A 56897-nucleotide genomic window follows, 5' to 3' on the forward strand; every position below is an offset into this window, starting at 1 on the left:
GACCATGTCGTTGTGCAGCGGCACCGCGAGGCCCGCGGCCCCCGCCCGGGTGAACTCCTCGGCCAGCACGGCGCTGTAGCGGAAGTCGGCGTTGCCCCCGCCCCCGTACTCCTCGGGCACCGCGAGCCCCAGCAGCCCCTGGCGGCCGGCGGCCAGCCAGGCGTCGCGGGAGACGATGCCGTCCGCCTCCCAGCGCTCGTAGTGCGGGGCGACCTCCTTGGCGAGGAAGGCCCGCACGGTCCGCCGGAAGGCCTCGTGGTCGGCGGTGAAGATCTGTCGCTTCATCGGCTGTCGCCCTTCTGCAGCGGTTCGAGGCCGGGGACGTCCCAGTCGCGGGCCACCTCGGCGGTGTCGGCCCCCGGCCGCGCGGGCGGGCGGCGCACCGAGGCGGGGGTGGTGGAGAAGCGGGGAGCGGGGGCGGGCTGGACGATGCCGCCGTGCTCGGTGAAGGTGCCGCGGGCGGCCAGGTGCGGGTGCGCGGGCGCCTCGCGCAGCGACAGCACGGGCGCCACGCACGCGTCCGTGCCCTCGAACACCTCGGTCCACTCCGCCCGGGTGCGCCGGCGGAAGCGCTCGGCGACGGCGGTGCGCAGCTCCTCCCAGCGGCCGGGGTCGGTGCGCGCGGCCTCGGCGTCCGGCAGGCCCAGCAGCCGCGCGAACTCGGCGTGGAAGCGCGGCTCGAGCGCGCCGACGGCCATGTGGCCGCCGTCCGAGGTCTCGTACGTGCCGTAGAAGGGCGCGCCTCCGTCGAGGAGGTTGGCGCCGCGGCGGTCCTGCCAGCCGCCGGCCGCCAGCATGGCGTGGATCATCGCGGTGAGGTGTGCGGTGCCGTCGACGATGGCGGCGTCGACGATCTGGCCGGTGCCGGTCGCGCGGGCGTGCTGGAGGGCGGCCAGCACGCCGACGACGAGGTAGAGGGATCCCCCGGCGTAGTCGCCGAGGAGGTTGGCGGGGGCGTACGGGGGGCCGTCGGCGGGGCCGGTGATGCCGAGGGCTCCGGTGACGGCGATATAGCCGATGTCGTGCCCGGCGGCGTGGGCCAGCGGCCCCTCCTGGCCCCAGCCGGTCATCCGCCCGTAGACGAGCGCGGGGTTGCGGGCGAGGGCGGCCTCGGGGCCGACGCCCAGGCGCTCGGCGACGCCGGGGCGGTAGCCCTCGAGCAGGATGTCGGCCCGCCCGGCCAGCTCGAGCACGGTGCGGGGGCCATCCGCGCTCTTGAGGTCGACGAGGACCGAGCGCTTGTTGCGGTTGGTGATGTCGTACGCCGGGTCGACGCCCAGCCCCGGGCCACCGGGCCGGTCGACGCGCACGACGTCCGCGCCGAGGTCGGCGAGCAGCATGGCGGCGAACGGCCCCGGCCCGATGCCGGCGAGCTCGACCACGCGTACCCCGGAGAGCGGACCGCTCCCTGTCGTCTCCGTCATGCGGCCCCCACATCCGATGTCTTATGACACAACCGCTGTAACACTCGTGATGTTAAGAACGCGTTCCATCGTCCACAAGCCCCTTCCGCCCGTCAGCGCTGGTCCAGTTGGGCGATGAGCCGCTTGGGGGCGATGGTGCGGTAGCTCTCCTCGACCCAGTCGCACAGCAGCTCGGCGGGGGCCCCGGCGAGCGGGATGCTCACCCAGCCGTGCCTGCCCAGGCCGTAGGCGGTGGGGGCGGCGCCGGGGACGGCCAGGGCGTGGCCGTGGGCCTCGTCGTCCTTGAGCTTGACGGAGATGCCGGGGGCCTCGGTGTCCCCCTCGACGCCGAGGAAGACGAAGATCTTCTTGTTGACCTTGACGACCGCGTCGTCGCCCCAGGGGAACTCCTCGACGGCACCGGGGAGGGAGAGGGCGAACTCACGGACCTTCGCGCGGGACTTCGGGGACATCGGCGACATCGAGCGGACCTCCAAGTGACGGTTGTGGTCAGTGAGGTAGATGTTCCCCGATCCCGCGGGGTGACGGGCTCTCAGGAGCCGCAACGGGACGCCGGACGGACGCCGGATGCGACGCCGGACGGGCCGCGTGGCCCGTCCGGCGCCCCGAGGGCCCGTGTCAGAGCAGCCCGGCGCGGCGCAGGGCGTCCGCCATCGCGCCGTCGGCGGGGGCCTGCTCGCGGCCGTCCGCCCGGCGGGGGCGGGGGGTGTTGCCGCGGCGCTTGTCCCGCTCGCGGGGGGCGCGCTCGCGCCGGTCGGCCGGGGCGGCGCCCCGCGCCTCGCCGGACGGGGACGACTCGTCCTCCAGCCGGAGCGTCAGCGAGATCCGTTTGCGCGGGATGTCGACGTCCAGGACCTTCACCCGCACGATGTCGCCCGGCTTCACCACGTCCCGCGGGTCCTTGACGAACGTCCTCGACATCGCCGAGACGTGCACCAGCCCGTCCTGGTGGACGCCCACGTCCACGAACGCCCCGAAGGCGGCGACGTTGGTGACGACACCCTCGAGGAGCATGCCCGGCGCCAGGTCGCCGATCTTCTCGACGCCCTCCTTGAAGGTCGCCGTCCTGAACGCCGGGCGCGGGTCGCGGCCCGGCTTCTCCAGCTCGCGCAGGATGTCGGTGACCGTCGGCAGGCCGAAGGAGTCGTTCACGAAGTCCTCGGGGCGCAGCGAGCGCAGCGTCGCGGTGTTGCCGATGAGGGAGGCCACCTCGCCGCCCGTGGCCTTCACCATCGACCGCACCACGGGGTAGGACTCGGGGTGCACGCTGGAGGCGTCCAGCGGGTCGTCGCCGCCGCGGATGCGCAGGAAGCCGGCGCACTGCTCGTATGCCTTGGGGCCCAGCCGGGCCACATTCTTGAGCGCCTTGCGGGAGCGGAAGGGGCCGTTGGCGTCGCGGTGGGCGACGATGTTGTCGGCGAGGCCCGAGCTGATGCCGGAGACGCGGGACAGCAGCGGGGCCGAGGCGGTGTTGACGTCGACACCGACGCCGTTGACGCAGTCCTCGACGACGGCGTCGAGGGAGCGGGAGAGCTTCACCTCGGACAGGTCGTGCTGGTACTGGCCGACGCCGATCGACTTGGGGTCGATCTTGACCAGCTCGGCGAGCGGGTCCTGCAGACGCCGGGCGATGGACACCGCGCCGCGCAGCGAGACGTCCAGGCCCGGCAGCTCCTGTGAGGCGAAGGCCGAGGCGGAGTACACCGAGGCGCCCGCCTCGGAGACCATCACCTTGGTGAGCTCGAGCTCGGGGTGACGGGAGATCAGGTCGGCGGCCAGCCGGTCCGTCTCGCGGGAGGCCGTGCCGTTGCCGATGGCGACGAGCTCCACGTCGTGCTCACGGGCCAGCCGCGCCAGCGTGGCCAGGGAGGCGTCCCACTTGTTCTGCGGCACGTGCGGGTAGATCGTCTCGGTGGCGGACACCTTGCCGGTGGCGTCCACGACGGCCACCTTCACGCCCGTGCGGAAGCCCGGGTCGAGGCCCATCGTGGCGCGGGTGCCGGCGGGGGCGGCCAGCAGCAGGTCGCGCAGGTTGGCGGCGAAGACGCGGACCGCCTCGTCCTCGGCGGCCTGGCGCAGCCGCAGCCGCAGGTCGATGCCGAGGTGGACCAGGACGCGCGTGCGCCAGGCCCAGCGCACGGTGTCGCCCAGCCACTTGTCCGCCGGCCGGCCCCGGTCGGAGATCCCGAAGCGGCGGGCGATCATCTGCTCGTACGAGCTCGGGCCCGCCGCGGCCTCGTCCGCGGGCTCCGGCTCCAGCGTGAGGTCGAGGACCTCCTCCTTCTCGCCCCGCAGCATGGCCAGCACCCGGTGCGAGGGCAGCTCGGTGAAGGGCTCGGCGAAGTCGAAGTAGTCCGCGAACTTCGCGCCCGCCTCCTCCTTGCCCGCGCGCACCTTCGCCGCCACCCGGCCGCGCGTCCACATCCGCTCGCGCAGCTCGCCGATGAGGTCCGCGTCCTCGCCGAACCGTTCGGTCAGCACGGCGCGGGCGCCCTCCAGAGCGGCTGCCGCGTCCGCGACGCCCTTGTCCGCGTCGACGAACGCCGCGGCGGCCGCGAGCGGCTCGACGCCGGGGTCGGCGAGCAGGCCGTCGGCCAGCGGCTCCAGCCCGGCCTCGCGGGCGATCTGCGCCTTGGTGCGCCGCTTGGGCTTGAAGGGCAGGTAGATGTCCTCCAGCCGGGCCTTGGAGTCGGCCTCGCGGATCCGCGCCTCCAGCGCCTCGTCCAGCTTGCCCTGCGACCGCACGGACTCCAGGACGGCCGTGCGCCGCTCCTCCAGTTCCCGCAGGTACCGCAGCCGCTCCTCGAGGGTGCGCAGCTGCGCGTCGTCGAGCGCCCCGGTCGCCTCCTTGCGGTAGCGGGCGACGAACGGCACGGTCGAGCCGCCGTCGAGCAATTCGACGGCCGCCCGCACCTGCCGTTCCCTTACGCCGAGCTCCTCGGCGATCCTGCCTTCGACCGACGTCGACGTCGTCACGATCACGCTCTGCTTTCTGGTCTCCTCCGCCCGCGCGGAGTGTCTCTACGAGCCGTGATCCGCATTGTGGCAGGTACGGCCGGCGGCACGCGGACCCGGCGGCCCGCGCCGACCGCCGGCCGGGAGCCCGTTACCGCTGCTCGCGCAGGTCCGCGGGGAAGGCGCCCGCCTTCAGGGCGGCGGCGGTGAAGGTCTTCGTCAGCGTGGCGAGGCGCTCGGTGTCCTCCTCGCCCAGGTGCGTCCAGGGGGCGGCGTCCAGCCGGTCCGTCTCCGCCTCCAGCTCCTCGCGCAGGGCGGTGCCGGCCTCCGTCGGGAGACCGTCCGCGCCGAGCAGGCCACGCGCGCGCAGCCGCTCCCGCGCCGCCGTCAGCTCCTCCTCGCTCCAGCCGCGCGTCCGCAGCAGCCAGGCGACGGACATGCCCTGCCCGGTGGCGGCATGGCTGACGAGCGCCTCCACCGGGTCGAGCCCGGAGGCGGCCAGGGCGATCAGATGGCTGTCGCCCCGGTGCTCGCGCAGCAGCGTGGCGGCGTGCCACAGGGCCAGGTGCGGGGCGTCGGGGACGGGCAGGTCGGCGTGGGCGGAGTACAGCGGGCGCACGGCGCGCTCGCCGGCCTCCGTGGCGCGCAGCGCGAGACGGGCGGCCTCGGCCATCTCGGGGGAGGCGACGGCCTCCTCGCCGAGCAGGCGGCGCAGGGTGATGTCGGCGGCGCGCAGCCGGGCGGCGAGCACGTCCCCGGGTTCGGCGATGTCCCAGACGCGCGGGACGTGCCGGGCCACCAGCTCGTGCTTGAAGCTGTGGAAGGTGGCCGTCACGGTGCCCGCGCCGACCCGGCCGAGCGCGGCCGACCGGCTCGCGAGGTAGACGGCGCTGCCGGCCTCCAGGCCGAGCGCGGTCAGCTCCCGGGTGGTGTCGGGGGAGAAGTACACGGCCGAGTGGAAGGGGTTGAGGTAGGCGGAGCAGCGGCGCTGCGCGGAGGCGGGGAGAGTGCTCATGTCCCGCATGTTACCGACCGGTTGGTACGGCTGGAAGGGCCGCAGGGCGGCCGAACACGCACCCCTTGCCGATGCGCCGGACCGCCTTTCGAACGTGCCCGGCCGTCTTGCGCCGCGCGTCACACCGTCCACTCGAAGCGCGGCGCCCTGCGTTCCAGGAAGGCGGCGACGCCCTCGGCGGGGTCGCCGCTGCCGCGGAACTGCCGGTCCCAGTACGCGGCGCGGTCCGCGGGCACGGGACCGGCCGCGAACTCCTTGGCCGCCGCCTGCGTCAGCTGCGAGCGCGAGGCCAGCGTGCGGGCGAACTCCGCCACCCGCCCCTCGAGCGCCTCCCGCGGCCACACCTCGTCCACGAGGCCGGTGCGCAGCGCCCGTCCGGCGTCGATCAACTCGGCCGAGAACAGCAGGTACTTGGACGTCGCCGGACCGACCAGCTCCACCAGCCGGCGGGTGGAGGAGGCCGGATAGACGATGCCCAGCCGTGCCGGGGTGACGCCGAAGGACGCGCCCTCCGCCGCGAACCGCAGGTCGCAGGCGGTTGCGAGCTGGCAGCCACCACCCACGCAGTGGCCGCGCACGGCCGCGATCGTGGGCTTGGGGAAGGCCGCCAGGGCCTCCTCGGCCGCCACCGCCAGGCCCCTCGAGCCCGCTCCGCCGTCGGAGCTCAGCGAGGAGATGTCCGCGCCCGCGCAGAAGGTGTCGCCCTCGCCCGTCAGCACCAGCACCCGTACCGCCGGATCGGCCGCGCACCGCTCGAGGAGTACGGGCAGCTCCCGCCACATGTCCGTGGTCATGGCATTGCGCTTGGCGGGGTTGGCGATGCGGACGGTGGCGGTGGTGCCGTCGATGTCCAGGCGAAGTGCGGGCTCCATGCGCCGGATGCTACCCGTGGGCCCCGGAGCCCCTGACCAGGCCTTAGGAGGCGCGTCCTCCGGATCGCTCAGCGAAGGAGGAACGACCGGGCCAGGAACAGTCGCCGGAACGACCGCGCCATACGCTCACGATCAAATCCCGTCGATAGACATCGACTTCCTGTCAGCCCCCCGGTGCGGACCCCGGCCTTCCCAACACTCGACCTGTGCGGTCGAGCCACGGCGAGGGGTTGGTATCGGACATGGAGATCCTCGGGGGCGTCCCGTCCGAGCCGGGGCACACGGCGCCGCCCCGGAAGCCCGCGGAGTACGACGGGACCTGGCGCTACACCGCCCCCGCGCTCGACAGCTCCGTGCCCCGCTCCAGACACGCCGTGCGGGACCTGATGCGCCGCCAGCGGGTGCCGCTGCGCGAGGACCTGCTGCAGGGCCTGCTGCTCATCGTCTCCGAGCTGGTCACCAACGCCGTCCGGCACGCGGCCCTGCTCTCCCCCGAAGTGGGCCTGGAGGTCTCCATCGGCCCCGAGTGGGTGCGGGTGGCCGTCGAGGACAACCACCCCTACCGGCCCGGCCCCGTCGAGGCCTGCCCCGGAACCGAGCCGCGCACCGGCGGCCGCGGCCTGCTGCTCGTCCAGGCCACCGTCGAGGAGGCCGGCGGCCGCTGCGACATCGAGCACACGGCCGGCGGCGGCAAGGTGGTCTGGGCCGCCCTGCCGCTGCGCCCCACGCCTACCAGCCCGCTGCGTCCCCGGTGACCTCGCGGATCGCCGGGCGGGCGGAGTCCAGCACCGTGGAGAACCACGCCGAGAAGGTGTCCTTCTCCAGCCGGGCCGCCAGCTCCTCCGGCGTCACGAACGCCGTCTCCGCGATCTCCTCCGGGTCCGGGGCGGGCTCGGCCCGCACCGTCCCCACGAAGAGGTGGTTGTACTCCTGCTCGACCAGGCCCGAGGCCGGATCGGGGTGGTTGTAGCGGACGGTCCCCGCCTCGCGCATCAGCGCCGGCGCCAGGCCCAGCTCCTCGCCCGTACGCCGGGCGGCGGCGACGAAGGGCGGCTCGCCCGGGTAGGGGTGGCCGCAGCAGGTGTTCGACCAGACGCCGGGGGAGTGGTACTTGCCCAGGGCCCGGCGCTGCAGCAGCAGCCGGCCCGCGTCGTCGAAGAGGAAGACCGAGAAGGCCCGGTGCAGCCGGCCGGGAGCGAGGTGGGCGGAGACCTTCTCGGCGGTACCGATCGTTCTGCCGTTCTCGTCGACCAGCTCCAGCATGATCGGTTCAGCGGTGTCGTCGGCGGGTACCGGGGCGGAGCCGGCGGAGCGGCCCGTGGCTGATGTGATCGGCATTGACCATCCTCGTTGTCGGTCTTCGACCCTCAAGTCTGCCGTACGCAATGCCCACAACAGCGACAGATGACTCCTGGGCACCGCGCCCGGCCGCCACGCCGCCCGGGGCCGGTCAGTGGCACAGCCGCGCCTCGTGCTCGGCGTGCCCGCTGGGCTCGAGCTGGAAGGTGCAGTGCTCCACCGCGAAGTGCTCGCCCAGGCAGCCCTGCAGGTCGTGCAGCATCTTCTCCTGCCCGGCCGAGTCCAGCCGCGCCGGGTCCACCACCACGTGCGCCGACAGCACCGGCATCCCCGATGTGATGGTCCACACATGCAGGTCGTGCAGGTCCTCCACGCCCGGCAGCGCCATGATGTGCGCCCGCACCTCGTCCATGTCGACGTCCTTCGGAGCGGCCTCCAGCAGCACGTCCAGCGCCTCGCGGAACAGCTTCAGGGTGCGCGGCACGATCATCAGGCCGATCAGCAGCGAGGCGACCGGGTCCGCCTGCGTCCACCCCGTGAGCATGATCACAAGGGCGGAGACGACGACCGCCAGGGAGCCCAGGGCATCCGAGAGGACCTCGAGGAACGCCCCCCGCACGTTCAGGCTCTCCTTCTGGCCGCTCATCAGCACGGCCAGCGAGATCAGGTTGGCGACCAGGCCGATGGCGCCGAAGACCACGGTCATGCCGCCCGGCACCGCGGTGGGGTTCACCAGCCGGTCGATCGCCTCGAAGAGGATGAAGCCGCCCACGCCCAGCAGCAGCAGACAGTTCAGCAGCGCCGCCAGGATCTCGGCGCGGGCGTAGCCGTAGGTGCGCCGGCTGCTCGGCGGCCGGTTGGCGAAGTGGATGGCCACCAGCGCCATCGAGACGCCGACCGCGTCCGTCGCCATGTGCCCGGCGTCCGCCAGCAGCGCCAGCGAACCCGTCAGCGCGGCGCCGACGATCTCCGCGACGAGCACGGTCAGGGTGATGCCCAGGGCGATCCGCAGCCGCCCCTTGTAGGCGGCGGCCGCGGTGCCGCTCGCGCCCGCCGGGAGTCCCCCGTGCGAGTGGCCGTGGTCGTGCCCCGCTCCCATATGCCGCCTCCGAAATGCTCTCCCCGACGGGCCGGCGGACGCCGGCCGACGCCCAGTGAACTACGGGTGGGGGGTATGGGGCAACGCGGCACTGAACACCGTTGTCATTGCCTCTGACCTGCGACGATGCGGAAGCGAGCGGTCAGGCGCGGCGTGCCTGGGGATGGTGCAGGCACCACCCCTCCCAGGCCGAAGTGACCATGCTCCGCAGGTCGTGCCGCGCGCTCCAGCCGAGCTCCTTGGCGATCCGCTCGCCGGACGCCACGACACGCGCCGGATCACCCGGACGGCGTGGCCCGGTCTCGGCCGTCAGGTCCGGGCGTCCGGTGATCTCGCCGATCAGGTCGGCCATCTCCCGTACCGAGACACCCCGCCCGGTGCCGACGTTCAGCGTCAGGTCGCCCGTGCCCGGCCGCTCGGCCAGCCGGCGCGCGGCCGCCAGGTGGGCGGTGGCCAGGTCCTCGATGTGGATGTAGTCACGGACACAGGTGCCGTCGGGGGTGGCGTAGTCGGTGCCGAAGATCAGGGGACGCTCGCCCCGGGTGATCCGGTCGAACATCATCGGGATGATGTTGAAGACACCGGTGTCGGCCAGCTCCGGCCGCGCCGCGCCCGCCACGTTGAAGTAGCGCAGGCAGGCGGTGGAGATCCCGTGCGCGGCCCCCGTCGCCCGCACCAGCCACTCGCCGGCCAGCTTGGTCTCCCCGTAGGGATTGATCGGCAGGCAGGGCGTCTCCTCCGTGACGAGATCGACGTCCGGCATGCCGTAGACGGCCGCGGAGGAGGAGAAGACGAAGCTGCGGACCCCGGCGGCGACGACCGCCTCCAGCAGCACGGTCAGCCCGTGCACGTTCTCCCGGTAGTAGAGCAGCGGCTTCTCCACCGACTCCCCGACCTGCTTCTTCGCCGCCAGGTGCACCACGCCGGTCACGTCCAGCTCCTTGAACGCCCGGTCGAGCACCGCGCGGTCCAGCACCGAGCCCCGCACCAGCGGGACGCCGGACGGCAGCCGCCCGGCGACGCCCGAGGACAGGTCGTCCAGGACGGCCACGCGCTCCCCGGCCTCCGTCATCGCCCGCGCCACGTGCGCCCCGATGTACCCCGCTCCGCCTGTGATCAGCCACGTCATGACGGCACCCTATTCCAGCCGGAAGGCGGGAAACGTTTCCTCCGCACCGGCCCCCTCCGGCCGGTGCGGCCCGGGAACCACGGGCGCCTCCCGAGCGTCCTGTCAGTGGCGGGACGTCCGGGTGCACGTGCGGTGAACGGCGGCTTCCGTTGATCCGATAGCCTCTGCCGACGTGCCGCAACGCCGCCCCCCGGTCGGGGCCCGGCGCGCCACGCCGTCCTCCGGCCACCGCCGGGGGTGCCCCCAGCCCGCCGCGCCCCACGGCCCCGAGGGGGCTCGTCAGCCGCAAGGAGTGAGTTCGTCTGTCGACCGCCATCCTCACCGGTCCGCCGCCCGCCGGCTCCTGCCTCGAGGGCGACCTGCGGTCGCTGGGCTTCGACGTCCGCACGGCCGGCGCCGCCGGCATCGCCGATGAGCTGGCCGCGGTTCCGGCCGCCGAACGGGTCGCCGTCGTCGACGCCCGCTTCGTGGGCCACGTCCACGCCCTGCGGCTGGCACTGACCGACCCCCGCTTCCCCGCGGCCGCCGTCGAGGGCGCCGTCAGCGCCCTGCCGGAGGCCCGCCGGGCGCTCGCGGCCGCCGCCGGGACCGCCACCGGCCCGGACGACCTCGCCGCCGGCCTGGAGGCCGAGGGCGTCGCCGTGCACCGCCCCGAGCTGGGCGTCCTCGTCGCCGCCGCCCCCGAGGGCGCGGAGGCCCGCGCCAAGACGCGGGCCGAGGTCGAGGCGGTCGACGACGAAGCCGTCCGGCTGCGCTCCGCCGTGAAGTCCCGCGACGGGTTCTTCACCACCTTCTTCATCAGCCCGTACTCCCGCTACCTCGCCCGCTGGTGCGCCCGCCGGGGCCTCACCCCCAATCAGGTGACCACCGCCTCGCTGCTGACGGCGCTGATCGCGGCCGGCTGCGCGGCCACCGGCAGCCGGGGCGGGTACGTGGCGGCGGGCGTCCTGCTGATCGCCTCGTTCGTGCTCGACTGCACCGACGGCCAGCTCGCCCGCTACTCCCTGCAGTACTCCACGCTCGGCGCCTGGCTCGACGCCACGTTCGACCGCGCCAAGGAGTACGCCTACTACGCGGGCCTGGCGCTGGGCGCCGCCCGCTCCGGCGACGACGTGTGGGCTCTGGCGCTGGGCGCCATGGTCCTGCAGACCTGCCGGCATGTGGTCGACTTCTCCTTCAACGAGGCCAACCACGACGCCACCGCCAACACGAGCCCCACGGCCGCCCTCTCCGACAAGCTGGACAGCGTCGGCTGGACGGTCTGGGCCCGCCGCATGATCGTGCTGCCGATCGGCGAGCGCTGGGCGCTGATCGCGGTCCTGACCGCGCTCACCACCCCGCGCGTCGTCTTCTACGTGCTGCTGATCGGCTGCGCCGTCGCCGCCTGCTACACCACCGCCGGGCGCGTGCTGCGCTCGCTGACCCGGAAGGCGCGCAGGACCGACCGCGCGGCCCGCGCGCTGGCGGACCTCGCCGACTCCGGCCCGATCGCCGAGGCCGCGGCCCGCAGCGTCGGCCGTACGGTGCCGGCGAGCTCGTACGGCGCCCCCTTCTGGGCGCTGCTGGCGGCGGCCTCCCTGCTGGTCGGGCCGCTCTTCGCGGACAACGGCGGCACCTGGCGCGCCGTCCTGCAGGCGGTCGTCTACGCCGCCTTCGCGGGCGTCGCCGTGGCGCACCCCCTCAAGGGCCCCCTCGACTGGCTCGTCCCGCCCGTCCTGCGGGCCGCCGAATACGGGATCATCCTCACTCTTGCGGCGAAATCGGGCGTCGATGGGGCGCTGCCTGCGGCTTTCGGCCTCGTCGCCGCGGTCGCCTACCATCACTACGACACCGTGTACCGCATCCGCGGCGGCACCGGCGCTCCTCCGCGCCGCCTCGTGCTGGCGATCGGCGGGCACGAGGGACGCGTCCTGGCGGTCACGATCGCCGCCGCCCTCTGGCACGGTCAAGGCTTCACCATCGCGCTGACGGCCCTCGCGGTCGCCATCGCGCTCGCGGTGCTCATCGAGAGCATCCGATTCTGGGTGTCCTCCGGGGCGCCCGCAGTTCACGACGAAACAGGAGAACCCGCATGATCGGCCTCGTGCTGGCAGCCGGCGCCGGACGGCGTCTGCGTCCCTACACCGACACCCTGCCCAAGGCACTGGTGCCGGTCGGCCCGGACGGGGCGGAGGACTCGCTCACCGTCCTGGACCTGACCCTCGGCAACTTCGCCGAGGTCGGCCTGACCGAGGTCGCGATCGTCGTTGGCTACCGCAAGGAGGCCGTGTACGCGCGCAAGGAGGCGCTGGAGGCCAAGTACGGCCTGAAGCTCACCCTGATCGACAACGACAAGGCCGAGGAGTGGAACAACGCCTACTCCCTGTGGTGCGCCCGTGACGTGCTCGGCCGCGGTGTGATCCTCGCCAACGGCGACACCGTCCACCCGGTCTCGGTCGAGAAGACCCTGCTCGCCGCCCGCGGCAACGGCCAGAGGATCATCCTCGCCCTCGACACGGTGAAGAACCTCGCCGACGAGGAGATGAAGGTCGTCGTGGACGCCGAGAAGGGCGTCCAGAAGATCACCAAGCTGATGGAGCCCTCCGAGGCCACCGGCGAGTACATCGGCGTCACCCTCATCGAGGCCGAGGCGGGCGCGGAGCTCGCCGACGCGCTGAAGACCACCTTCGAGCGCGACCCCGACCTCTACTACGAGGACGGCTACCAGGAGCTGGTCAACCGCGGCTTCAAGGTGGACGTGGCCCCCATCGGCGAAGTGAAGTGGGTCGAGATCGACAACCACGACGACCTCGCCAAGGGCCGGGAGATCGCGTGCCAGTACTGACGAGGCTCATCCCCTCGCCGGTCGTCGTCGACATCCGGGCCGGGGCCCTGGACGATCTGGCCGGCGTCCTCGCCGACCAGCGGATCTCCAGCTCCGGCAAGCTGGCCATCGCCATCAGCGGCGGCTCCGGGGCGGTGCTGCGCGAGCGGCTCGCCCCGGCGCTGCCCGGCGCCTCCTGGTACGAGGTGGGCGGCGGCACGCTGGACGACGCGATCAAGCTCGCCGACGCGATGAAGTCGGGGCACTACGACGCGGTCGTGGGCCTCGGCGGCGGCAAGATCATCGACTGTGCGAAGTTCGCGGCGGCCCGCATCGGCCTGCCGTTGGTGGCCGTCGCCACCAACCTCTCGCACGACGGTCTGTGCTCGCCGGTCGCCACCCTCGACAACGACGCCGGCCGCGGCTCGTACGGCGTGCCCAACCCGATCGCCGTGGTCATCGACCTCGACGTCATCCGCGAGGCGCCCGTCCGCTTCGTCCGCTCCGGCATCGGCGACGCGATCTCCAACATCTCCGCGGTCGCGGACTGGGAGCTCGCCCACCGCGAGCGCGGCGAGGCCATCGACGGCCTGGCCGCCGCCATCGCCCGCCAGGCGGGCGAGGCCGTGCTGCGCCACCCCGGCGGCGTGGGCGACGACGGCTTCCTCCAGGTGCTCGCCGAGGGCCTGGTGCTCACCGGCATCTCGATGTCGGTGGCCGGCGACAGCCGTCCCGCCTCGGGCGCCTGCCACGAGATCAACCACGCCTTCGACCTGCTCTACCCCAAGCGGGCCGCCAGCCACGGCGAGCAGTGCGGCCTCGGCGCCGCCTTCGCGATGCACCTGCGCGGGGCCCACGAGGAGTCCGCGCTGATGGTCGAGGTCCTGCGCCGGCACGGGCTGCCCGTGCTGCCGGGCGAGATCGGCTTCAGTGACGACGAGTTCGTCAAGGCCGTGGAGTTCGCTCCGCAGACCCGCCCCGGGCGGTACACCATCCTGGAGCACCTCGACCTCTCCACCGACCAGATCAGGGACGCATACGCCGACTATGCACAAACCGTCAGTCGCTGAACTCAGGCCGGTCGTCCACCCCGAAGGGGTGAAGGACCGGCGCAGCGGTGAGCACTGGGCGGGCCGCCTGTACATGCGGGAGATCTCGCTGCGGGTCGACCGCCACCTGGTGAACACCAAGGTCACGCCCAACCAGCTCACCTATGTGATGACCGTCGCGGGCGTCCTCGCGGCCCCGGCCCTGCTGGTGCCGGGCATCACGGGCGCCGTGCTCGGCGTCGTGATGGTCCAGCTCTACCTGCTGCTGGACTGCGTCGACGGCGAGATCGCCCGCTGGAAGAAGCAGTACTCGATGTCCGGGGTGTACCTGGACCGGGTCGGCGCCTACCTGTGCGACGCCGCGGTCCTGGTCGGCCTCGGCCTGCGCGCCGCCGATGTGTGGGGCAGCGGCCGGATCGACTGGCTGTGGGCCTTCCTCGGCGCCCTCGCGGCGCTCGGCGCCGTCCTGATCAAGGCCGAGACCGACCTCGTGGGCGTCGCCCGCCACCAGGCCGGGCTGCCGCCGGTCAAGGAGGCGGCGTCCGAGCCGCGCTCCTCCGGCATGGCGCTGGCCCGCAAGGCCGCCGCGGCGCTGAAGTTCCACCGGCTGATCCTGGGGATCGAGGCGTCGCTGCTGATCCTGGTCCTGGCGATCGCGGACGCGAGCAGGGGCGACCTCTTCTTCACCCGCCTGGGCACCGCGGTCCTCGCCGGCATCGCGCTCCTGCAGACGCTGCTGCACCTGGTGTCCATCCTCGTCTCGAGCAGGCTGCGATGAACGCTGCGACGAACAAACAGCTGAAGGTCGGCGCGGTCGTCCTGACCATGGGCAACCGCCCCGAGGAACTGCGCGCGCTGCTGGAGTCGGTCGCCAAGCAGACCGGCGACCCCATCGAGGTCGTCGTCGTCGGCAACGGCTCCCCGCTGCCCGAGCTGAACGTCCCGGGCCTGGCCGTACGGACCGTCGAGCTGCCCGAGAACGTGGGCATCCCGGCCGGCCGCAACGTCGGCATCGAGGCGTTCGGCCCGGCCGGCCGCGACGTCGACATCCTGCTCTTCCTCGACGACGACGGCCTGCTGCCCCACCAGGACACGGCCCAGCTGTGCCGGGAGGCCTTCGCCGCCGATCGGAAGCTCGGCATCATCAGCTTCCGGATCGCCGACCCGGACACCGGCGTCACCCAGCGCCGCCACGTGCCCCGGCTGCGCGCCTCCGACCCGATGCGCTCCTCGCGGGTGACCACCTTCCTCGGCGGCGCCAACGCGGCCCGCACCCAGGTCTTCGCCGAGGTCGGCGGGCTGCCGGACGAGTTCTTCTACGCGCACGAGGAGACCGACCTCGCCTGGCGGGCCCTCGACGCGGGCTGGATGATCGACTACCGGTCGGACATGGTGCTGCACCACCCGACCACCGCCCCCAGCCGGCACGCCGTCTACCACCGGATGGTGGCCCGCAACCGGGTGTGGCTGGCCCGGCGCAACCTGCCCGCGCCGCTGGTCCCCCTCTACCTGGGCGTCTGGCTGCTGCTGACGCTGGCCCGGCGGCCCTCGCCGGCCGCGCTGCGCGCGTGGCTGGGCGGCTTCAAGGAGGGCTGGACGGCTCCGTGCGGTCCGCGGCGGCCGATGAAGTGGCGTACCGTGTGGCGCCTGACCCGACTGGGTCGCCCGCCCGTGATCTGACAAGCTCGTGTCTGAGAGCATCGGGCGCGGTCCGGGGCCCGGCCCCGGCAGCGCACCCTGAGGACGAAAGTGTCAACTGTGAGCGAGACAACGCACGACAGTGCGGTCGCCCTGAGTGCCCCGCCATCACCCGACGACGGACTCTCCGCCGCGGAGCTGGCCAGGAAGTACGGCCTCGCGGTGAGCGGGGCCCGGCCCCCGCTGGGCGAGTACGCCCGGCAGCTGTGGGAGCGGCGGCACTTCATCCTCGCCTTCTCCCGGGCCAAGCTGACGGCGCAGTACAGCAAGGCCAAGCTGGGCCAGGTCTGGCAGGTGGCGACGCCGCTGCTGAACGCGGTGGTGTACTTCTTCATCTTCGGCGTGCTGATGGGCGCGCACGGGAAGATGTCCACCAGCACCTACATCCCGTTCCTGGTGACGGGTGTCTTCGTCTTCACCTTCACGCAGACCTCGGCGATGGCCGGGGTGCGGGCGATCGCCGGGAACCTGGGGCTGGTGCGGGCCCTGCACTTTCCGCGGGCGGCGCTGCCGATCTCGTTCGCCCTGCAGCAGCTCCAGCAGCTGCTGTACTCGATGATCGTGCTGTTCGTGATGCTGATCGGCTTCGGGCACTACCCCAAGCCGTCGTGGCTGCTGATCCTGCCGACGCTGGCGCTGCAGTTCTGCTTCAACACCGGCCTGGCGATGATCCTGGCCCGCGCGGGCAGCAGGACGCCGGACCTGGCGCAGCTGCTGCCGTTCCTGCTGCGGACCTGGATGTACGCCTCGGGCGTGATGTACAGCCTGGTCGACCAGCTGAAGAAGACCAAGGCGCCGGAGTGGCTGATCGACGTGCTGGGGGCCAATCCGGCGGCGGTCTTCATCGACCTGATGCGCTTCGCGCTGATCGACGGCTTCGGTTCGGACAAGCTGCCGCCGCACGTGTGGGCGCTGGCGGGCGGCTGGGCGCTGCTGTTCGGCGTCGGGGGCTTCGTGTACTTCTGGAAGGCTGAGGAGCAGTACGGCCGTGGCTGATCAGAACTCCGTCACCGAGAACTCCGTCACCGCGAACGACGCCCGGATCCCGACGGTGATCGCGGACGACGTGCACATCGTGTACCGCGTCTACGGCGGCACCACCGGCCGGGGCAGCGCGACGGCGGCCCTCAACCGGATCGTGCGGCGCAAGCCGAGCGCCGGGGTGCGCGAGGTGCACGCCGTCAAGGGTGTGAGCTTCACCGCATACCGGGGCCAGGCCATCGGCCTGATCGGTTCCAACGGCTCGGGCAAGTCGACCCTGCTCAAGGCGATCGCCGGCCTGCTGCCCGCCGAGCGCGGCAAGGTCTACACCGACGGCCAGCCCTCGCTGCTGGGCGTGAACGCCGCCCTGATGAACGACCTGACGGGCGAGAAGAACGTGATGCTCGGCGGTCTGGCCATGGGCATGTCGCGGGAGCAGATCCGCGAGCGTTACCAGGGGATCGTCGACTTCTCGGGCATCAACGAGAAGGGCGACTTCATCACCCTGCCCATGCGCACGTACTCCTCCGGCATGGCGGCCCGGCTGCGGTTCTCCATCGCGGCGGCCAAGGACCACGACGTGCTGATGATCGACGAGGCGCTGGCCACCGGCGACCGGTCCTTCCAGAAGCGCTCCGAGGCCCGCATCCGCGAGCTGCGCAAGGAGGCCGGCACGGTCTTCCTGGTCAGCCACAACAACAAGTCCATCCGGGACACCTGCGACCGGGTGCTGTGGCTGGAGCGCGGGGAGCTGCTGATGGACGGCCCGACGGACGAGGTGGTCCGGGCCTACGAGAAGGAGACGGCCCGCTAGGGCGGTCCGCCGCCGGCCCCGCGACGTCGTGGTCAAGGCCCCCGCCGGCTCCGCCCGCGGGGGCCTTGACCCATCCGTGACGATCAACTGCCTTATTGGCAGGGTTGATTCGCCGCCCGCGTGGCATTGTATGGATCAAGCACGTACCCGGGCGGACGCCGGACACCTGTGCGGCGTACGCTGTACCGTGCTCATTTGCGGCCGTTTGTGGCGGGGCGTGGCGAAACACTCGCATCCCGCCACCGGGGGGCGCCGCGGCGGGGGCTCGAGGGGGAGCCCGGCAGGACAGCCGTGCGGCGTGTCCGAAATAGGATGTTCTGGGTCGGCAGTGTAGAACGGGAGATGTGACGGCAATGGGTACGGGAACTCTCCGGAGCGCAGACGCGTACGCCGTCCCCGGTCCGGGCAGCCCGCGATGACCGCGGGGACGGACGCGCACGCGCGCGCCGTGCTCGACAAGGCCGCGCACGAGAACTTCCCCGTGGCGCCCTTCTTCGTGCCGCGCGCCTGGCGCGAGGACCTCATGGCCGTCTACGGCTACGCCCGCCTCGTCGACGACATCGGCGACGGCGACCTGGCCCCCGGCGGCCGCGACGCCGAGCTGCTGGGCCTGGACCGCGAGCAGACGGACGACCGGCTCGCCATGCTCGACGCCTTCGAGGCCGACCTGCGGCGCGTCTTCGACGCGGCCGGCACCGGACCGCGTCACCCGCTGCTGATCCGCCTGCGCCCGACCGTCCGCCGGTGCGGTCTGACCCCCGAGCCCTTCCTCGGGCTGATCGAGGCCAACCGCCAGGACCAGCGGGTGCGCCGCTACAGTACGTATGACGATCTGCTCGCGTACTGCGAGCTGTCCGCCAACCCCGTGGGCCGTCTCGTCCTCGGCATCACCGGCACGGCCAGTCCCGAGCGGATCCGCCGCTCGGACGCGGTCTGCACCGCCCTGCAGATCGTCGAACACCTACAGGACGTCGCCGAGGACCTGCGCCGCGACCGCGTCTACCTGCCCGCCGAGGACATGGAGCGCTTCCGTGTCGCGGAGTCCGACCTCGCGCTCCCCACCAGCGGCGCGTCGGTGCGTGCACTGGTCGCGTACGAGGCGGAACGCGCCGGGCGCCTGCTGAATGAAGGGGCCCCACTCGTGGGTAGCGTCCACGGCAGGCTGAAGCTGTTGCTAGCGGGGTTCGTGGGCGGAGGGAGGGCCGCGCTCAGGGCGGTCGCCGCCGCAGGCCACGACGTTCTCCCCGGACCGCCCAAGGCCACCAAGCTCAGCGTGCTGCGCGAGGTGGGGGCGACACTGCGAAGAGAGGGGTGAGCGGGACCGTGAACGGAACGCCACACGCGTCGCCGCCGGTACTCGCCGCGTACAGCTACTGCGAGGCCGTCACCGGACAGCAGGCGGGCAACTTCAGCTACGGCATCAGACTGCTGCCGACCGCCAAGCGGCGGGCCATGTCGGCCCTGTACGCCTTCTCGCGGCGCGTCGACGACATCGGCGACGGGCCGCTGGACGCGGAGTCCAAGCGACTGCGGCTGGAGGAGGCCCGGCTCACGCTCGAGCGGATCCGCTCGGGCGACATCGACGAGGACGACACCGACCCGGTGGCCGTCGCGCTGGCGCATGCCGTGCGCCGCTTCCCCATCCCCATCGGCGGGCTCGACGAGCTCATCGACGGGGTCCAGATGGACGTGCGCGGCGAGACCTACGAGACCTGGGACGACCTCGCCCGGTACTGCCGCTGCGTCGCGGGCGCCATCGGACGGCTCTCCCTCGGCGTGTTCGGCACCGTGCCCGGCGCACGGGACGCCGCCCGCGCTCCCGAGTACGCCGACACGCTGGGACTGGCGCTGCAGCTCACCAACATCCTGCGCGACGTCCGCGAGGACGCGGCCAACGGCCGCACCTACCTGCCCTCCGACGACCTCGCCAAGTTCGGCTGCTCCGCCGGCTTCCACTCGGCCCGGCCCCCGGCCGGCGCCGACTTCACCGGGCTCGTGCACCACGAGGTGCGCCGCGCCCGCGCGCTGTTCGCCGAGGGCATGAAGCTGCTGCCCATGCTCGACCGGCGCAGCGGCGCCTGCGTCGCCGCCATGTCCGGCATCTACCGCAGGCTGCTGGATCGTATCGCCGAGGAGCCCGCCGCCGTGCTCCGCGGCCGGGTCTCCCTGCCCGGCCGGGAGAAGGCGTTCGTGGCCGTGCGCGGCCTGTCCGGCTACGACGCGCGCAGCGTCCACCGGCAGACCGCCAGGGGGCGCGTTTGATGACCCGCACGCACCACAGGTGTCGCGACCGCAAGCGGTGCGCAACCCTCCGCCCGATCGGCGCGTCCCTGACAGCAGCCGAGGGGGAGGGCGCATGACACCGGAGACGACGACCCGGCCCGACCGGCTCCGCGCGGACGCAGCAGGCCGCCCCGAGGGGGCGGCCGCGGTGGTGATCGGGGGCGGGCTCGCCGGCGTCACCGCCGCGCTCGAGCTCGCCGACGCCGGCCTGTCCGTCACCCTGATCGAGGGCCGGCCGAGGCTGGGCGGCCTCGCCTTCTCCTTCCGGCGGGGCGAGCTGACCGTCGACAACGGCCAGCACGTCTACCTGCGCTGCTGCACCGCCTACCAGTGGTTCCTCGACCGCCTCGACGCCCTGCACCTGGCACCCCTGCAGGACCGCCTCGACGTGCCCGTCCTGGACATCGGCCACCCCTCCGGACGGCCCCGGCTCGGCCGGCTGCGCCGCACCGCCCTGCCCGTCCCCCTGCACCTGGCCGCCAGCCTCGCCACCTACCCGCACCTCTCGCTCGCCGAGCGCGCCAAGGTCGGCCGGGCCGCGCTCGCGCTCGGCAGGCTCGACCCCCTGGACCCGGCCCTGGACGGCGAGGACTTCGCCGGCTGGCTGCACCGCCAGGGCCAGTCCGCCCGTACCGTCGAGGCCCTGTGGGACCTGGTCGGCGTGGCCACCCTCAACGCCACCGCCGACCGGTCCTCGCTGGGCCTGGCCACCATGGTCTTCAAGACCGCCCTCCTCTCCGAGCCCGGCGCCGCCGACATCGGCTGGGCGCACGTACCCCTCGGCGAGCTGCACGACACCCGCGCCCGCGCAGCCCTGGACCGGGCCGGCGTCCGCACCGAGCTGCGCACCCGCGCCACCCGCATCGCCCGCGGCGGGACGGGCACCTGGCAGGTCCACACCGAGGCCGGGCCCGGCGGCGGCGAGCTGCTCGAGGCCGGCACCGTCGTCCTCGCCGTCCCGCAGCGCGAGGCCCACGACCTGCTGCCCGAGGGCGCCCTCGACGACCCCGGCCGGCTGCTCGGCATCGGCACCGCGCCCATCCTCAACCTGCACGTCGTCTACGACCGCCAGGTCCTGCGGCAGCCCTTCCTCACCGCGCTCGGCAGCCCGCTGCAGTGGGTCTTCGACCGCACCGACTCCTCGGGGCTCGCGGCCCGGGACGGCGGCGCCCAGTACCTGGCCGTCTCCCAGTCCGCCGCCCAGGACGACATCGACCGGCCCGTCGCCGAACTGCGCGAGCGCTACCTCCCCGAGCTCGAGCGCCTGCTGCCGGGCGCCCGGTCGGCGGTCGTCAAGGACTTCTTCGTCACCCGGGAGCGCACGGCGACGTTCGCCCCCACCCCCGGCGTCGGCCGGCTGCGGCCGCACGCCCCCACGAACGCGCCCGGCCTCTACCTGGCCGGTGCGTGGACCGCCACCGGCTGGCCGGCGACCATGGAGAGCGCGGTGCGCAGCGGTCTCAACGCCGCCGGCGCGGCACTCTCCGAGCTCGGCCGACCGCACCGGAGCCCCCTTCGGGAGGCGGCGGTATGAACCAGCGAGCCCTCAAGGCGCGCGTCCCCGCAACGGAGACGCGCGTGAGCACGATCATCACCAGAGGAGAGACCGTGACATCGGCGATCCCAGCTGTCGACACCGCGGGCGTGCGCGCCCTGCTGGAGCGCGGACGGACGCTTGCCACGCCGGTGCTGCGTGCCGCCGTCAACCGGCTCGCGGCACCCATGGACACCGTCGCCGCCTACCACTTCGGCTGGATCGACGCCGAAGGCCGGCCGGCGCACGGCGACAGCGGCAAGGCCATCCGGCCCGCCCTCGCGCTGCTCTCGGCCGAGGCGGCCGGCGCCGCCCCCGAGGTGGGCATCCCCGGCGCCGTGGCCGTCGAGCTCGTGCACAACTTCTCGCTGCTGCACGACGACCTGATGGACGGCGACGAGCAGCGCCGCCACCGCGACACCGTCTGGAAGGCCTACAGCCCGGCCCAGGCCATCCTCGTCGGCGACGCGCTGTTCGCGCTCGCCAACGAGGTGCTGCTCGAGCTCGGCACCGTCGAGGCGGGCCGCGCCACCCGGCGGCTGACCACCGCCACCCGCAAGCTCATCGACGGCCAGGCGCAGGACATCTCCTACGAGCACCGCGAGCGCGTCACCGTCGCCGAGTGCCTGGAGATGGAGGGCAACAAGACCGGCGCGCTGCTGGCCTGCGCGGTCTCCATCGGTGCCGTCCTCGGCGGCGCCGACGACCGCACGGCCGACACCCTGGAGGCCTACGGCTACCACCTCGGCCTCGCCTTCCAGGCCGTCGACGACCTGCTGGGCATCTGGGGCGACCCGGAGACCACCGGCAAGCAGACCTGGAGCGACCTGCGGCAGCGCAAGAAGTCCCTCCCGGTGGTCGCCGCGCTCGCCGCCGGCGGCCCCGCCTCCGAGCGGCTCGCCGAGATCCTCGCCGCGGACGCCAAGCTGAGCGACTCCCAGCTCGCCGACTTCACCGAGGAAGAATTCGCCAGCCGCGCGGCGTTGATCGAGGAGGCGGGCGGCCGGGAGTGGACCTCCCAGGAGGCCCGCCGCCAGCACGCCACCGCCGTCGAGGCACTGAACGCGGTGGACATGCCGGCGGCGGTCCGGGACCGGCTGACCGCGCTCGCCGACTTCGTGGTCGTACGGAAGAACTGAGGACGAAAGAGCTGATCGCCATTCACCCGAACTAGCCACCCTCGCGGTCGCCGGCCGGTGCCCTGCTCGGCACCGGCCGACGGAACCCCCCAAGTACGGCAGTAACAAGCAGTACGGCAGAGAAGAAACTCACTGCATTAGGGGAAGCCATGACAGCGACGACCGACGGCCCCGGGGCACTACCGCCCCGTGCGGCCGAGGCCGGCCAGAGCACCACCGTTCTGCCCCGCACCACGGCGGCCGGTGAGCCGCCGAACGCACGCGAAGCCGTGGTCCGGGCCACCACCCGCGCCATCGAGCACCTCCTCTCCCGCCAGGACCCACAGGGCTGGTGGAAGGGCGACCTGGAGACCAACGTCACCATGGACGCCGAAGACCTGCTGCTGCGCCGCTTCCTGGGCATCGAGGACGAGGAGACCACACAGGCGGCCGCCCGCTTCATCCGCTCCCGGCAGCGCCCGGACGGCACCTGGGCCACCTTCCACAACGGGCCCGCCGAACTCTCCGCCACCGTCGAGGCCTATGTGGCGCTGCGGCTCGCGGGCGACGCCCCCGACGCCCCCCACATGGCCGCCGCCTCCGCCTGGGTCCGCGAGCAGGGCGGCATCGCCGCCGCCCGCGTGTTCACCCGGATCTGGCTGGCCCTCTTCGGCTGGTGGCGGTGGGAGGACCTCCCCGAGCTGCCGCCGGAGATCATGTTCCTGCCCAAGCGGGTGCCGCTGAACCTCTACGACTTCGGCCAGTGGGCCCGCCAGACCATCGTGCCGCTGACCATCGTCTCCGCGCTGCGGCCCGTGCGCCCCGCGCCCTTCGGCCTCGACGAGCTGCACACCGACCCGCGCCGGCCCGCCCCGCCGCGCCCGCTCGCCCCGGCCACCAGCTGGGACGGCCTCTTCCAGCGCCTGGACAAGGCGCTGCACCTCTACCACCGCTTCCCCGTCGGGCCGCTGCGCCGCGCGGCCCTGAACTCCGCCGCCCGCTGGATCGTCGAGCGCCAGGAGAACGACGGCTGCTGGGGCGGCATCCAGCCCCCGGCCGTGTACTCGGTCATCGCCCTGCACCTGCTCGGCTACGACCTGGACCACCCGGTGCTCAGCGCCGGGCTGAAGTCGCTGGACCGTTTCGCCGTCTGGCACAAGGACGCCGACGGCGCCCCCGTCCGGATGATCGAGGCCTGCCAGTCCCCGGTGTGGGACACCTGCCTGGCCACCATCGCGCTCGCCGACGCGGGCGTCGCCGCCGACCACCCGGCGCTGGTCAGGGCCGCCGACTGGATGCTGGACGAACAGGTGCTGCGCTCCGGCGACTGGGCCGTGCGCCGACCCGAACTGCCCCCGGGCGGCTGGGCCTTCGAGTTCCACAACGACAACTACCCCGACATCGACGACACCGCCGAGGTCGCCCTCGCCCTCAAGCGCGTCGCCCACCCCGACCCCGGCCGGGTCGAGACCGCCCTCCAGCGCGCCACCCGCTGGACGCTGGGGATGCAGTCGGGGAACGGCGCGTGGGGCGCCTTCGACGCCGACAACACCAGCCCCTTCCCCAACCGGCTGCCGTTCTGCGACTTCGGCGAGGTCGTCGACCCGCCGTCCGCCGACGTCACCGCGCACGTCGTCGAGATGCTGGCCGTCCTCGGCAAGGGACACGACCCGCGCACCCGGCGCGGCATCGAGTGGCTGCTGGGCGAGCAGGAGGAGTCCGGCGCCTGGTTCGGGCGCTGGGGCGTCAACTACGTCTACGGCACCGGCTCCGTGCTCCCCGCCCTGATGGCCGCCGGCATCCCCGCCTCCCACCCGGCCGTCCGCCGGGCGGTGAGCTGGCTGCGCGAGGTGCAGAACTCCGACGGAGGCTGGGGCGAGGACCTGCGCTCCTACCGGGATCCCGAATGGATCGGGCGCGGCGCCTCCACCCCCTCCCAGACGGCGTGGGCCCTGCTGGCCCTGCTGGCGGCGGGGGAGCGGGACAGCGAGGCCGTGCTGCGGGGCGTGACCTATCTGGCCGGCACCCAGGCCGAGGACGGCTCCTGGGACGAGCCGTACTTCACCGGCACCGGCTTCCCGTGGGACTTCTCCATCAACTACCACCTCTACCGCCAGGTCTTCCCGCTCACCGCGCTCGGCCGCTACCTGCACGGCGAGCCCTTCACGGCGGAACGGCTGGAGGGCTGATGGACCCCGGCACGGGCGCGCCCGCCCCGGCACCGCTGCTGATCGCCTGCGCGCTCGGCATCGAACGGCTCGCCCTGCGCGGCGGCCTCGGCGGTGCGCCCGTACCCGTGACCATACTGCGCACCGGGATGGGCCCGCAGGCCGCCGACCGTGCCGTGACCCGGGCCCTGGGCGAGGACCCGGCGCTGCGCGAGGCGTCCGTCATCGCCACGGGCTTCTGCGCCGGCCTGGCGCCGGGGATGCACCCCGGCGACCTGGTCGTCGCCGACGAGACGCGCGACCGTGCCGGGCGCACGGACTGCGTCGGCGTCGACCTGCTCGCCAAGGAACTCGCCCGCGCCGTGCCCCGGAGCGTCATCCACACCGGGCCACTGGTCGGCTCCGACCACGTCGTGCGCGGTGCGGAGCGAGGGGCACTGCACGCCGCGGGAGCGCTCGCGGTGGACATGGAGTCCGCGGCCACGCTCCGAAGCGCCGTGCGGGCCGGTTCACGCCCGGTTGCGGCCGTAAGAGTGGTCGTGGACGCTCCAGAACATGAACTCGTACGAATCGGGACCTTGCGGGGTGGAATATCGGCCTTCCGCGTACTCCGCACCGTCCTGCCGGCTTTTTTCGAATGGCACCGTTCTTTGCTGCTCCCCAGGAGGTGAGCCAGATGGCCATGCCGCTTCGCCAGACCATCCGGGTCGGGACCTATCTCTTTGAACAGAAGCTGCGCAAGCGGGAGAAGTTCCCGCTCATCGTGGAGCTCGAGCCGCTCTTCGCCTGCAATCTCAAGTGCGAGGGCTGCGGCAAGATCCAGCACCCCGCCGGCGTGCTGAAACAGCGCATGCCCGTTGCCCAGGCGGTCGGCGCGGTGCTGGAGTCCGGTGCCCCCATGGTCTCCATCGCCGGCGGCGAGCCGCTGATGCACCCCCAGATCCACGAAATCGTGCGGCAGCTGGTGGCCCGGAAGAAATACGTCTTCCTGTGCACCAATGCCCTGCTGATGCGAAAGAAGATGGAGAAGTTCACCCCCTCCCCCTATTTCGCGTTCGCCGTGCACATCGACGGGCTGCGGGAGCGGCACGACGAGTCCGTTGCCAAGGAGGGGGTGTTCGACGAGGCGGTGGAGGCCATCAAGGAGGCCAAGCGCCGCGGCTTCCGGGTCACCACCAACTCGACGTTCTTCAACACCGACACCCCGCAGACCGTCATCGAGGTGCTCAACTTCCTCAACGACGACCTGCAGGTGGACGAGATGATGATCTCGCCCGCCTACGCCTACGAGAAGGCCCCCGACCAGGAGCACTTCCTGGGCGTCGAGCAGACCCGCGAGCTGTTCCGGAAGGCCTTCGCCGGCGGCAACCGCGGCCGCTGGCGGCTCAACCACAGCCCCCTCTTCCTCGACTTCCTCGAGGGCAAGGCCGACTTCCCGTGCACCGCGTGGGCCATCCCCAACTACTCCCTCTTCGGCTGGCAGCGCCCCTGCTACCTGATGAGCGACGGCTACGTGCCCACGTACCGGGAGCTGATCGAGGAGACCGACTGGGAGAAGTACGGGCGCGGCAAGGACCCCCGGTGCGCCAACTGCATGGCCCACTGCGGCTACGAGCCCACGGCCGTGCTGGCCACCATGGGGTCGCTGAAGGAGTCGCTGCGCGCGGCCCGGGAGACCGTCTCCGGGAACCGGGGCTAGCGACATGGCCACCACGGAGCCGGTATCCCTCGGGCTGCCCGCGCCGCCGCCCCGGCCGCTCGCGGTGCGCCGCCCCTCGCGGCGCATCCAGGTCGGGACGGTCCCGGTCGGCGGCGACGCCCCGGTGTCGGTGCAGTCGATGACGACCACGGTCACCGCGGACGTCGGCGCGACGCTGCAGCAGATCGCCGAACTGACGGCGTCCGGCTGCCAGATCGTCCGCGTCGCCTGCCCCTCGCAGGACGACGCGGACGCGCTGCCGGTGATCGCGCGGAAGTCCCGGATCCCCGTGATCGCGGACATCCACTTCCAGCCGAAGTACGTCTTCGCGGCCATTGACGCCGGCTGCGCGGCGGTGCGCGTGAACCCGGGCAACATCCGGCAGTTCGACGACAAGGTCAAGGAGATCGCCAAGGCGGCAGGCGATGCCGGTGTCCCGATCCGCATCGGCGTCAACGCCGGCTCCCTGGACCGCCGTCTGCTGGAGAAGTACGGCAAGGCCACGCCCGAGGCCCTGGTCGAGTCCGCCCTGTGGGAGTGCTCGCTCTTCGAGGAGCACGGCTTCCGGGACATCAAGATCTCGGTCAAGCACAACGACCCGGTCGTGATGGTCAACGCCTACCGGCAGCTGGCCGCCCGGTGCGACTATCCTCTCCACCTCGGCGTCACCGAGGCGGGCCCGGCCTTCCAGGGCACCATCAAGTCGGCCGTCGCCTTCGGCGCGCTGCTCTCCGAGGGCATCGGCGACACCATCAGGGTCTCCCTCTCCGCCCCGCCGGCCGAGGAGATCAAGGTCGGCATCCAGATCCTGGAGTCGCTGGGCCTGCGGCAGCGCCGGCTGGAGATCGTCTCGTGTCCCTCCTGCGGCCGCGCGCAGGTGGACGTCTACAAGCTCGCGGACCAGGTGAGCGCCGGCCTGGAAGGGATGGAGGTGCCGCTGCGCGTGGCCGTCATGGGCTGCGTCGTCAACGGCCCCGGCGAGGCCCGCGAGGCCGACCTGGGCGTCGCCTCCGGCAACGGCAAGGGCCAGATCTTCGTCAAGGGCGAGGTCATCAAGACCGTCCCCGAGTCGAAGATCGTGGAGACCCTCATCGACGAAGCGATGAAGCTCGCCGAGCAGATGGGGAAGGACGGCGCCGCGCCCGGGAGCCCCGCCGTCACCGTTCGCTGACCTGACAGCGGCCACGACGAGCCTGGTGTGCCAGGCGGGAGAGAAGGGAGGGGGCCGGCATGTCGTTGCTGGAGAACATCCGCGGTCCGCGCGACCTCAAGGCACTGGACGGAGAGGAGCTGAGCGACCTCGCCGAGGAGATCCGCCACTTCCTGGTCCACGCGGTGGCCAGGACCGGCGGCCACCTCGGGCCCAACCTCGGCGTGGTGGAGCTGACCATCGCCCTGCACCGCGCCTTCGACTCGCCCGCCGACCGCATCCTGTGGGACACCGGCCACCAGAGCTACGTCCACAAACTGCTCACCGGCCGCCAGGACTTCTCCAAGCTGCGCGGCAAGGGCGGCCTGTCCGGCTACCCCTCCCGCGAGGAGTCCGAGCACGACGTCATCGAGAACAGCCACGCCTCCACCGTCCTGGGCTGGGCCGACGGACTGGCCAAGGCCAATCAGGTCCTGGGGCGCTGGAACCGGCACGTCGTCGCCGTCATCGGCGACGGCGCGCTCACCGGCGGCATGGCCTGGGAGGCGCTGAACAACATCGCGGCCGCCAAGGACCGCCAGCTGATCATCGTCGTCAACGACAACGAACGCAGCTACGCGCCCACCATCGGCGGCCTCGCCGACCACCTGGCCACCCTGCGCACCACCGACGGCTACGAACGCGCCCTGGCCCGCGGCAAGGACGCCGTCCTGCGCCTGCCGCTGGTCGGCCGGCCGCTGTACGAGTCGCTGCACGGCGCGAAGAAGGGCTTCAAGGACGCCTTCGCCCCGCAGGGCATGTTCGAGGACCTGGGGCTGAAGTACCTCGGCCCGATAGACGGCCACGACATCGCCGCCGTCGAATCGGCGCTGCGCCGGGCCAAGCGCTTCCACGGGCCGGTCCTCGTGCACTGCCGGACCGAGAAGGGCCGCGGCTACCGGCCCGCCCTGGAGGACGAGGCGGACCGTTTCCACACGGTCGGCGTGATGAACCCGCTGACCTGCGAGCCGCTCACCCCGGCCCGCGGCACCTCGTGGACCTCGGTGTTCGGCGACGAGATGCTGAGGATCGGCGCCGAGCGGCAGGACGTGGTGGCGATCACGGCGGCCATGCTGCACCCGGTGGGCCTGACGAAGTTCGCCGAGGCCTATCCCGAGCGGGTCTGGGACGTCGGCATCGCCGAGCAGCACGGCGCGGTCTCGGCGGCCGGGCTCGCCACGGGCGGCCTGCACCCGGTCTTCGCGGTGTACGCCACCTTCCTCAACCGCGCCTTCGACCAGGTGCTGATGGACGTGGCCCTGCACAAGTGCGGCGTGACGTTCGTCCTGGACCGGGCCGGCGTCACCGGCACCGACGGGCCCAGCCACAACGGCATGTGGGACATGTCGATCCTGCAGGTCGTCCCCGGGCTGCGGATCGCCGCCCCGCGCGACGCCGACCAGCTGCGCGCCCAGCTGCGCGAGGCGGTCGCCGTCGACGACGCCCCGACCGTCGTGCGCTTCCCGAAGGAGAACGTGGGGGAGAGCATCCCGGCCCTCGGCCGGGTCGGCGGCATGGACGTGCTGGCCGGCTCCGCCGAGTCCGGCGCCGACGTGCTGCTCGTCGCCGTCGGGGCCATGGTCCCCGTGGCGCTGGAGGCCGCGGGCCTCCTCGAGGCGCGGGGCACCTCCTGCACCGTCGTCGACCCGCGCTGGGTCAAACCGGTCGACGACGCGCTGCCCCCGCTCGCCGACCGGCACCGGATGGTCGCCGTCGTGGAGGACAACAGCCGCACCGGCGGCGTCGGCTGGGCGGTGGCCCAGGCCCTGCGGGACGCCGGCGCCGATCTGCCCGTACGGACCTTCGGCATCCCCGAGCAGTTCCTGGCGCACGCCAAGCGGGCGGAGGTACTGGCGGACGTGGGGCTGACGCCCGCCGAGATCGCCGGGCGGATCAGCGAAGCCCTGGCAGGGGTGGGCGAGAAGCACAGGGTGAAGGACAGGGAAGAGAGCAGGGAGAAGGAAAACGCATGACCGCCGACGAGACCAAGAGCTTCGACCTGGCCCGGCTGCTGGCCGAGCGCGGCGGCGAACGGTACGACCTGCACGCCCGGCACCTCAACCACCAGCTGCCGCGCATGCTGCACACCATCGGCTTCGACAAGGTCTACGAGCGGGCCGAGGGCGCCTACTTCTGGGACGCGGACGGGCAGGACTACCTCGACATGCTCGCCGGCTTCGGGGTGATGGGGGTGGGCCGGCACCACCCGGTCGTCCGCAAGGCGCTGCACGACGTCCTCGACGCCTCGCTCGCCGACCTCACCCGCTTCGACTGCCCGCCGCTGCCCGGCCTGCTCGCCGAGAAGCTGCTGGCCCACGCCCCGCACCTGGACCGGGTGTTCTTCGGCAACAGCGGCACCGAGGCCGTGGAGACCGCCCTGAAGTTCGCCCGCTACGCCACCGGCAGGCCCAGGATCCTGTACTGCGAGCACGCCTTCCACGGGCTGACCGCCGGCTCGCTCTCCGTCAACGGCGAGCAGGGCTTCCGCGAGGGCTTCGCCCCGCTGCTGCCGGACACCGCCGTCCCGCTCGGCGACCTCGACCGGCTCGAGGAGGAGCTGCGGCGCGGCGACGTGGCGGGCTTCGTCGTCGAACCCGTCCAGGGCAAGGGCGTGCACGAGGCGCCGCCCGGCTTCCTGCGCGCGGCGCAGGAACTGCTGCGCAAGCACAAGGCGTTGCTGATCGCGGACGAGGTGCAGACCGGCATCGGCCGGACCGGCGAGTTCTTCGCCTACCAGCACGAGCGGGGCGTCGAACCGGACCTGGTGTGCGTGGCCAAGGCCCTCTCCGGGGGCTACGTTCCCGTGGGCGCGACGCTCGGCAAGGACTGGATCTTCAAGAAGGTCTACTCGGCGATGGACCGGGTGCTGGTCCACTCGGCCAGCTTCGGCTCCAACGCGCAGGCCATGGCCGCGGGGCTGGCGGTGCTCTCCGTCATGGAGGACGAACAACTCGTCGCCCGCGCCCGCGACACCGGCGAGCTGCTGCGCTCCCGGCTGGCGGCGCTGACGGAGAAGTACGAGCTGCTGCACGCGGTGCGCGGCCGCGGCCTGATGATCGGCATCGAGTTCGGCCGGCCCAAGTCCCTGGGCCTGCGCAGCCGCTGGGCGATGCTGCAGGCGGCCCGCAAGGGCCTCTTCGCGCAGATGGTCGTGGTGCCGCTGCTGCAGAAGCACCGCATCCTCACCCAGGTCTCGGGCGACCACCTGGAGGTCATCAAGCTGATCCCACCCCTGGTCATCGGCGAACCCGAGGTCGACCGCTTCGTGGCCGCCTTCACCGCCGTCATGGACGAAGCCCACAACGGCGGCGGCCTGATGTGGGACTTCGGCAGAACCTTGGTCAAGCAGGCGGTGGCGGGGAGGTAGCTGGTTGTGGGCAGTCGTTCCGCATGGGCTGGGGGCACCTCCCAGCGGTAGCTGGGGGAGGGTGGGCACAACCCGGCCACCGGGCCTCAGCCCGCCCCCTCAGCTCACTGGCCGAGCAACCGCATCTGCAACCGCTCCCGCGTAGAGCCCGCCAGCCCCAGCCCCTCGGAGAGATACCGCTCGGTCGTCCCCCACGTCTCGTCGATCGCCGCGAACGCGGCGTCCAGGTACGAGGCCCGCGCCTCGAACAGCGGCGACAGCAGTTCCATCACCTCCGGCGAGGCCGCCCCGTCCGTCCCGTCCCCGCGCCGCACCCGGTACCGCCGGTGCGGTGCGTTCGACTCCAGGTAGTCCGCCTCGATCACCTCGCGCTCGACGCCGAGCGCGAGCAGCGTGACCGCGATCGACAGCCCCGCCCGGTCCTTCCCGGCGGCGCAGTGCATCAGCGCCGGGACGCTGTCGTCGGCGAGCGTGTGCAGCACCCGGCTGTGCTCGGCGGTGCGGGTGGTGATCATCACGCGGTACGAGTCGGCCATCCGGCCCGCCGCGCGGCCCTCGCCCAGCACGGAGCGCAGGACGTCCAGGTCGCCGTCGCGCACCATGCGCCAGAACTCGCTGCCGTCCGCCGGGTCGGACAGCGGGATGTTGACGTTCCGGACGCCCGTGAGCGTCACGTCCGGGCCCTCGAGCGCGATGTCCGCCGCGTTGCGGAAGTCGAAGACGGTGTGCAGGCCCAGCGACTCGAGGAACTCGGCGTCCGTCTCGGTGGCGTGGGCGAGATGGCCGCTGCGGAACAGGACGCCGGGCCGTACGCGCCGCCCGCCGGCGGCCGGCAGGCCGCCCAGGTCACGGAAGTTGCGCACCCCCGCCAGCTCGGGTTCGGTCGACGGAACATGCGGCGTCTGCGTCACGGGCGCTCCTCGGGTCGCGATGTCGATGACGCTGCATCGTATTCCGCGAGCCGTGATTTTGCCGGGGTGGGATACATCACGGCACGTCAACCCCTGGTTACGGTGGCGTAGGTCACTCCGCAAGGTGAAAAATGCACTGACGTGGCAGACGATTCGAATTCATTCAGCAAGGGCGCGATCGGCGCAATCGGGTCGTACGCAGCCGTCGGCGACAGCTTCACCGAGGGGGTCGGGGATCCAGGGCCCGACGGCACCTTCATCGGCTGGGCCGACCGACTCGCCGTACTCCTCTCCGACCAGCAGGCCGAGCACTCGTTCACGTACGCCAACCTCGCCGTCCGCGGCCGTCTCCTGGACCAGATCGTCGAGGAGCAGGTGCCCCGCGCCCAGGAACTCGGGCCGGACCTCGTCACCTTCTGCGCCGGCGGCAACGACATCCTGCGGCCGGGCAGCGACCCCGACGACGTGGCCGAGCGCTACGAGGCGGCCGTCGAGCGGCTGACCGGCTCGGTCGGCACGGTCCTGCTGTGCACCGGCTTCGACACCCGGGGCGTCCCGGTCCTGCGTCACCTGCGGGGCAAGATCGCCACGTACACCGCCCATGTGCGGGCCATCGCCGATCGCCACGACTGCCCGGTGCTCGACCTGTGGTCGCTGCGCTCGGTGCAGGACCGGCGGGCCTGGAGCGAGGACCGGCTGCACCTGTCGGCGGACGGGCACACCCGCGTCGCCCTGCGGGCCGCCCAGGTCCTCGGCCTGGAGGTGCCGGCCGACCCCGATCAGGAGTGGCCGGCGGAGGGCCACCGCTCGGCCGCCGAGGTGCGACGGGACAACATCCACTGGGCGCGCGAGCACCTGGTGCCCTGGATCGGGCGCCGGCTGCGCGGCGAGTCCTCGGGCGACAATGTGGAGCCCAAGCGCCCGGACCTGCTGCCGCTGTAGCGGCGGCCGGGGCCCGGACCGGCCCCGGATCCTCAGCGGGGGCGCCGCCGGTGCGGCACCTCGGCCCAGACGACCCGGCCCCGGCCGGTGTCGTCGGGCCGTACCCCCCAGGCCTGGGACAGCGCCCCGACCAGCAGCAGGCCGCGCCCGCTCTCCTCGTCCGCCCCGCTGCAGCGCGCGATCGGCTCCGTCGGGGCGTGTCCCTGGTCGGCGACCTCTATGCGCAGCGCCGCGCCGCTGACCCGAAGCCGGCAGCTGACCTTGTCGCTGTCGGTGTGCCGCACGGCATTGGTGACCAGCTCGGAGATCACCAATTGGGCGTCGTCGCAGGCGACTTCGTCTATTCCCCACTCCCGCAGCCGCGCGAGCACTCGTTGTCGCGCCTCCGCCACCGAGGTGTTGAGGGCCGGGAAGTGGAAGGCGTCCTGCAGTCTGGCGACGAAACAGCCGCCGCGGAACGCTAGCGAGGGTGCGTCGTGGGAGGGGAGCACTCCGCAACTATGTGCGATACCGATCGTCTGTGGCAAGGTTCAATCTGTAAATTGCAGAATCGCAAGGACAGTCTGTCGGGTCGACAGACTGCGTGGCACACTGCTGGCATATGACGGCAGTTGGAGGGGGTGGACAGTGGCGGACTCGCGGCCGGCGGGCGCCCCTACGGTCCTGAGAGTCGTGCTCGGCAAGCGGCTGCAGGACCTCAGGGAGAAGGCCGGGCTCTCCTACGAGGAGGCCGGCCGCGCCCTGGACGTCACCCACGCCACCGTCCGCAGAATGGAGAAGGCCGAGGTCGGGCTGAAGATCCCGTACGTGGAGAAGCTCCTCCGCGTCTACGGGGTGCTCGACGCGGAGGAGGTCGAGGGCTTCCTCGCCCTCACCCGCGAGGCCAACCGGCCCGGCTGGTGGCACCGCTTCCGCGACGTCCTGCCCGAGTGGTTCAGCGCGTTCGTGAGCCTGGAGGGAGAGGCCAATCTCATCCGCGCCTACGAACCGCACTACATCCCCGGTCTGTTGCAGACCGAGGACTACGCTCGGGCCGTGCTCCGCGCCGGCATGCCGCACGCCCGCGAGGCCGATGTCGAGCGTGCCGTCACCGTCCGCCGCGAGCGCCAGAGCCTGCTCACCCGGGACCGGGCGCCGCTGCTGTGGGTGGTGATGGACGAGACCGTGCTGCGCCGCCCCATCGGCGGGCCGGACGTCATGCGCGGCCAGATCGACCGGCTCATCGAGGCCACCGACATGCCGAACGTACGGCTGCAGTTCATGCCGTTCGCCGCCGGGCCGCACCCGGCGATGTACGGACCCTTCCACATCTTCCGGTTCCCCATCCAGGAGCTGCCGGACATCGCGTACGCCGAGAACCTCGTCGGAGCCTCGTACTTCGACCAGCGCGACGACGTCTCGTCCTTCCTGGAAGCGCTGGACCGGATGTGCGCGCAGGCCGCGCCGGCACACACCACCAAGGCAATCCTGGGTGGCATTCGTAAGGAGATCTGAACCATGGATCTGGATCACATATACAACGGCATGCCCGCCACCGACCTCGGCACCGAGGGCTGGAGCAAGCCCTGGAGCGGCGGCAACGGCGGCAGCTGCGTCGAGGTCATGCGGCTGTGCGACGGCCGGGTGGCCCTGCGGCAGTCCACCGACCCCGAGGGGCCGGCGCTGATCTACACGCGTCATGAGATGGAGACCTTCATCCGGGGCGCGAAGGCGGGCGAGGCCGACTTCCTGCTGGCGACGCCGCGGGCGGCCGCGGAGTAGGCACGGCACGACCCGGCAGCGGCGGTGAGCGGCCGGTGACATCTTCAGGCGTACCGAAAGGGAACACGGCGTGATCGAGCAGGGCATGCCCGGCATCGGCGAGGGCGGACAGGGCTTCCCGGCCGAGGAGATCGACACCAGCAGGCCGCACCCGGCCCGCATGTACGACTACTACCTCGACGGCTGGGACAACTACGAGGTCGACCGCGCCGCCGCCGAGCGCGTCATCGAGGTCCACCCCCAGGTGCGCCTGTCCGCCCGCGCCAACCGGGCCTTCCTGCGCCGGGCCGTGCAGGAGGCGGTGCGCGGCGGCATCCGGCAGATCATCGACATCGGCACCGGCATCCCCACCTCGCCCAACACCCACGAGGTGGCCCGCGAGATCGCCCCCGACGTGCGCGTCGCCTACATCGACAACGACCCCATCGTGGCCACCCACGCCGGGGCGAAGCTGACGAACGCGGGCGGCGCGGGGTTCGCCCTCGCGGACGTACGGCAGCCGGAGACGATCCTGCGGGACCCGGTCGTGCGCGAGCTGATCGACTTCGGCGAGCCGGTGGCCCTGCTGCTCGTCGCCGTCCTGCACTTCGTCAAGGACTCCGAGGACCCGGCGGGCATCGTCGCCACCCTCGGCGACGCCCTGCCCGCCGGCAGCCTGCTCGTGCTCTCCCACGCCACGGAGGAGCCGTACGAGGGATACGAGGCCGGACGCACGGACACCGTCGCCCGCGACGGCGTCCTGGACGTCTACAAGAACGCCACCGCCGCCCTCAACCTGCGCGGCCGCGCCGCCATCGAGCCGCTCTTCGGCCGGTTCGAGCTCCTGGAGCCCGGCCTGGTCCGGGTGCCGCTGTGGCGGCCCGACGGGCCGGTGCCCGGCCCGGAGGAGCTCAGCAACACCATCTTCTACGGCGGAGTGGGCCGCAAGGGCTGAACCGGGCGCCGCGTCGACGACACCCCGCCGCCCTCAGGCCGCCGGGCGGGCCGGGATGTCGCAGCTGTCCTTGAAGCCCTGGCTGGTCAGCCCCAGCGCCGAGTTCATCCGCGAGCGGAGGTTCTCCACCGCCACCATCGCGGTCAGCTCGACGAGCGCCGCCTCGCCCAGGCTCTGCCGCAGCCGCTCCACCAGGTCGTCCTCGACCGTCGGCGGGGTGGCGGTCATGGCCTCGGCGTACTCCATGACGTCGCGCTCCAGCGGGGTGTAGACCTCGCTGTCCCGCCAGAACGGCACGTCGTGCAGCTTCTCGTGCGACATGCCGTTCCGGCGGCCCTCCCAGTAGCCGAAGTCCATGCACCACGAGCAGCCGATCGAGGCGGCCGACGCCATCACGGCGAGCTCCTTCAGATGGCGGTCGAGCTTGTTCCAGCGGGCCAGTGACATCTCGAAGCGGGAGTCGGTCATCAGCACCTTGCGGTTGTGTCCCAGCGCCAGGAGCGGGTCGATCACCTTGCCGTAGGCGCGCTTGCTGTACCAGGCGGCGAAGCGGGTCAGCGCGGTGCGGGGCGGATCGAGCGGAATGCGGGCCATGGCCGGGGACCTCCGTACACGAGGAGCGGTTGCTTTCGACCGTACGACGGGACGAGGCCCCGGGAATGTGACACCGTTCCGAAAAATTTCTCGACCCGCAGGTCAAAGGCTGTTTCCAGGGGTGCTGTCAGGGGTCCGCCCTAGGCTGGCCGCATGGATGGTGAGCTCTTCCCCCGGCCCCCGGCGGAGATCGCCCCCGGCGCGGTCCACATACCCGGCTGGCTGGACGAGGCCGCGCAGCTGCGCCTGCTCGAGGCCTGCCGCCGATGGGCGAAGCCACCCGCCGGGCTGCGCACCGTGCAGATGCCGAGCGGCGGGCAGATGTCGGTTCGTACGGTCTGCCTGGGCTGGCACTGGTTTCCCTACGGGTACGCCCGTACCGTCGTCGACGGGGACGGCTCGCCCGTCAAACCGTTCCCGCGCTGGCTGGACGCGCTCGCCCGGGACGGCGTGGCACGGGCCTACGGGCGTGAGGCGGGCCCGGAGGAGTACGACATCGCGTTGGTCAACTTCTACGACGGCGCGGCCAGGATGGGCATGCACCGTGACAGCGACGAGAAGTCCGACGCCCCGGTCGTCTCGCTCAGCCTCGGGGACTCCTGCGTCTTCCGGCTGGGCAACACCAGCACCCGCACCCGCCCCTGGACGGACGTCGAGCTGCGCAGCGGTGACCTCTTCGTCTTCGGCGGACCGTCCCGGCAGGCCTACCACGGCGTCCCGCGCACCTTCCCGGGGACCGCGCCCCCGGGCCTGGGGCTGACGGGACGGCTGAACATCACGCTGCGGGTGAGCGGGCTGTGAGGGGATGGTGAGGGTGGCGAACGGCGCTGTGAGCGGGCGCGGCGGAAATTCGGGTGCGCGCCCGGCCGGGAACCTGCAGAGTTGGCCATCGGCCACGTGTACGAGCCGTCCGGGCCCCGGAACAACGGGGGTGGGTCCGGGCGGCCGTACGCGTCCCGCCCGGAGGGGGCCCGGCTCGTGCCGATCGGTGCCGGACAGATAATGAGGTGATCTGCCGACCTCACCCTGGAGGCGCCGTGACCGGCTCCCGCCCGACCCGCTCACCACTCGACTCGCTGCGCCCGGCCGCGTTCGGCGCGGACCCGGCCGGAGAGCGGATGGCGCGCATCAGGCGGTCGCCGAACTTCGCGAACGGGGTGTTCGTCAATCCGGAGGGCACCCGGCACACGCCGTCCGGCTCCATGCTGAGGTTCCTGCCCACGTACTTCCGCAAGGAGGAGCGGGTCCGCAGAGCGCCGGCGCACGCCGTGCCCGTCCACCCGACGACGGTCGCCGACCTGGCCGCGCCCGCGGCCTCCGGCCTGCGGCTCACCTGGATGGGCCACTCCACCGTGCTGGCCGAGATCGACGGCGCCCGGGTGCTGTTCGACCCGGTGTGGTCCGAGCGCTGTTCGCCGTTCGCCCATCTGGGGCCCCGGCGGCTGCACCCGGTACCGGTGCCGCTGGCGGAGACCGGGCCGCTGGACGCGGTGATCATCTCCCACGACCACTACGACCACCTCGACATGCCGACCGTCCGGGCGCTGGCGCGCACCGGCGCGGCCTTCGTCGTCCCGCTGGGCGTGGGCGCCCACCTCGAGCACTGGGGCGTGCCCGCGGACCGCGTCACGGAGCTCGACTGGCACGAGTCCACCGAGGTGGCCGGCCTCACCCTCACCGCGACCCCCGCCCGTCACTTCTGTGGCCGGGCGCTGCGCAACACGCAGCACACCCTGTGGGCCTCCTGGGTGGTCACCGGCCCCGAGCACCGGATCTTCCACAGCGGTGACACCGGCTACTTCCCCGGCTTCGCGGACATCGGGGCGCAGCACGGCCCGTTCGACGTCACGATGGTGCAGATCGGGGCGTACTCCGAGTTCTGGCCCGACATTCATATGACCCCCGAGGAGGGCATGCGGGCGCATGCCGATCTCCAGGGCGGCGATGCCGCGCACGGGATGATGCTGCCGATCCACTGGGGCACGTTCAACCTGGCCCCGCACCCCTGGGACGAGCCCGCCGAGGGGACGGTCGCCGCCGCCGGGCGGGTGGGCGCGACCGTTGTCGCGCCCCGGCCCGGCCAGCCGTTCGAGCCGGCCGCCGGACTGCCGCTCGAAACGTGGTGGCGGGACGTCGCGGCCGCGTCGGCGGGCGGTCCGCCCCAGGTGGGCGCGGGTGCGGCCGGGGACGCGGAGGGCGAGAAGGTCGTCCTGCGGGCGTAGTGCGGACGGTGGCGCAATTGCGTACGTACGTGCGGGTTCCCCTTGCCAGGTAAGCGGACGGGCGGCTTCAATTCCTGACGGCGGTTAGGAAAGTTTCCTAACACCTCGCCAGCCGACCGGGAACGAACGGAGTTTCGCATGCCCGCACGCCCCGCACACCTCTCGCGCCCCGCCCACCACTCCAGGAAGTCCACGCGCGTCGCCCTGCTGGGCCTGGCGCTCGCCCTGCCCGCCTCCCTCGCCCTGGCCGGTACCGGCCAGGCGGCGGCACCCGCCTCCCCGGCACCGGGGATACACGGGGTGCGGGCGGCGGCCGAGGCGGCGGCGCCGGGCCTGGACGACCCGTACAAGAAGGACATCGCCATGCGCCTGGTGTCGAGCGCGGAGAACTCCTCGCTCGACTGGCGCGCCCAGTTCCAGTACATCGAGGACATCAAGGACGGCCGCGGCTACACCGCCGGCATCATCGGCTTCTGTTCGGGCACCGGCGACATGCTCGAGCTCGTCGAGCTCTACACCAAGCGCAAGCCCGGCAACCCACTGGCCCCGTTCCTGCCCGCCCTGCGCAAGGTCAACGGCAGCGACTCCCACGCCGGACTCGGCAAGCCCTTCGAGGACGCCTGGCGCAAGGCCGCCCAGGACAAGGCCTTCCAGGACGCCCAGGAGGACGAGCGCGACCGGGTCTACTTCAAGCCCGCCGTCAAGCAGGCCAAGGCCGACGGACTGCGCGCGCTCGGCCAGTTCGCCTACTACGACGCGATCGTCATGCACGGGCCCGGCAGCGGCAAGTACAGCTTCGGCGGAATCCGTAGGACGGCACTGTCCAAGGCCAAGCCCCCGGCGCAGGGCGGCGACGAGAAGGCTTACCTCAACGCCTTCCTCGACGCCCGCAAGAAGGCCATGCAGAGCGAGGCGGCGCACAGCGACACCAGCCGCGTCGACACCGCCCAGCGCGTCTTCCTCAACGAGGGCAACTTCGACCTCCAGCCGCCCCTGAAGTGGAAGGTCTACGGCGACTCCTACCGGATCGACAAGTAGGCGGACGGCGGCAGTGCGGCGGGGCTGCGCCCTCCGGGGGAGGCGCGGCCCCGCGGCGGCGGCCGCGTCAGTGCGGCAGGTGCCCCACCAGGTCCTCCAGGCCGTCCAGGTCGCAGCAGGAGTCCCGGCGCAACTGCCGCCCGACGTCCAGCCAGTCGCCGTGCGGACGGCCGTGGCGCGGTGCGGGGATTCCGGCGCGCTCGTACGGGGCGACGAGGTCACGCTGCTCGTGGACGACGCCGCCGCGCAGCACCGACGTCGTCCGCACGAGCGTGTCGAAGTCGGTGAACGGGTCGCCGTCGATGACGGTGGCGTCGGCGAGCTTGCCGGCCTCGAGCGTGCCCAGGTCCCGCTCCGCCCCGAACGCCCGCGCGGCCAGCACGGTCGCCGTGCTCAGCGCCTGCGCCGCCGACAGCCCGTCGCGGTGCAGGGCCCGCAGCCCCAGGTGCAGCGAGAGGCCCACCGGGACCAGCGGGGCGTCCGTGCCCAGCGCGACGATCCCGCCGCCCGCCAGCACCCGGCGGTAGACCTCGGTCTCCCGGCGCAGCGTGGCCAGCTGGTCGGCCGTGGGCGCCTTCGCGGCCGTCTGGCGGACGACCGCGACGTCCCACGGGGGCATCAGCGCCGTCACCCGGGGGTCCTCGGCCAGGGCGGGGTCGGCGCCCAGCAGGGGCGTGGAGGTGAAGAGCGTGGCCACCAGACGGAAGTCCCCGGCCGTGTAGATCTCGGCCAGGTCCTGGTACGCGCGGCCGGTGGCCGTCGTGGCGTGTCCGAACTCCAGCCGCTGGGTGGCCTGCAGATGGGTCGTCAGGTCCTGGCCGAGCTGGACGCCGGGGGAGCACAGGTGGCTGCCCGTGCGCACGCCGAGCCGTTCGTGGGCGAAGCGGGCCGCCTCCTCCATCACCCAGCCCGGCGCGCGGACGTAGGTCTTGACGAAGTCCCAGTCCAGCGCGGCCGCCCGGGTCAGCGACCGGCGGAGGCCCTCGCGGGTGCGATGGGCGCGGCCCATGCTGTAGGCGACGCGGGATCCGTCCAGCAGCTCGCCGGACGTCAGCAGCCGCGGCCCGGCCAGCGCGCCGGCCGCCACCGCCTCGCGCAGGCGGGCCTGCTCGTAGGCGAAGCCGCCGAGGGAGACGGTGGTGGTGATCCCGTAGGCCAGGAACGACGCCGTCTGCCGGCCGCCGTAGGTGCTCTGCCAGGGGTGGATGTGCGCGTCCCACAGGCCGGGGATCACGGTACGGCCCGAGGCGTCGACCTTGTTGCGGGCCGCCCGCCGGGCCCGGTGCGGCTCGACGGCGGTGATCCGGCCGCCGCGCACCACGAGGTCGACGTCCTCGCGGACCGTGGTGCCGGTGCCGTCCCAGAGCCGGCCGGCGTGCACGACGGTGTCTGCGGGGGTGGGCAGACGGTAGTCGAGGGCGACGGGGACCGTGCGGGCCGAGCCGGTCGCGACGTCCAGCAGTCGCAGCCGCCCGGTCGAGAGGTAGAGCAGGCTCCGGCTGTCGGCGGACCACGAGGGGTGGTCGGCGGCCTCGTCCGTCACCCGGCGCGGCTCGCCGTCGGGCGTCCCGTCGGCCCGGACGGGCAGCAGCCACAGCGCGGACTCGCTGATCACCGCCATCGAGCGGCCGTCCGGCGACCAGACGGGGCCGGAGTCGTAGCGGTCGGAGAGGGAGGCGTGGGCGGCGATCGTGTGCAGCCGGGCGGCGCCGGTGGTGGTGTCGATCACCCGGATCAGGTTGTAGCCCTCGCGGAACCGCTGGTTGAGCCGGTTGCGGTCGCACAGGGCGAGGTGGCGGCCGTCCGGCGACCAGCTCGGTCTGCCGGGCAGGCCGCCCGCGCCCAGCGGCGCGGCCAGCACCTTCTCCGTCCCGGCCGCGAGGTCGCGCACCACCAGGTTGCCGGACATGTCCAGGCAGGCGAGGCGGCCGCCGTCCGGCGACAGCGCCGGGAACACGCGCCCCCCGTCGGCCAGCACCCTCTCCTCGCCCGTGGCCAGGTCGCGGCGGCGCACGGCCAGCAGCCCGTCGCGGTCGTCGGCGTAGATCAGCGCCCGCCCGTCCCGTGACCAGGACGGCGCGAGCAGGTACCGGCCGGGGTCGGACCGCACGACGCGGCGGGGCGCCCGGCCGCCGGCGACGTCCGCGATCCACAGCGAGTTCAGCGCGGCGAACGCCACCTGGCGCGCGTCGGGCGACAGGGCGGGCAGATGCAGCGCGCGCACCCGCCGCACCCCCTCGCCACCGAGGTCGTACCGCTTGACGTCGTAGCGCGGCCGCTGGACCGGCAGCTTCGCGGTGAACGGGATGGTCACCGCGGGCGGGGTCGGCGCGGGCGCGGCGGAGGGGTGGGGGAGGGAATCGCTGGCGGGCGCCTTCGGGGCCGCCCCCTCGGCCCGGGGCCGGATGATCCGGAACTGGCCGCTCACGGTCAGCAGCAGCTCGTCGTGGGACACCCACCGCGGCGGTACGGGCTCCACGTCCCCCTCCACCGGCACCTCGGCCCCGTCCACCACGAGCGTGCAGGACGCGGCGGGCGCGGCCGTGGTCCGCAGGTACGCCAGCCGGCCGCCCGGCGACACGGCCGGGGTCATGACCTGCGCGGCGGCGGTCTCGGTGTGCTCGGTGCGCAGCGCCCCGCGCCCGTCGGCGGGCGCGGAGACGACGATGCGGGACTGCAGGGCGCCGTCCACGACCCGCCCGCGCACGAACAGCAGCCGCTTGCCGTCCGGCGACCACACCGGGTCGAAGTCCTCCCAGGCCCCGTCCTGCCCCGGCCCGTCCTGCCCGGCCGCCCCCGTCACCCGGGTGAGCGCGCCCGTGCGGACGTCGGCCACCCATACGCGGTACGGGCTCCCCGCGACCGGGTCGCCGCCGCGCTCGGAGGCGAAGGCGATCCTCCTGCCGTCCGGCGACCAGGCCGGGCCCCGGTCGTCCCAGGGTCCGTCGGTGAGCTGCCGCAGGTCCGAGCCGTCCGTGGCCAGCGTCCAGATGTGGAAGCCACCGCCGCGGTAGGCGCAGACGGCGAGGCGTTTGCCGTCGGGGGAGTGCACCGGTCGTGTGGGCTCGAGATCGGCAGGGGTGATCGCCACGGCCTCGCCGCCCTTGCGGGGGACGGACCACAGGACGTTCTGCACCTCGGCGATCAGCCGGTCACCGGCGGGCGACAGCGTCCCGGCACCGTTGGTGGCCCCGGTGAACGACAGCACCACCTGCCGCCCGCCCCCGCCTCCGGCCCCCGCTCCCGCTGCCACGGCCTCGGTGGGCAGCGCCACCCCCATCCCGACGACGGCGGCGCCTCCGGCCGCCGCCTGCAGAAAGCCGCGCCGGGAGACGCTCCGGGGATCACTGGTGCCGGAATGACCGGTGCGGGAACGACTGGTGTCCAACTGTCCTCCTGGGCCAGGGGAGTTGCGCGGGGCGGCAGTGCATCGAAGGGTGATGGTTGCACGCCGCACAGGCCGCTGGTCAACACCGCATGTGCGTCCGAAGGGGACAGGGGGCACCGAAGGCGCCGGTGGGGGCCGAAAGCGGTGCGCGACCACCGCGCGGAGTGCGGTATTGTTCTCATGCGCGGTCGGCACGGGCGAAAGCCCAGGCCGGACAAGCACCGGGACGTGGCGCAGTTTGGTAGCGCACTTGACTGGGGGTCAAGGGGTCGTGGGTTCAAATCCCGCCGTCCCGACACGTGAAAACACCCTCTGATCTGGGAGAAATCCCAGGTCAGAGGGTGTTTGTCGTTCTCTGGGTTCGGTTTTCATCTGATGTGGTGTCAGGCGCCCGGGGACCGCTTGGGGACCACGCTCGGGAAGAAACCCCTGATCAGGCCCTGTTTCGCTGGGGACCAAGATCATGAGTGCTTTGGGGTGTTTGTGTGGTTCTCACAACGCCTGGAGAGAGGCGGCCAGCGGTCGGGACGGCGCCGGAGCGCCCCGCAGGTGGCTGCTGAGGGACCTGCCGGCGGCGACCAGCGCCCGGAGATCGGGGTGGAGGTAGCGCTGGGTGGTCTGCAGTGATCCGTGACCGGCGATGATGCGCAGGACGTGCAGGGGGACGCCGGCGTCGGCCATCCAGGTCAGGCCGGTGTGCCGCAGGCCGTGGCGTCGCAGGTGCTCGTAGCCGAGCTCGGCGACGACCTCGTCCCAGTGAGTGGCGTCCCGCAGGACTGCGGTGGTGATGCGCCCGCCGCGAGGGCCGGTGAAGAGGCGGGCATCGGGCTTGTGCCCGACGGCCAGGAGCCGCTGAGCGACCAGGGGGCGCACTTCCTCAATGAGCGGGATGCGCCGGGCCATCTTGCCCTTGGTGCCCTTGTCGATCAGACCGCCCGGTCCAGGGGTGGTCTGTCTTCGTACGGTCCAGATCCAGTTCACCGGATCGATGTCGCGCGCCCTGACGCCGGAGACCTCGCCGATCCGGGCGGCCGTGCAGGCGGCGAAGGTCACCACACTGCCCCAGCCCAGGTATTGCCCGTGGGACCGCCGGACCAGAGCGTCGGCGAGGGAGACGAGGGTGTCCCAGTCGGACAGCGCCAAGGAGCGCGGGTCGTCGAGCTCGTCCTCGGCCTTCTTGTACTCGGCCTGCCAGCCGTTGACCCGTGCCGGGTTGACGGTGATGATGCCGTCGCGCTTGGCCTGCTCCATCACCCGGACCAGCACGGCCAGGCTGTTCTTCACCGAGGAGCGGCCCACCCCGTCGGCGATCCAGCCGTAGACGCTGCGGTCGACGGCGCCGTTGCTGATCAGCGTCGCGGGAATGTGGCCAAGGCTCGGTACGACGCGCAGTCGCCACCCGGCGAGGTAGGGGTCCTTGGTCTTCTCCTCCAGCCCGCGCAGGGCGAGTCGCATGTTCGCGTCGCCGTACTGCGCGAGGGGCTGCATGGAGACGCTGGGGTCGACGCCGCGCAGCGACGCGGCGGTGACCGTGTCGATCCAGCCCTGGGCTTGGTCGATCGTGGCGCTGGACTCGGAGAGGGACCTGCGTTCGCGGGTGTGGGGATCGACCCACCGGACGCGCGCCCGGTAGGGGAGCGGGCGATCGGGGCGGTGCTCGATGTCGGGGGAGAGGGGGACGGCGATGGGCAGTTGCTCGACGTGCACCATCAGGCGGCCCGCGCCGGGTCGATGCGGTGGTCGGCCAGCCACCGGTGGACGTCGCGGGCGCTGTACATCACCAGGCGAGGGGACAAGCGGACGAAGGGAGGGCCCTGGGGCGGGCGGGCGGTTCGCCACCGGCGGGGGGTGGACGGATCCAGGTTGAGCATCCGGGCGAGCTGTTCGGTGGAGTACCAGGACTCATCCGGCAGTTCGGGCTCGTTGCCGTGTGCCGCGGTGGGAGCGGGTATGTGCGGTGGTGCGTGGTGGGGCATGAATTTCCTGGATGGGCGGGGCCTGGAAGGTGTGGCGGTAAAGCCTGGCGAGTGATGCCGATTTGGTTCATCGGCCGCTCTCCGGCGAGACGCAACATTAGGTTCAAGCCGTGGAAAGTCCACTCGTTCGGTGATGAGTTCTCCAACGGAGAACACCGCCTTGAAGATTCAGTCTGTGTGCCCGCCGCCGGTTTGGATAACCGGCATTCATCAGCTATAAGTGCCAGCGTCCTTGACCACTGACGCGAAAATGCCATAACTCCCACTGGAGCGGCTTTGTCCTTGCCGCCTCGGCGCACCGAGCCTCGGTTAGGATCACTCCATGCCTTCGTATGCCAAGGACCCCCGCCACATCAAGCTGACCGCGGTCCTGGTGCCGCTGCTGCGCCGGACCTGTCCCGAAGGGGGCGGCGGGTTCGGCGGCTCGTATGAACTGCGGCTGAGCGCCGAGGAGGTCGACGAGCTCGGCGGCCTGGATTTGATCCGCTCCGCCATGCGCAAGGCCGCGCGGGAACTTGGCTGGACCAAGGTGCAGACCTACGGCAGTTCCGGCGGGCCCGTCACCGTTGCGGGCGTCACGGATGAGCGCGAGATCCCCGAGCCGTACGCGAGCGTCGTGCACCAGAGCAACATGGACCGCCAGCGGGAGGCGATGGCGGCCGTCTCCCGGGCCCTTCAGGACGGGAAGACCCGGGCGGCGCCGAACTCCGTGTACCTCAAGACCCAGGAATTTCGTGCCGCTCTTGCTGAGGCGGGCGAAGGCCGGCTGCGACCGTAGCTGGGCGCCTTGAAATACTCGCAGCTCGTGATGCGCGAGAACATGCAGTCGACGATGCGGCAATCGAACCCGGGCCGGCGAATCCGGTCATGGCAGGACGCTGAGCACAATGCCGCAGCGTGGATGCGGCACTGGGGCTATACAGACGCCCGTGCTCAGCCGGGCGGTGCTGACGGCGGCATCGACGTGCGGTCGAGGCGAGCGCTGGGGCAAGTCAAGTACCAAGCGGCGGCGGTAGGGCGTCCAGAGCTCCAGCGCCTCTTCGGAGCGCGTGGCAAGGACATGGGTAAACAGCTGCTTTTCTTCACCGGCAGCAGCTATACCTCGACAGCCGTTGCCTACGCTGCGGAAAACGACATCGCCCTGTTTGTCTACCAGCTGGACGGCTCGATGGACGCCGTCAATTCCCCAGCTCGTCGCATCACTGCCGCACGGCCGCCTTCCCGGATCATGCCGTCCGGGCTCTCGGCCCCGCAGACGCTGCCATCCACAGCCAAGGGGCCAAGCCCTCGCGTCGGCCGAATAGCCCTCGGCCTCCTGTTGGCCGGCATCGCGCTGGCCATTCCTGGCTCACCTGATTTCGACCCTATTCCGAACCGGATCTGGGCATCGACCATCCTCATGGTTATCCCCTGCATTCTCGTCTCATGGGGTGTGGCGGCCAAGGATCGCCACAAGTTTTGGCCGACCGGACTGGGTATGTTTTTGGTGGACGTCGCACTGGGCTGGATGTGCAATGCCAATCTGTGGCGAGGGAAGACCTCAGAGGTCGTTATGCAGGGGGCTGCGACCGCGTTGACTCTGGCAGCTGCGCTCCTGCTGATCCGGTGGAACGCGTCTCTGCGCCACAGGAGCAACCCAGCTACGTTGAGCGAAGGTGACGACGCCGAGCATTGAGCTCGAAGCATGCCGTTGCGCTGAAGTGATTTGACGCCGCCGCGCGGACGGAAACAATCTTGTCTCTGCCGAACGTTATGACAGGCGGAGACAGGAAATGGGGGGTGGGACGTGTCGAGCCTGAAGCTGTTCCACGTCGGAGCGGGTGGTGTGGCTGAGGTTGCTGCCCGGCAGGCGGCGCGCGAGCGGCATCTGCAGGAGTTGGTCGAGAGGAACATGGAGACGTTCCTCCAAGTGCGCTTCCTGGCGAGTGAGTACAGCACCGGCCCGCGGCACGGCGGCCGCATCGACTCGCTCGGTCTCGACGAGAACGGCGCGCCTGTGATCATCGAGTACAAGCGAGGCCAGGACGCAGGCGTGATCAACCAGGGCCTCTTCTACCTGTCCTGGCTGATCGACCACAAGGCCGAGTTCCAGCACCTGGTCCGCGAGCGTCTCGGGGCAGCCGCTGCGGCCCAGGTGCTGTGGAGCGATCCGAGGCTGATCTGCATCGCCGAGAACTTCACTCGCTACGACGTGCACGCCATCGGCGAGATCCAGCGCACGATCGACCTGGTCCGCTACACGTACTTCGGTAACGACCTGCTCGCCCTTGAGCCTGTGGCGTCCGTTGCAGGGCGAGGTGGGCGGACGCGCCGTCACCGGGCTGCTGCCGGCCCGGCCCAGCCAGGTGACGGTGCTGTTGAAGAACTGCGATCGGCTCTCGACGAGATCTTGATTTCGCTGGGCGACGATGTGACGCAGGTGGCCCGCAAGCAGTATTGCGCGTACCGGAGACTGAGGAATTTCGCGTGTGTGAGTCGTACTCATAAACAGCAGCTACTGGTCTACGTGAATACCGACCCGCGAGAGGTGGATCTCATACCGGGGTTCACCCGTGATGTAACTGGCATCGGGCACCACGGCACCGGTTCCCTGGAAGTGCGTCTCCGATCGGAAACGGACCTTGAGCGTGCTGTCCCATTCTTTCGCCTGGGGTACGCAGCTGCGTAGCCTCTCGCACTGGGCCCCCTTCGGATTGCCGGAAAGTGGGATTCCATGATGCCGCCGGCAGCCGGTACGGCTCACCGGCGGTCCTGGAGCATGGCTGCGTGATCCAGATATTCCTCTCCTGCGCGCGATCACGGGCGGCCGTGGCTATCGTGTCCGGGCAACTCGGCTTTGCTCGATGGGAGTGCACCGGCTGGTGGCTCTTGGCGGAGGGCGGTCGTGGAAACCGTTGGGCAGTGCGGTTGGCCCGTGTTGGCTGCGGTGCCAGCGCATACGGGTGGCGGTGAGATCGTCGAGGGCGCGTCGGGACGCGGTGATGAGTTGCTGGGGAGTGAGGGTGGTGTTGGCGGCGAGGCGGCCGATGTGTTTGCCGGTGATGGCCGCCGTGTCCAGCAGGGAGTGCCGCAGGATGCGGGTGGCCCAGTAGACCGGGTCGCCGCCGGAGGGCTGGCAGGTGTCCAGGATGCTCTGGAGTGTGGTGTGGGCAAGGACGTCGCGGTGCTGGGCTTCCCAGACGAGGGTGACCGGGTCGATTGCCTCGCCGCGGTGGTGCAGGGCGGCGAGGCAGCGGAAGAGCTCTGCGTGCAGGGAGTTACCGAAGTCCTCCGCGTGGAGGAAGGCCCGGATCTCCTTCAAGGCCGTGGGCCGGGTGGTGGCTGCGGAAAGGAAAGCCTGCTCGTCGTCGTGCCGTTGCTCGTCCTGTCGTCGGACGCCCGGCGGGACATCCGGAGTGGTGTGAGCGGGCGTGCTGGGGTGGGGGCGCCAGTGCTGGGCGAGCGCGTTCAGGACGCTGGACAGAGCGTCGGCCCGCGCACAGACGGCTTCCACGTGTGGTTCGCCGTCGCGGGTGTGGCGTGCGGTCTGGGCGAGGCGGGCGGCGTGCTCGGCGATGGTCCGGCGGGCGTGGCCGGCGAGCACCATCCGCCCGTACGTCAGCGCATGGGCCGGCTCCGGACAGGTGCTGATCAGCGTGTGGACGTAGGAGGGCGTAAGGCCGGGAGCCTGTTGGGCTGCGCGGGTGGTGGCCTCGGTCACCCAGGACAGCCCCTGCTCGCTGGTCGGCCGGATCTCAGCCGTGGCTGCATGCCCGCGTTCGGTGAGGTCGAGCATCGCCGCGTACAGGGCGGTGTGCTGTGGGAGGTAGAAGTGCCCGGCCGCCAGCCATGGCGCGACCGTCGAGAGGGTGTGCGGCCGCAGGAGCAGGGCGCCGAGGAGAGCCTGCTCGGCCAGAACAAGCGCCTCCTTGCCAGGCAGGCCCTCGAGCGAGGCGCTCACGCGGCCAGCCCGAAGTCGGACTGACGCACGCGCGCACCCAGGTGCGGGGCGACCAAGTGGGCGGCCAGCAGCGGGGGTACGGCGTTCCCGATCTGCTGGAACTGAGCCGATTTCGTGCCCTGCCACGGATAGTCGGCTGGGAAGGACTGCAAGATCCCAGCCTCCCGCGCTGTGATCCGGATCGCCTCCACCGAGCGGTTCTCTTCCGCTGAACCGGGCACCCAGACGCACTCGTTGACGCGGTGGCCGAAGAACAAGGTGCCCGCCGGCTCGTCCGCCCGCCGGACGGTCGCACGGGCCATGCTGTTGCTGCGCAGCGACCAGGAACGTCCAGAGCCACGGGCTCCGGGTGCCAATGTAAGGCGGTGTTTCCAACTGCCCAGGTCACGGGACGTAGCCAGGGCTTTCCGGGAGCCTGAAGGGAAGGGCTCGGGTCCGCCGCCCGGCCCGCCGCCGGCGCACACGGTGGGCACCGGCCGGTCTGTGGCGCCCCAGTCGAGGGCCTGGGCCATCGATACCCACCGCGTTCGGCCCGGCCCGAACAGCGTGGCTGGCTCCGCGACTCTTGCGTGGGTGGGCTCCGGCGGTACGGCGCTGCGCGTACGGGAAGCCAGGAGGATGGCGCGGCGGCGTGTCTGGGGCACGCCGTAGTCGGCCGCGTTGAGGATGCCGGCCCACACGGAGAAGCCCCAGGAACGCAGGACCTGGGCGTATTGCTGCCACAACGGCAACACGTCGGGAACTTCCTCCATGGCCACCCATTCGGGCTGCCCTGCTGCGTGGAGGGCGTGGAGGTAGCGCATGGGCTCGGCAGCCAGCAGCGACCGCTCGTCCCGGCACGCGGGCATCAGCTGTTCGCGCGTGTCACGCCCGCGGGAGAGGTCCGCAACCGCCTGATGGACCAGGGGCTGATCGATGAGCCCCAGCCGTTTGCCCGCCCTCGACCACGCCTGACACGGAGGGCTCGCCAGAAGCCCCGTCGTTCTCCCGATGAGGGGCCCCACCGGATACCGTGCCACATCGGTGCGCACGGTGAGGTGTCCGGCGGCGGCCCGGGTCCGGCAGGCCCATTCGTCCCATTCCAGGCCGATGTCGCGCACGCCGAGGACGGCCAGGGCTTGTGCCCATCCGCCGGCGCCGCCGAACAGGTCGATCACGGTCACGCGGCCTGCCCGAAGTCGTCCTGGGCCGGGGCGGCCTTGGCGATGGCGCGGGCCGTGATGGCCTTGGAGGCGCAGGCCGAGGCTGCGAACAGCTCGTCCGCGCCGGGCTCCTTGTACCAGGGGCGCAGGGTGAGCATGGCGGCGCGCATGCCGGTGGCGAGGCAGATGGCGGTGCCCTTGGCGAGGGCGCGGATGCGGTCGGCCGGCATGATGCGTTCCTGCCGCATGGAGATGGACTTGGAGGTGCCGGAGTCGGAGGTCGATGTGGAGACGGTCTCGACGTCGTGGTCGCCGATCATCCGGGAGAGCTTGTCCGCGAAGTCGGGGTCGTCGATGCCGGAGCCGATGACCTTGATGGTGGCCGCGGACCACATCGCGTCCATGCCCGCGTCGCCCCATACCTTCTGGCCCTGGCGGTAGGACTGGAGAATGGTGATCGGGATGATCCCGCGCGATCCCAAGTGCGAGTAGAGATCCGGGAGATCGCTGATCTTGCAGACGTTGGCGGCTTCGTCGAGGATCGCGAGCATCGGCGGGTCGAGGCGCCCGCCGGCGCGTTCGGCGTGGGCGGTGGCGGTGCGCATCACGGAGTCCGCACACGCGGCGATCAGCGCGCTCGCGCCGCCGCCTCCGTCCTTCGACAGCAGGAACAGGGTGTCGCGTGTCTGGACGAACCGGGTCGGCTCGAACTCGGGTACATCCGCCTGCGGGGTGATCCAGGCGGCGATGTCGGCCGAGAGCAGGCATGCGGCGTACTGGCGGGCGGTTTCGTAGATGCCGTCCCGGGTCTCGGGCGGGCCTTCGACGGTGCCCTTGAGCTGGGCGGCGACGGCGTCGAAGCGATGCTCGCGCAGTAGGTCGAGCGGGGTGCGGTCGGCAGGGAAGGCCAGCCACTGCATGACGTCGGTGATGGGGCGCTTGTCGACGGCGGCGGCGAGGAAGAGCTGGGCGAGCACGTTCTGGGCGGCCTTGGACCAGAAGTCGCCGGCGTTGGAGGCGTCGACGGACGCGGCGACGAAATGGCCGGCCAGGCGGTTGGCGCCTTCAAGGGTGGTGGCGTCCGCGAGCGGGTTCCACCACATCTCGCGCGGGGCGTGGGCGATCTGCTGCGGGTCCATCGACCACGTCCGCCCCACCTTCCCCCGTGCCTCCAGTGTCGCGGTGTAGGCGTCGCCCGCGGCCTTGTTGGAGGTCAGCAGCACGGCGCCGGGGGCATTGAGCACTGCTGGGATGGCCAGGCAGGTGGTCTTGCCGGAACGCGGAGCCATGATGGCGACCGCTACGTCCTCGTACCCCATGCGGACTTCGCACCGGGTCCCGGCGAGGTCGCCGAGCAGGATGCCGGTCTGCTTCGGGTCGATCTTCCTCGGGTCGTTCTCGGCCAGGCTCGGCCGTAGGGACTGGGCCTTGGCGGTGATCTGCTTCGCGAGCAGCGGTTCGATGTCGCGCCGGGTAGCCATGCCCTTGACGGCCTTGCGGCCCTTGGAACCGGACTTGTGGCGCAGGTACAGGCGCGCGGCGAGGGCGGCGGTGGCCAGGAGCAGGGTGATGGGGAAGACGAGGGTGCCGATGGTCAGGGCGGTGTGGTCGGTGTTCGGCCAGAGCTCGTGGGGGTGCAGGAGCGCGTCGGCGGGCTGGAAGGGTGCCCGGGGGCCGGCGTCGGTGAGGAAGGTGGCGGCGTTCCCTCCGAGCCACGCGGCGGTGGCGAGGGGAATGGCTACGGCTACGCCACCGATCAGGATGCGAAACAGGACGTCCGTGGCCGGTGAGGCAGATGTGGATGAGGTGGTGCGAGGAGGCAATGAGGAACGTTTCTGTGGTGCGGGTGTACAAGGCCGGGCTGGGCTGGCGAGCTGCCGGAGGGCCTGAGTGGCGGGCGCAGCCGCATGCGGCGAAGGAACCGTCGGCGTGCGCACTGCAGCGGGACCGCCGCGCGTACCGGGTGGGCAAGGCCAGCGGCTACTTCCCGGTGCTCAGCGGCTTCTGCGGGAGCTGGGACTCGATGCCGCGCGCGGGGGTACTTGAGCCCCCTTGGCCGTACGGGATTTCAGCTGCGCTACGACCGCACTGTGGGTGGCCTTGTCGTACAGGTTGTGGGAGATATTCGCGTCGTAGCCAGCGGCGGTGAGCAACAGCACGGCTCGCAGGGACCGCCGGTGTGTTTCGGCGTGGCTCAGCCCTTCGGGCAGTTCGTGCCAGGTGTAGATCGATGACGCCTTACGGATAAAACCGAGGTCGTCGAGGTGGGTGAGGAGTTGTTCGGGGGCGCCGGTTCGGGTGTCGGCGTAGACGGTGCCGTCGCGTCGGTATATCTCGACATCTGTGCCGTATTCGTCGGCCAGGCTCAATGTGAGCTTCCTTCCTGGAGGGCGGGTGGTTACGGACGGCGTGGGGAAGTTCAGCGGGCCCGCCGGCTGAGGGGCGGTCCCACTCGGATCCGCTGGCACGTAGGGCACGGGCTGCGGAAGCTGCCAGACCGGGTGTGGGGGATCACGCCGCTATCCCGTAGTCGTCGCGGTGGACGAGCTGATCGAGGCCGGTGAAGGTGTACCAGTCGCCTTCGGTGCAGCCCTGCGGCGGCAGCTGGGGCAGCAGCTCGGCGGCCAGGGCGCGGAAGAAGGCGAAGCACTCCGGGCAGTGCCGCTCGACGTGGATGAGGTATCGGGGATGAGCGGTGGAGAACGTGCGGGTGCCGCCGTGGGGATTGCGGGTGCGCCAGCCGTCCTGCCCGGTGGGGGTGTGCCAGGACGGGGCGACGATGGTCAGGTCGTCGCCGTGCAGGTCGCCGTCCAGGCTGCCTCGGACAACCACGACACGGTCACCCGAGGCGAAGTGGTCGTGCGCGACCTCACGAGCGGGCGTGACGGTGTCCGTCGCATGGACGGGAAGCGGAGCGGAATCAAGCATGAGCAGGACCTCGATAGGGAAGCGGGGGAGGAAGGGGTCGCAACGGACGCGGACGCCGGTGTTCGTGAACCCGAAAAGGCGTTACACGAAGGGGTTCTCGGTCGGCCGATCGGCGTTGGTGGCCGCCGCGAGCAGCTCCGGCAGATCCCCGCCCTCGGCATCCCGCTGGTCGATCCACCACCCCGCACGCGTGACGGTGCGCACCTGTTCCTCGAGCTCCGACCAGTCCGCCTCGTCCCAGTCGCCCTCGACAACCAGTGCGGTATACGCATCTGCCACCAGCTGATGCCGGCACCGGATCGCCCACGCCAGCGCCTTCTCCGGGCCCTCCAGCGGGGGCATGTGGTAACGCTGTTCCCACTCCGTCGCAGCCGCCTGCTCTTCGGCGCGACGGGTGGCGAGCCACTGCTGCTTGTCCACGCGGCTGCTCTCACGGGCGGCCTTCCAGCAGTCGGAGCACTCACGATCCCCGAGCCAGCGGGCGAAGCCGGCTCGGCGGTCGGCGGCGCGGTCGGACAGGTCGCGTTCGACCTGGTGGCCGCAGGTGTGATCGATGGTCCAGTGCGTACGGACGGCCATGAAGTTCTCCTGTTCGCGGGTGGTTTGAGCGTGGATTGATCAGTGGCAGCGGTCTGGGCGCGATGTGCCCATGGGCGTCGGGGGCTCAGCGGCGCGGGCCCGGGCGGATTCCCGGGCGGATTCCCGGGTGGAAGCGCGCGAAGGCACCCTGATCGGCTGGCGCCGGAGGTTCTCAACGCCGCATCTGGCTGCGGGGCGCCCACAGCGGAGGGTGTTTCGGTCGGGGCGGGATGGGCTTGAGGTCGGTGCGGCTCTGCCACGCGGCGGACTTTGTGACCGCGGCTTGGGCGGTCGGAGTCGCCCGCGGCGCGGTGCCGTGCACCGCGGTCTGCCGGTGTTCGTTGGTATGCCGCTGCGTGGGTGCTTGCTGGGGCGGTGTGGGATCGAGGCTGACGTCGGCGGCGACCTGATAGCGGGCGGCGCGCAGGGAGGCGATCGCTTGCCGGGTGCGGCGCTCGCCGTCGTTCTCGGGATTGGCCAGGGCGTAGAGCTTGCTGTCGGGGACCGGCTGGAAGCCAAGGAGCTTGAGCACGTGATCGGCGACGAACAACTCCTGCGGGTTCAACGCGACGTAGCCCAGTTCGGGGTGGCGGCCGACGATGACGTGCGGTTCAGGGGTATCCACAGGGCTGTGCTCCGTGCTGGGAATAGCGTGGTCGGCTCACCGGTGGTGGGCGGGCTTCAGGGTGTGCCGGCGGCCCAGGGGCGGTACCGGGATGCGGGTCCGTGCAGCCAGCGCTGGCAGCTGTCGTGCGGGCCACCGGGGGCGGACGCTCGGCCGTGGACCGTGTGCGACGCGGCGTGCGGGGCCGGATTCAGCGCCCGCGCGGGCCGCTCTGGGCAGAGGCGTTCGCAACGACGGGGTGCGAAGCCGTGGCGGCGGTGGGGACTGTGCGGGTGGCGTGGTGCTGGCTGTTGAGCAGGTCGGTCCAGATGCGATCGCCGTGGGCGTGCGTGAGTGTGGCGATCTCGCCTATTCCGAGCCGTAGTTCGGCAATGTCGCGGGTGAGGTTCTTGAGGCGGTCCGTGATGCCGTTGAAGGATGCGGTGAACTCACTGCGCAGGGCGGGCGGGCCGGTATCGGCGGCCCGGGCGGCGGCGAGACGCAGGACGCCCTCCAGGGCCGGAAGTGCTCCGGTTGCCGGGTGGAGCATCTCGTCGAGAACCGCGGCTACCTCGTGCAGATCTGTGGCAGCGGTGGCGTGGTGGGCCAGCTCGGTCAAGGAGGACACGGCACGGGTAGCCGCAGCTGGCTGTGCCTGAGAAGAGGGGGCGTGGCCGATGGAGATGTCGGTGCCGAGAGCTCCGAGTTGCAGGGCCGCGGTTCGCAGTCGCTCGTCACGTTCAGCCGTCGTGAGCGTGGCCGGCAGGGTGAAGGTACCGGTCGCACGTGGATCTCGGTGGAAGCCGGTGCGCTCGAGGTGCTCGGCAGCACCGGGATGGTCCGTGGTGGCGGTCAGCGTGCCGTCAGCCTGCCAGGCGAAGGACACCCGCGCCGCAGGCCCTATCGCGGAAGCCCGCTCTGCAGCGGCTTTGCGCCGGACGTGGGCGAGGGCTTCCTCGTAGCGGGGCAGCAGACGGCGGGTGACGGTAGCGGCGGCGCGGACGGGGTCGGTGCTCACGGTGATGCCGTTCGGCTCCTGCACGCCTCGGAAGAGATGGTCTTGCACTCCGGTCGGCGCCAGGGCGGCGACGATGAACTCGCGCTGCTTCAGAGGCCGGTCGATGACGTACAGGCGCATGCCGTCCGGACCGTTGAGGACGGCGTCGTGGCCCAGGACGAACTCGGAGACGGCCCACTGGGCGTGGCCCATGTCCCACAGTTCCTCAGTGATCGGGAACTGGTCGGGGTAGGTGTCGTGCGGGTGGTGATGGCTGGTCCAGGCGCCGGGCAGGCGCTCGGCGAGTGCGGTGGCGAAGGCGGACAGATCGGCTCGGTGAGACAGGGGAGACTCTTTCCGGTTCAGGCGGCGGGGTCACAGGGTCGGTCGGCGCCGGGCACTCGTGGCGACGGGCGCTGCCACGGGCGGGCGCTGGGCCAGCGGCATCGCGGCGGCGGAGCGCGGTGGCGGCTGGACGAGGTGTCGGGCGTCCGTCTCCAGTTGGTCGGCGGTGTCGTGAAGGGCAGCGCGGGCTTCATCCACGTGGTCGCGGATGACGTTCCAGGCGGCGTCCCGGGCGTCGGTGAGGTCTGGGAAGGCCGGCAGTTGGGCGTGTTCGTTGAGGAAGGCGACTTGCCGGAGGGCCTCGGCCAGAGGGCCCATGGCCTGTGCCGTTCCCGCTGCGGCGGCAGCGAGCGCGCTGTGGCTGCGTAGCTCCGCCCGGGCGGTGGAGCGGGGGCCGGTGAGCCGGTGGAGCAGGGCGTCGGACATCTCCTCGGCCATGCGGCTGGCTGCCTTCAGCCGGGCTCCGACGGTGTAGGCCACCATCTCCTCGGTGCTGTGCTCGGGGACTTCCAGGCCGGCGGTCAGACGGCGGACCTCCCGTGCCACGGTGCGCAGGTTGTCGGGGTGGCGTACGTAGATCGACACATGGGCTCCCATCAGTGCATGCGGGCGTCGGTGTCGAAGAGCGCCAGCTCCTGGGTGTGAAGGAGGTGCTGGACGATGAAGGAGCGCCCGGCGACCTTCCACAGGCCGCGTCCGCGGTTGAGGTGGGCGATGGCCTCAGACTCCACCGAGGTCAGCCCCAGCAGTCCGGCGGCGGCGAGGACCTGGTCGGCTTCCTGCCGGTAGACGATGCGGGTGGAGCAGTCGGCGAGCAGACCTTCGGCGAGTGCGCGTCCGCGCGATCCGGCGTCGCCTGCGGTGAGCAGGTCGGACAGGCGGTGGATGACCATGAGGTTGGCGATGCCCAGGCCGCGGCTCAGCTTCCACTGGGACTGCATGCGCTCGAGCAGGCCCGCGTGCCGCATCAGGCGCCATGCCTCGTCGTAGACGACCCAGCGCCTGCCGCCGTTGGGGTCGGCGAGCGCGGACTCCATCCAGGCGCTCGCGCAGGTCATGGCAAGGACGAGACCGGTGTCGTCGCCGGAGCCGCCCAGGCGCGAGAGGTCGATGGTGAGCATCGGGCTGCGCGGGTCGAAGACGACGGTGGAGGGGGCGTCGAACATGCCGGCGAGGTCGCCGTGGACGAGGCGGCGCATGGCGTGGGCGAGGTCGCGGGCTGCGTCGCCGAGGCGGCCGGAGAGTTCGCCGCCGGCGATGTCGAGCAGCCCGGAGTTGTTGAGGGTGGCGGCGATGTCGCCGAGCAGCGGAGTCCGGCCGGTCCGGGCGGCGTGGGTGACCACGCAGTCGAGAGCCACGTCGAGGGCGGTGTGCTCCATCGGCAGCAGGTCCCGTCCGAGCACGGTACGGGCCAGGGAACCGAGCAGCATCAGCCGACGTTTACGGACCTCACTGGACCAGTCTTCGGCAGAGACGCCGTCCGGCTGCGGCGGGGCATCCAGCGGATTCAGCTTTCCCGGGAGACCCGGGCCGAGCGCGATGGTCGTACCGCCGAGCGCCGAGGCGACGGCCGTCCACTCGCCCTTGGGATCACAGGGCACGTAGATCCGGTAGCCGAAGGCCACGCTGCGCAGCGCGAAGCTCTTGGCCAGCGCCGACTTGCCCATGCCGATGACTCCGGCGAGCAGGACGTTGGGGTTGGTGAAGCCGTCGAGCTTGCCGTACAGGGCGAACGGGTCGAAGGTGAACGACGCCTCGGCGTGGACGTCGCGGCCGATGTAGGTGCCTTCGGCGCCGAGGCCGCCTTCGGCGAGGAAGGGGTAGGCGCCGGCGACGGTGGCCGTGGTCATGCGGTGGGCGGGGAGGGAGAGCTTCCCTCCTCGCGCGGAGGACGGGCCCGGTCGGCCGTTTGCCGGGTAGAGCGGCATGGGCCCCTGATCGTCGACCCGGTTGCGACGGCGGGAGGGCGCGGGGGCGGCCTTGCGGGCCTGTTCGCGGGCGTCGTGTAGGCGGCGGCGGTCGGCGCGGCGCTGGTCCCGGTCACGGCGGTGGGGTGTGTAGAGCGGGGAGGCGCTGGCACGGCGTGTCGTGCGGGCGGGC

At 71.9% G+C, this 56897-nt stretch carries 53 protein-coding genes and 1 tRNA gene (2 of these 54 only partly in view); 29 read left to right on the forward strand and 25 right to left on the reverse strand.

What is annotated here, in order from left to right; translation table 11 throughout:
• The 6 genes from ACIG36_RS10755 to ACIG36_RS10780 all read right to left on the reverse strand — a co-directional run.
• Window positions 1–285, reverse strand: the 5' portion of a protein-coding gene (locus ACIG36_RS10755) for an acyl-CoA dehydrogenase family protein (RefSeq protein ID WP_399925229.1). The gene continues 858 nt to the left of window position 1, outside the view; the window shows 285 of its 1143 coding nt (coding positions 1–285); its start codon is at window positions 283–285; its stop codon lies beyond the left edge, outside the window.
• Complete coding sequence (locus tag ACIG36_RS10760; RefSeq protein ID WP_399925231.1) at window positions 282–1424, reverse strand: CaiB/BaiF CoA transferase family protein; 1143 nt, start codon at window positions 1422–1424, stop codon at window positions 282–284. Before ACIG36_RS10760 ends, ACIG36_RS10755 begins: the two co-directional genes overlap by 4 nt.
• Window positions 1425–1516: 92 nt before the next feature.
• The gene (locus tag ACIG36_RS10765; RefSeq protein WP_399925233.1) at window positions 1517–1876 is read right to left on the reverse strand and encodes an MmcQ/YjbR family DNA-binding protein; all 360 of its coding nucleotides are present in this window, start codon (window positions 1874–1876) and stop codon (window positions 1517–1519) included.
• 166 nt (window positions 1877–2042) lie between these two features.
• Window positions 2043–4406, reverse strand: coding sequence for a Tex family protein (locus ACIG36_RS10770; protein ID WP_399925235.1), 2364 nt, complete (start codon window positions 4404–4406; stop codon window positions 2043–2045).
• 124 nt (window positions 4407–4530) lie between these two features.
• Window positions 4531–5394, reverse strand: a complete 864-nt coding sequence (locus ACIG36_RS10775; RefSeq protein WP_399925237.1) for a hypothetical protein — start codon at window positions 5392–5394, stop codon at window positions 4531–4533.
• 119 nt (window positions 5395–5513) lie between these two features.
• Window positions 5514–6266, reverse strand: coding sequence for an enoyl-CoA hydratase/isomerase family protein (locus tag ACIG36_RS10780; protein WP_399925238.1), 753 nt, complete (start codon window positions 6264–6266; stop codon window positions 5514–5516).
• Between the two features lie 242 nt (window positions 6267–6508).
• On the opposite strand from ACIG36_RS10780, the gene ACIG36_RS10785 reads away from it, so the two are divergent.
• The gene (locus ACIG36_RS10785) at window positions 6509–7021 is read left to right on the forward strand and encodes an ATP-binding protein (RefSeq protein WP_399925240.1); all 513 of its coding nucleotides are present in this window, start codon (window positions 6509–6511) and stop codon (window positions 7019–7021) included.
• Here the strand turns inward: ACIG36_RS10785 and idi are convergent.
• The 3 genes from idi to galE form a co-directional block, all read right to left on the reverse strand.
• A complete protein-coding gene (idi, locus tag ACIG36_RS10790; RefSeq protein WP_399925242.1) occupies window positions 6996–7604 on the reverse strand; it encodes an isopentenyl-diphosphate Delta-isomerase in 609 nt (202 codons plus the stop codon). The two genes, ACIG36_RS10785 and idi, sit on opposite strands and share 26 nt — an antisense overlap.
• 112 nt (window positions 7605–7716) lie before the next feature.
• Window positions 7717–8664, reverse strand: coding sequence for a cation diffusion facilitator family transporter (locus tag ACIG36_RS10795; RefSeq protein ID WP_399925244.1), 948 nt, complete (start codon window positions 8662–8664; stop codon window positions 7717–7719).
• Between the two features lie 142 nt (window positions 8665–8806).
• Complete coding sequence (gene galE / locus ACIG36_RS10800; protein ID WP_399925246.1) at window positions 8807–9793, reverse strand: UDP-glucose 4-epimerase GalE; 987 nt, start codon at window positions 9791–9793, stop codon at window positions 8807–8809.
• 302 nt (window positions 9794–10095) lie between these two features.
• Here galE and ACIG36_RS10805 point away from each other — a divergent pair, with 302 nt between their 5' ends.
• From ACIG36_RS10805 to ACIG36_RS10885, 17 genes are all read left to right on the forward strand, one after another.
• Window positions 10096–11868, forward strand: coding sequence for a DUF5941 domain-containing protein (locus ACIG36_RS10805; protein ID WP_399925412.1), 1773 nt, complete (start codon window positions 10096–10098; stop codon window positions 11866–11868).
• Complete coding sequence (locus ACIG36_RS10810; protein ID WP_399925248.1) at window positions 11865–12617, forward strand: sugar phosphate nucleotidyltransferase; 753 nt, start codon at window positions 11865–11867, stop codon at window positions 12615–12617. Before ACIG36_RS10805 ends, ACIG36_RS10810 begins: the two co-directional genes overlap by 4 nt.
• Window positions 12605–13666, forward strand: a complete 1062-nt coding sequence (locus ACIG36_RS10815) for an iron-containing alcohol dehydrogenase family protein (protein ID WP_399925250.1) — start codon at window positions 12605–12607, stop codon at window positions 13664–13666. Before ACIG36_RS10810 ends, ACIG36_RS10815 begins: the two co-directional genes overlap by 13 nt.
• Window positions 13644–14423, forward strand: a complete 780-nt coding sequence (locus ACIG36_RS10820; RefSeq protein WP_399925252.1) for a CDP-alcohol phosphatidyltransferase family protein — start codon at window positions 13644–13646, stop codon at window positions 14421–14423. Before ACIG36_RS10815 ends, ACIG36_RS10820 begins: the two co-directional genes overlap by 23 nt.
• Window positions 14420–15325 (forward strand): glycosyltransferase family 2 protein, encoded by a 906-nt coding sequence (locus ACIG36_RS10825; protein WP_399925254.1) that lies wholly within the window; start codon window positions 14420–14422, stop codon window positions 15323–15325. The genes ACIG36_RS10820 and ACIG36_RS10825 overlap by 4 nt, the downstream gene beginning before the upstream one ends.
• 78 nt (window positions 15326–15403) lie before the next feature.
• Complete coding sequence (locus tag ACIG36_RS10830) at window positions 15404–16339, forward strand: ABC transporter permease (RefSeq protein WP_399925256.1); 936 nt, start codon at window positions 15404–15406, stop codon at window positions 16337–16339.
• Complete coding sequence (locus ACIG36_RS10835; RefSeq protein ID WP_399925258.1) at window positions 16332–17138, forward strand: ABC transporter ATP-binding protein; 807 nt, start codon at window positions 16332–16334, stop codon at window positions 17136–17138. The genes ACIG36_RS10830 and ACIG36_RS10835 overlap by 8 nt, the downstream gene beginning before the upstream one ends.
• 415 nt (window positions 17139–17553) lie before the next feature.
• Window positions 17554–18453 (forward strand): squalene synthase HpnC, encoded by a 900-nt coding sequence (hpnC, locus tag ACIG36_RS10840; RefSeq protein WP_399925260.1) that lies wholly within the window; start codon window positions 17554–17556, stop codon window positions 18451–18453.
• Entirely contained in the window at window positions 18450–19400 is a 951-nt protein-coding gene (hpnD, locus tag ACIG36_RS10845) for a presqualene diphosphate synthase HpnD (RefSeq protein ID WP_399925262.1), read from the forward strand. The genes hpnC and hpnD overlap by 4 nt, the downstream gene beginning before the upstream one ends.
• A 94-nt stretch (window positions 19401–19494) precedes the next feature.
• Window positions 19495–20955, forward strand: a complete 1461-nt coding sequence (gene hpnE, locus ACIG36_RS10850) for a hydroxysqualene dehydroxylase HpnE (protein WP_399925265.1) — start codon at window positions 19495–19497, stop codon at window positions 20953–20955.
• Window positions 20952–22094, forward strand: a complete 1143-nt coding sequence (locus ACIG36_RS10855; protein WP_399925266.1) for a polyprenyl synthetase family protein — start codon at window positions 20952–20954, stop codon at window positions 22092–22094. Before hpnE ends, ACIG36_RS10855 begins: the two co-directional genes overlap by 4 nt.
• Window positions 22095–22243: 149 nt before the next feature.
• Window positions 22244–24262 (forward strand): squalene--hopene cyclase, encoded by a 2019-nt coding sequence (gene shc, locus ACIG36_RS10860; protein WP_399925268.1) that lies wholly within the window; start codon window positions 22244–22246, stop codon window positions 24260–24262.
• The gene (locus ACIG36_RS10865) at window positions 24262–24912 is read left to right on the forward strand and encodes a 1-hydroxy-2-methyl-2-butenyl 4-diphosphate reductase (RefSeq protein ID WP_399925269.1); all 651 of its coding nucleotides are present in this window, start codon (window positions 24262–24264) and stop codon (window positions 24910–24912) included. The genes shc and ACIG36_RS10865 overlap by 1 nt, the downstream gene beginning before the upstream one ends.
• Before the next feature lie 5 nt (window positions 24913–24917).
• Window positions 24918–25940, forward strand: coding sequence for an adenosyl-hopene transferase HpnH (gene hpnH, locus ACIG36_RS10870; RefSeq protein WP_399925271.1), 1023 nt, complete (start codon window positions 24918–24920; stop codon window positions 25938–25940).
• A gap of 4 nt (window positions 25941–25944) precedes the next feature.
• Window positions 25945–27111, forward strand: a complete 1167-nt coding sequence (gene ispG, locus ACIG36_RS10875) for a flavodoxin-dependent (E)-4-hydroxy-3-methylbut-2-enyl-diphosphate synthase (RefSeq protein WP_399925273.1) — start codon at window positions 25945–25947, stop codon at window positions 27109–27111.
• Window positions 27112–27170: 59 nt separating this feature from the next.
• Entirely contained in the window at window positions 27171–29102 is a 1932-nt protein-coding gene (gene dxs / locus ACIG36_RS10880; protein ID WP_399925275.1) for a 1-deoxy-D-xylulose-5-phosphate synthase, read from the forward strand.
• Entirely contained in the window at window positions 29099–30496 is a 1398-nt protein-coding gene (locus tag ACIG36_RS10885) for an aspartate aminotransferase family protein (protein WP_399925277.1), read from the forward strand. The genes dxs and ACIG36_RS10885 overlap by 4 nt, the downstream gene beginning before the upstream one ends.
• Window positions 30497–30600: 104 nt before the next feature.
• Here ACIG36_RS10885 and ACIG36_RS10890 read toward each other — a convergent pair whose 3' ends face one another.
• Window positions 30601–31407 carry a tyrosine-protein phosphatase gene (locus tag ACIG36_RS10890; protein WP_399925279.1) on the reverse strand — a complete coding sequence of 269 codons (807 nt, stop codon included), beginning with the start codon at window positions 31405–31407 and terminating at the stop codon, window positions 30601–30603.
• A 141-nt stretch (window positions 31408–31548) separates the two neighbouring features.
• Here ACIG36_RS10890 and ACIG36_RS10895 point away from each other — a divergent pair, with 141 nt between their 5' ends.
• Window positions 31549–32349, forward strand: a complete 801-nt coding sequence (locus ACIG36_RS10895; protein ID WP_399925282.1) for an SGNH/GDSL hydrolase family protein — start codon at window positions 31549–31551, stop codon at window positions 32347–32349.
• A 32-nt stretch (window positions 32350–32381) separates the two neighbouring features.
• On the opposite strand, the gene ACIG36_RS10900 is transcribed toward ACIG36_RS10895, so the two are convergent.
• Window positions 32382–32840, reverse strand: coding sequence for an ATP-binding protein (locus ACIG36_RS10900; RefSeq protein ID WP_399925284.1), 459 nt, complete (start codon window positions 32838–32840; stop codon window positions 32382–32384).
• Window positions 32841–32976: 136 nt separating this feature from the next.
• Between ACIG36_RS10900 and ACIG36_RS10905 the strand changes: the two genes are divergently transcribed.
• The 3 genes from ACIG36_RS10905 to ACIG36_RS10915 all read left to right on the forward strand — a co-directional run bounded on the left by ACIG36_RS10905 (window position 32977) and on the right by ACIG36_RS10915 (window position 35044).
• Window positions 32977–33843 carry a helix-turn-helix domain-containing protein gene (locus ACIG36_RS10905; RefSeq protein WP_399925286.1) on the forward strand — a complete coding sequence of 289 codons (867 nt, stop codon included), beginning with the start codon at window positions 32977–32979 and terminating at the stop codon, window positions 33841–33843.
• 3 nt (window positions 33844–33846) lie between these two features.
• Entirely contained in the window at window positions 33847–34110 is a 264-nt protein-coding gene (locus ACIG36_RS10910) for a DUF397 domain-containing protein (protein ID WP_399925287.1), read from the forward strand.
• Window positions 34111–34195: 85 nt separating this feature from the next.
• Entirely contained in the window at window positions 34196–35044 is an 849-nt protein-coding gene (locus ACIG36_RS10915; RefSeq protein ID WP_399925414.1) for an SAM-dependent methyltransferase, read from the forward strand.
• A 33-nt stretch (window positions 35045–35077) separates the two neighbouring features.
• Here the strand turns inward: ACIG36_RS10915 and ACIG36_RS10920 are convergent, their stop codons facing one another.
• Window positions 35078–35638: a carboxymuconolactone decarboxylase family protein gene (locus tag ACIG36_RS10920; RefSeq protein WP_399925289.1), complete on the reverse strand. Its 561-nt coding sequence runs from the start codon at window positions 35636–35638 to the stop codon at window positions 35078–35080.
• 153 nt (window positions 35639–35791) lie between these two features.
• Between ACIG36_RS10920 and ACIG36_RS10925 the strand changes: the two genes are divergently transcribed.
• From ACIG36_RS10925 to ACIG36_RS10935, 3 genes are all read left to right on the forward strand, one after another.
• On the forward strand, window positions 35792–36439 hold the full coding sequence (locus ACIG36_RS10925) for an alpha-ketoglutarate-dependent dioxygenase AlkB family protein (RefSeq protein ID WP_399925290.1): 648 nt from the start codon (window positions 35792–35794) through the stop codon (window positions 36437–36439).
• A gap of 236 nt (window positions 36440–36675) precedes the next feature.
• Window positions 36676–37860: an MBL fold metallo-hydrolase gene (locus tag ACIG36_RS10930; protein ID WP_399925292.1), complete on the forward strand. Its 1185-nt coding sequence runs from the start codon at window positions 36676–36678 to the stop codon at window positions 37858–37860.
• A gap of 138 nt (window positions 37861–37998) precedes the next feature.
• Complete coding sequence (locus tag ACIG36_RS10935) at window positions 37999–38898, forward strand: chitosanase (RefSeq protein ID WP_399925294.1); 900 nt, start codon at window positions 37999–38001, stop codon at window positions 38896–38898.
• A 67-nt stretch (window positions 38899–38965) separates the two neighbouring features.
• Here the strand turns inward: ACIG36_RS10935 and ACIG36_RS10940 are convergent, their stop codons facing one another.
• Window positions 38966–42286: an amidohydrolase family protein gene (locus ACIG36_RS10940; RefSeq protein WP_399925296.1), complete on the reverse strand. Its 3321-nt coding sequence runs from the start codon at window positions 42284–42286 to the stop codon at window positions 38966–38968.
• A 222-nt stretch (window positions 42287–42508) separates the two neighbouring features.
• Between ACIG36_RS10940 and ACIG36_RS10945 the strand changes: the two genes are divergently transcribed.
• Window positions 42509–42582 (forward strand) — tRNA-Pro (locus ACIG36_RS10945).
• A gap of 196 nt (window positions 42583–42778) precedes the next feature.
• Here ACIG36_RS10945 and ACIG36_RS10950 read toward each other — a convergent pair.
• Both ACIG36_RS10950 and ACIG36_RS10955 read right to left on the reverse strand, forming a co-directional pair.
• Entirely contained in the window at window positions 42779–43996 is a 1218-nt protein-coding gene (locus ACIG36_RS10950) for a tyrosine-type recombinase/integrase (RefSeq protein WP_399925298.1), read from the reverse strand.
• A complete protein-coding gene (locus ACIG36_RS10955) occupies window positions 43996–44262 on the reverse strand; it encodes a helix-turn-helix transcriptional regulator (RefSeq protein ID WP_399925300.1) in 267 nt (88 codons plus the stop codon). The genes ACIG36_RS10950 and ACIG36_RS10955 overlap by 1 nt, the downstream gene beginning before the upstream one ends.
• Window positions 44263–44584: 322 nt before the next feature.
• Here ACIG36_RS10955 and ACIG36_RS10960 point away from each other — a divergent pair, with 322 nt between their 5' ends.
• From ACIG36_RS10960 to ACIG36_RS10970, 3 genes are all read left to right on the forward strand, one after another.
• Window positions 44585–45040, forward strand: coding sequence for a hypothetical protein (locus tag ACIG36_RS10960; protein WP_399925302.1), 456 nt, complete (start codon window positions 44585–44587; stop codon window positions 45038–45040).
• A gap of 9 nt (window positions 45041–45049) precedes the next feature.
• On the forward strand, window positions 45050–45937 hold the full coding sequence (locus ACIG36_RS10965; protein ID WP_399925304.1) for a restriction endonuclease: 888 nt from the start codon (window positions 45050–45052) through the stop codon (window positions 45935–45937).
• Window positions 45938–46048: 111 nt separating this feature from the next.
• Window positions 46049–46930: a DUF5655 domain-containing protein gene (locus tag ACIG36_RS10970; RefSeq protein WP_399925306.1), complete on the forward strand. Its 882-nt coding sequence runs from the start codon at window positions 46049–46051 to the stop codon at window positions 46928–46930.
• Between the two features lie 144 nt (window positions 46931–47074).
• Here the strand turns inward: ACIG36_RS10970 and ACIG36_RS10975 are convergent, their stop codons facing one another.
• The 10 genes from ACIG36_RS10975 to ACIG36_RS11020 form a co-directional block, all read right to left on the reverse strand.
• Window positions 47075–48202, reverse strand: coding sequence for a DnaB-like helicase N-terminal domain-containing protein (locus ACIG36_RS10975; RefSeq protein ID WP_399925308.1), 1128 nt, complete (start codon window positions 48200–48202; stop codon window positions 47075–47077).
• Complete coding sequence (locus ACIG36_RS10980) at window positions 48199–49365, reverse strand: DNA cytosine methyltransferase (protein ID WP_399925310.1); 1167 nt, start codon at window positions 49363–49365, stop codon at window positions 48199–48201. The genes ACIG36_RS10975 and ACIG36_RS10980 overlap by 4 nt, the downstream gene beginning before the upstream one ends.
• Window positions 49362–51167 (reverse strand): type IV secretory system conjugative DNA transfer family protein, encoded by a 1806-nt coding sequence (locus ACIG36_RS10985; protein ID WP_399925312.1) that lies wholly within the window; start codon window positions 51165–51167, stop codon window positions 49362–49364. The genes ACIG36_RS10980 and ACIG36_RS10985 overlap by 4 nt, the downstream gene beginning before the upstream one ends.
• A gap of 171 nt (window positions 51168–51338) precedes the next feature.
• Complete coding sequence (locus tag ACIG36_RS10990) at window positions 51339–51713, reverse strand: hypothetical protein (RefSeq protein ID WP_399925314.1); 375 nt, start codon at window positions 51711–51713, stop codon at window positions 51339–51341.
• A 142-nt stretch (window positions 51714–51855) separates the two neighbouring features.
• On the reverse strand, window positions 51856–52272 hold the full coding sequence (locus ACIG36_RS10995) for a hypothetical protein (RefSeq protein ID WP_399925316.1): 417 nt from the start codon (window positions 52270–52272) through the stop codon (window positions 51856–51858).
• 81 nt (window positions 52273–52353) lie between these two features.
• The gene (locus ACIG36_RS11000) at window positions 52354–52851 is read right to left on the reverse strand and encodes a hypothetical protein (protein WP_399925318.1); all 498 of its coding nucleotides are present in this window, start codon (window positions 52849–52851) and stop codon (window positions 52354–52356) included.
• Window positions 52852–53023: 172 nt separating this feature from the next.
• Window positions 53024–53476 carry a hypothetical protein gene (locus tag ACIG36_RS11005; protein ID WP_399925320.1) on the reverse strand — a complete coding sequence of 151 codons (453 nt, stop codon included), beginning with the start codon at window positions 53474–53476 and terminating at the stop codon, window positions 53024–53026.
• 190 nt (window positions 53477–53666) lie between these two features.
• Entirely contained in the window at window positions 53667–54665 is a 999-nt protein-coding gene (locus ACIG36_RS11010) for a hypothetical protein (protein ID WP_399925321.1), read from the reverse strand.
• Between the two features lie 162 nt (window positions 54666–54827).
• The gene (locus ACIG36_RS11015; protein ID WP_399925323.1) at window positions 54828–55382 is read right to left on the reverse strand and encodes a hypothetical protein; all 555 of its coding nucleotides are present in this window, start codon (window positions 55380–55382) and stop codon (window positions 54828–54830) included.
• A gap of 11 nt (window positions 55383–55393) precedes the next feature.
• Window positions 55394–56897, reverse strand: the 3' portion of a protein-coding gene (locus ACIG36_RS11020; protein ID WP_399925325.1) for an ATP-binding protein. Its footprint extends 11 nt past the window's final position; 1504 of the gene's 1515 nt are visible here — the last part of the coding sequence; its start codon lies off the right edge, out of view — the gene reads right to left on this strand; the stop codon is at window positions 55394–55396.

The organism is Streptomyces sp. NPDC053048 (assembly GCF_044547045.1).
In the GTDB taxonomy this organism is placed as follows: Bacteria; Actinomycetota; Actinomycetes; order Streptomycetales; family Streptomycetaceae; genus Streptomyces.

Coding starts and splice junctions, on each gene's coding strand:
- ACIG36_RS10925 (WP_399925290.1), top strand. CDS start 35,792: ATGGATGGTGAGCTCTTCCCCCGGCCCCCGGCGGAGATCGCCCCCGGC.
- ACIG36_RS10960 (WP_399925302.1), top strand. CDS start 44,585: ATGCCTTCGTATGCCAAGGACCCCCGCCACATCAAGCTGACCGCGGTC.
- galE (WP_399925246.1), bottom strand. CDS start 9,793: ATGACGTGGCTGATCACAGGCGGAGCGGGGTACATCGGGGCGCACGTG.
- hpnC (WP_399925260.1), top strand. CDS start 17,554: ATGACCGCGGGGACGGACGCGCACGCGCGCGCCGTGCTCGACAAGGCC.
- idi (WP_399925242.1), bottom strand. CDS start 7,604: ATGCCGATCACATCAGCCACGGGCCGCTCCGCCGGCTCCGCCCCGGTA.
- ispG (WP_399925273.1), top strand. CDS start 25,945: ATGGCCACCACGGAGCCGGTATCCCTCGGGCTGCCCGCGCCGCCGCCC.
- ACIG36_RS10775 (WP_399925237.1), bottom strand. CDS start 5,394: ATGAGCACTCTCCCCGCCTCCGCGCAGCGCCGCTGCTCCGCCTACCTC.
- hpnE (WP_399925265.1), top strand. CDS start 19,495: ATGACACCGGAGACGACGACCCGGCCCGACCGGCTCCGCGCGGACGCA.
- ACIG36_RS11010 (WP_399925321.1), bottom strand. CDS start 54,665: ATGGGCCACGCCCAGTGGGCCGTCTCCGAGTTCGTCCTGGGCCACGAC.
- ACIG36_RS10885 (WP_399925277.1), top strand. CDS start 29,099: ATGACCGCCGACGAGACCAAGAGCTTCGACCTGGCCCGGCTGCTGGCC.
- ACIG36_RS10910 (WP_399925287.1), top strand. CDS start 33,847: ATGGATCTGGATCACATATACAACGGCATGCCCGCCACCGACCTCGGC.
- ACIG36_RS10865 (WP_399925269.1), top strand. CDS start 24,262: ATGGACCCCGGCACGGGCGCGCCCGCCCCGGCACCGCTGCTGATCGCC.
- ACIG36_RS10785 (WP_399925240.1), top strand. CDS start 6,509: ATGGAGATCCTCGGGGGCGTCCCGTCCGAGCCGGGGCACACGGCGCCG.
- ACIG36_RS10780 (WP_399925238.1), bottom strand. CDS start 6,266: ATGGAGCCCGCACTTCGCCTGGACATCGACGGCACCACCGCCACCGTC.
- ACIG36_RS10920 (WP_399925289.1), bottom strand. CDS start 35,638: ATGGCCCGCATTCCGCTCGATCCGCCCCGCACCGCGCTGACCCGCTTC.
- ACIG36_RS10935 (WP_399925294.1), top strand. CDS start 37,999: ATGCCCGCACGCCCCGCACACCTCTCGCGCCCCGCCCACCACTCCAGG.
- ACIG36_RS10820 (WP_399925252.1), top strand. CDS start 13,644: ATGCACAAACCGTCAGTCGCTGAACTCAGGCCGGTCGTCCACCCCGAA.
- ACIG36_RS10810 (WP_399925248.1), top strand. CDS start 11,865: ATGATCGGCCTCGTGCTGGCAGCCGGCGCCGGACGGCGTCTGCGTCCC.
- ACIG36_RS10760 (WP_399925231.1), bottom strand. CDS start 1,424: ATGACGGAGACGACAGGGAGCGGTCCGCTCTCCGGGGTACGCGTGGTC.
- hpnH (WP_399925271.1), top strand. CDS start 24,918: ATGGCCATGCCGCTTCGCCAGACCATCCGGGTCGGGACCTATCTCTTT.
- shc (WP_399925268.1), top strand. CDS start 22,244: ATGACAGCGACGACCGACGGCCCCGGGGCACTACCGCCCCGTGCGGCC.
- ACIG36_RS10795 (WP_399925244.1), bottom strand. CDS start 8,664: ATGGGAGCGGGGCACGACCACGGCCACTCGCACGGGGGACTCCCGGCG.
- ACIG36_RS10915 (WP_399925414.1), top strand. CDS start 34,196: ATGCCCGGCATCGGCGAGGGCGGACAGGGCTTCCCGGCCGAGGAGATC.
- ACIG36_RS10950 (WP_399925298.1), bottom strand. CDS start 43,996: ATGGTGCACGTCGAGCAACTGCCCATCGCCGTCCCCCTCTCCCCCGAC.
- ACIG36_RS10765 (WP_399925233.1), bottom strand. CDS start 1,876: ATGTCCCCGAAGTCCCGCGCGAAGGTCCGTGAGTTCGCCCTCTCCCTC.
- ACIG36_RS10855 (WP_399925266.1), top strand. CDS start 20,952: ATGAACCAGCGAGCCCTCAAGGCGCGCGTCCCCGCAACGGAGACGCGC.
- dxs (WP_399925275.1), top strand. CDS start 27,171: ATGTCGTTGCTGGAGAACATCCGCGGTCCGCGCGACCTCAAGGCACTG.
- ACIG36_RS10955 (WP_399925300.1), bottom strand. CDS start 44,262: ATGCCCCACCACGCACCACCGCACATACCCGCTCCCACCGCGGCACAC.
- ACIG36_RS11000 (WP_399925318.1), bottom strand. CDS start 52,851: ATGGCCGTCCGTACGCACTGGACCATCGATCACACCTGCGGCCACCAG.
- ACIG36_RS10995 (WP_399925316.1), bottom strand. CDS start 52,272: ATGCTTGATTCCGCTCCGCTTCCCGTCCATGCGACGGACACCGTCACG.
- ACIG36_RS10825 (WP_399925254.1), top strand. CDS start 14,420: ATGAACGCTGCGACGAACAAACAGCTGAAGGTCGGCGCGGTCGTCCTG.